This is a genomic window from [Chlorobium] sp. 445 (assembly GCA_002763895.1).
GTDB lineage: Bacteria > Bacteroidota > Chlorobiia > Chlorobiales > Thermochlorobacteraceae > Thermochlorobacter.
Genome location: NSLH01000016.1, coordinates 1 through 57,671 on the forward strand (window position 1 = coordinate 1; position 57,671 = coordinate 57,671).

The window sequence follows — 57,671 nt, forward strand, 5'->3', positions numbered from 1 at the left end:
TCAAAACAAGCAACATTGACAGTCGAAATATGGTAAAAAAGCTGTTAATAGGAACTAGGATTGTAATTGCAATTATAGTTTTATAATTGCAGCGGGAGTTTATTACTTCTCACCAAGCAAAGATAAAATTTTAAACTTCATAAAACTTAACCCAGAAAAGTCATCAATTCTACTCGTGAGAAATGATACAGTTTTTGCGAATAGAAACATCGACAAAGTCATGCCTTTGGCAAGTACAGTAAAAATAATTATTGCAATTGAATATGCAGAACAGTGTGCTAATGGAAAATTAAATCCTGATGAATTAGTTTCATTATCTGATTTAGACAAGTTTTATATTCCAAATACAGATGGTGGCGCTCATCCAAGTTGGTTAAAATCAGTCAAAGACAAAATTACAGAGGGCAAAATTTCCATCCGCGAAATAGCAAAAGGGATGATAAAATTTAGTTCTAATGCGAATACCGAATGGTTGCTCAATAAACTTGGAATTCAAAACGTCAATGCAAGAATTGACAGTTTAGGTCTAAAAAATCATACGAAAATTTATAACATAGTTTCGGCTCTTTTTGTTGGCAAAGAACTTTTCCCCGAAATAAAAGGAAAAGAGCTTGAAGCAAAGCTAAAAGAATTAAGTATGAACGACTACATTGAAACTACCAATCGAATTCATAAAAAATTACTGTCCGATACGACATACAAAAAGAAATTGGTGATTGGGGTATGAGTATTCAGAGAGTATGGTCTGACCGACTCCCTTCATCAACAGTTAATGACTATGTATCGATAATGAAGAAAATAAATAGTAGAACTTTTTTAATGAAAAATCACAACACTATTTAGATGAAGTCATGGAATATCTATTGGAATATTGGAAGATTCAGCTAATAGAGAATGGTTAGAACATGCTGGAATGAAAGGTGGCTCAACTCCATTTGTCCTCACTAAAGCACTATATGCGACTGATAAAAAAGGAAATAAAACAGAACTTGCTTACTTTTTGAACGATTTGAACATGATAGAAATGGTAAATTTACTCGTTTCAGCAAATGAATTTGAATTGAAAATCTTGACGAACCGGGAGTTTCGGGATAAAATTAAAGCCGAATTAGCGGGATAAAAGGGGAAATGAGCAACAGCACCTACACGCAAGTGAGCTTTTTCTACTCTTCCCACACGAAGTCAAAGAGCATAAGCGACAGCGTGAGCATGACGAGTGTGTAGGCAATCAGCAGTTGAAGTTCGGTTTCGGCGCGTGCTAGCGGCGCATCATCCATTGTGGCAACTTTTGTTGCTCGCACGACCAGCAAAATCAGCGGCAACAGGATTGGGAAAGACAGCACCGCAAAGAGTCCGCCTTTTGATGTGGCGTTGGCAACAATTGCACTGATTAACGTTAGGGACGTTGCTGCGCCCACACTACCGAGCAGCAAGGCAGAAGCAAAAATCGCCCAATTGAAAATCTCTAGATTCAATGTCGTAATGTAAAGCAACGCCACAAGTGCATTTACTAATAGTGCCATTGCACTGTTGTAAAAAAGTTTGCCGAGGAAAATAGCGGTTGGCGGCGCAGAGAGTGCAAGAAATAGCGCTGTGTGTCGCTCCGCTTCACTGACAAACCCGCGTTGCAAGGCTACCATTGCTGCAAAAACACTGTGTTCCAAAACAGCGCTGCGAGCACTTCGCGTTGGAGCACCTCACCAGCTAAGGAAAAAAGTGCCAAAGCCACGGAAATCAACACGAATAATGCAATTGTGTTTAAGCCGTAACGCGTTCGCACTTCTAGGAGCATATCTTTTTGCAACACCGCCCACGCCGAACGCAAAAGCTCTTTCATTTTTACCTGATTTTGACTGCAGTTTTTTAACTTTCGGAAAATACTTTTTGCAAAAACTTTATCACAATCACTTTATTTTACACTCAATGAAACATCTTGCACTTGTTCTCACGCTCTTTCTTTTTACTCCCCCGTCCCTGTCTGCTCAAGTTGATTCTGCCAAAATCGCTATGGCTTACAGCGAGATTGCTTCACGCATCATCGCCGCCACGATGAAAGATAGTGTGGCTTTTGAGCGGTTGGCGGAACTGTGCGACACATTCGGTCCGCGTTTTAGCGGTTCCGAAAACTTAGAGCGCGCAATTGATTGGTGCTTAGCGAAAATGAAAACGGACGGCTTCGATGCCGTACGCACCGAGCCTGTGATGGTTCCGCGTTGGGTACGCGGCAAAGAAAGTTGCCAATTGCTTTCACCACGCGTTCACAACATTGCTGTCCTTGGCTTAGGCGGCAGCGTATCGACGCCAAAGCAAGGCATCACCGCTGAAGTTTTAGTGGTAAAAGACTTCGATGAACTAGAAATGCGTGCCAGTGACGCCAAAGGCAAAATTGTACTCTTCAATACCCCTTTTACACAGTATGGTCAAACTGTGCGTGTGCGTGTGCTCGGAGCGCAACGTGCCGCACAAGTTGGCGCTGTAGCCAGTTTAATTCGTTCGGTTGGACCGTTTTCACTTTATTCGCCGCATACGGGCGGTATGGCTTATGTTGATTCTATTCCGAAAATTCCGCATGCTGCCATTTCATTAGAAGATGCTGAAATGCTGGCACGCATGCAAAAGCGCGGACAAAAAATTGTCGTCAAACTTGTGCTGGAATCTCAGCAACTTCCCGACTCGCCTTCACGCAATGTGATTGCTGAACTTCGAGGCTCCGAAAAGCCCGATGAAGTCGTTGTCTTCGGCGGTCATATTGATTCATGGGATGTTGGACAAGGTGCTATGGATGATGGTGGCGGCTGCGTGGCTGCATGGCACGCACTCAAAGTCATTTGCAAGTTAGGCTTGCGTCCGCGTCGCACACTTCGCGTTGTCTTCTGGACCAATGAAGAAAATGGCTTTCGCGGCGCAACCGCTTATGCTGAGGCACACCAGACTGAAAAACATGTGCTCGCCATTGAATCTGACGCAGGTGTTTTCAAGCCGACAGGATTTGGTTTCACTGGACGCGATTCTGTACTGAAGATTATTCAAGCTATTTCTCACTTGCTCATTCCTCTTGAGGCGCACCATATCACGCTTGGGGGCGGCGGTGCTGACATTGCTCCCCTGATGCAACAAGGCGTACCCGGTCTAGGCTTGCAGGTCGAGGGCTCACGCTACTTTTGGTATCATCACACGCATGCGGATACAATAGACAAGCTCAACCCAGAAGAACTCAATCGCTGTGCCGCAGCAATGGCAATTATGGCGTTTGTTGCTGCTGACTTGCCTTAGCTTCAAGAATGTAATGCGATATGCGTTTTTATTATGCTCACAAATTGCGCTGCAGTTCTCTCTGGCGATTCTGCTGTGGCTACTGCTGAAATCACTGCCAAGCTCTGTGCGCCTGTCTTCAAAACAGACTCGGCATTTTCTACAGTGATGCCACCGATTGCCATCACTGGGATTTTGACAGCACAGACAACTTCGCGCAAATGCTCTAAGCCTCTTGGCGGTGTGGGCTTTTCTTTGCTCATCGTTGGGAAAATGTGTCCAAAGCCGATGTAATCTGCGCCTTCACGCTCAACAGCTAATGCCTCCTCGAGCGTGGATGCAGTGCCTCCGATGATTTTGTCTTTGCCTAAAATTTTGCGCGCTGCAGGAATTGGCAGGTCGGTCTGTCCAAGATGTACCCCGTCTGCATTTGCAGCAAGTGCAATGTCGGTACGGTCATTGACAATGAAGAGTTTTCCAAATGCTAAGGTCAGGGTACGCATCGCAACAGCCAGTGCAAAGAGTTCTTTTGCAGGCAGATGTTTATCGCGCAGTTGAATGATGTTTGCACCGCCGCGCATGGCAAGTTCAGCCAGTTCTAAGTGCGAAAACCGCTGTTGCACAGTTGTATCAGTAATCACGCACAATCCTGAAATTTGATGCTGCACGCTTTTGGCAAAATTTTAAGTTTTCACGGCTTGACTTTTTAGGCTCGCCGCAGGTTGCACAAGCGCTCGAAGCAGCGCCTGTACGCGCTGAGTTACATCCACAGCAGTTGCAACCTCAGAGATGACAGCGACACCAAACGCACCATGTTCTAAGCATAGTTTTGCATTTGCAGCAGTGATGCCGCCAACAGCAAAGACCGGGATTTTCACACTTTGTACGACGTCTTTGAGTGCTGCAAGTCCGCGTGGAGGCAAGGCTGGTTTAGATTCAGTCTCAAAGATGTGTCCGAAGATAATGAAGTGCGCACCATGCTCTTGTGCCGCTTTTGCTCCCTCAATGCTATGCACGCTTTTTGCGACCAGAAACTTTGGATTGATTTTCTTGACCACTTGAATCGGGAATCCCGTTTCAGGAATCACGACCCCATCGGCTTCAACCGCCAGCGCCACATCGGCACGGTCGTTAATGAGCAACTTCGTGCCGTAGTGTGCCGTGATGCGCCGCATCTGGAGGGCAAGATGATAGAGCGCTGCAGCATCAAGCTCTTTTTCGCGTAGCTGAATAAGACGCACACCCGCTGCACAGAGTTCTTCCGTCCACTCTGGCAGCGGTCGGCACGTTTGCTTGCGGTTTGTAATGACCATCAACTTCTCTAGCACGTCCTCTTGATTCATTGTCCAATGATACCTTCGAGTGGACTGGATGCTGTTGCATAAAGTTTTCTTGGAATGCGTCCTGCCTCGTAAGCCAGACGCCCTGCTCTTACAGCCAGTTTCATCGCTTCTGCCATCTGCACAGGATGCTGCGCTTGCGAAATTGCAGTGTTAAGCAAGACACCATCGTAACCCAGCTCCATCGCTATAGCTGCATCCGATGCTGTGCCAATCCCAGCATCAATGATGAGGGGAATGTCGGGCAAAAGTTCGCGTATGATTTGCAAGTTGTATGGATTTCGAATGCCCATTCCCGAACCAATCGGAGATGCCAGCGGCATGACGGCGTGGCAGCCTAAGTTGTAGAGTTTCTTACATGTGATAGGATCATCGTTTGTATAAGCAAGGACAACGAAGCCATCGTTGAGCAAGAGTTCGGCAGCTTTGAGCAATTCCACAGTGTCAGGGAAAAGTGTCTCATCGTCGCCAATGACTTCGAGCTTTATCCAGTTTGTGTTCAGGGCTTCGCGGGCAAGTTGCGCGGTGAGCACTGCATCTTTGGCAGTGTAACATCCTGCTGTGTTCGGCAAAAAGAAGAGATTTTTCTCTTCAAGATACTTGACGATGCTTTCAGTTGTTGCATTGTGCACATCAATGCGCCTTATAGCCAGCGTAACAATTTCAGCACCACTGGCTTCAATCGCATCAAGCATGGTTTGCGGATTAGGATATTTTGCTGTTCCCACAAGCAAGCGCGAGTGAAATGTCCTTCCTGCAATACTTAGGTCACTCATGGTTTTCTCTTTTGTTTGAATGCTGCAAAGTTAAGCGAGTTTTCTCTTGCTTCGCTAAGTGTTGCTTAAATGAAAAAACTTTTTAACTTCACCAAAGGTCAGTCAACCCTAACATCGCTTAATTCGTTAATTTCTTCTTTGAAAGGGTAAGTGTCAAAAAGTTCAAAAAATGTCTTTCACATAACGCCAGCAGCCGTTGGGCTTGTTAGGAGGTTTTTAGTATGAATATGCAGCCCAGTTACCAATCTGTTCGCAATTTTATCACGATGTCTAACCAAGACACCTTTAAGGTTTTGCTCATTGAAGATAATGTTGATCACAGTTTCCTCGTCAAAAGTCATCTGCAAGCCAAAGGTCGCTACCAAGTTGAGGTCACAAACTCTGGTGAGCAAGGCATTGAGTGGATTCGCGAAAATCCTTCTCGCTTCGATATCGTACTTCTGGACTACAACCTGCCCGACCAGAATGGTCTTGACATCTTACGTCGTATTCAAGGCATTAGCCGCTTTATACCTGTCGTCGTGATTACCGGTTTAGGCTCAGAAGCTGTTGCAGTTGAAATTATGAAAGCTGGCGCTAAAGATTATGTTACCAAAACTGGGGAGTACTACAAAGCCCTGCACATTACGATTGACCAAGTGATGGAAAAGCACAAGTTTGAGATGCTCAATCTCCAACTTCAACAGCAGCTCGAAGAACGTGCAAATAAAGATTTTCTCACGGGTGTCTACAATCGTCACCGTTTCACTGAACTTTTTGAACATGAAATCCATAGTGCCTCTCGATACAAGCGTCCCTTATCGGTTGCCATGATCGATATTGATAAGTTTAAGGAGATCAATGACAAATATGGGCATAAGATGGGCGATTTTGCGCTGGTCTGTATTAGTGATTTACTTAAGCAGCAGTTGCGCGCCTCCGATATTATTGGTCGCTTCGGCGGTGATGAATTTGTCGTTGTGATGCCTGAAACAGACGAAGCACAAGCTAAGGTAACATTTGCGCGCATTCAAAAAGCTTTAGAGGCGTTTAACAAAAAGGGCAATTTCCATGCGAACTTTCGTTCTCGGTCGGTATCAGCAGTAGCAGCGAGGGCTACGAGAATTTGATTGAACTTGCCGACAAGTCTATGTATCACCACAAGCAAGCTAAAAAACGTGGTCTTGCTCTTTCTGTTGAAGATTCTAAAAAAGACAGCTAACGACTTGGATTTACGAAGAATAAGCCCTATATTTGCGGCTCATTTTTCTAAACAAGAAACACCATGAAAGCGCTTGTAGCCATTTCGGATAAGCAATTTTTTGTTCAGCAAGGCGATAAAATTTTTGTTCCGAAGCAAAAGGCAGCGGAAGGTGAAACACTCACCATAGATAAGGTCCTTCTCACCAGCGATGGCACCACAGCTTTTCTTTCTCCGAAGGCATCTGTTACAGCCAAAGTGCTTCGTCATCTTAAAGGTGAGAAAATCACGGTCTTCAAAAAGAAACGTCGCAAGCGTTACCGCAGAACGCGCGGGCACCGTCAAGCCTTCACGGAACTTGAAATTCTTTCAATTGCGTAGCGCTGCGTAACATAAGTCATAAGTAAGTATCAATCGTTTCGTTCATCTCTGTTTCAATCATTATCTTCTCAGACGCATTATGGCTCACAAGAAAGGCGCAGGTTCAACCAAAAACGGTCGTGATAGCAACCCGAAATATCTTGGCATCAAAGCCTTTGGTGGCGAACTTGTCAGCGCTGGCTCCATTATTGTTCGTCAGCGTGGGACAATTTACAAGCCCGGGAAGTATGTCGGTGTGGGCAAAGACCACACCATTTATGCCTTAAAAGATGGCAAAGTTACTTTTAAGCGCGGCAAAAACGACCGTGTCTTTGTCAGCATTGATCCCATACTTACAGCGCAGTAAGCGTTGTCTTCTGCGCTTTACTCACCACGTCGCATTTCGCGCTCTATATCTCGCTGCTTGATGGTCTCGCGCTTGTCGTGCAGTTTTTTACCACGCACTAGCGCCAGCTCTAACTTGGCTTTGCCACGGTCGTTAAAGTAAAGTTTTAGCGGCACAAGCGATAAGCCCTTTTCCTGAACCTTCGGCTTGAGTTTGAGAATTTCTGCTTTGTGCAATAAAAGCTTGCGGCTGCGCTTAGGGTCTTGCGGCTCTATGGTCGCATGCTCATAGGGCGTGATTTGCATATTTTCGAGCGTTACCTCGTTATTGCGCAGCAAAGCAAAACTATCGTCCAGACTGGCTCTGCCCTGACGAATGGATTTGACTTCCGCCCCTTTGAGGGCAATGCCCGCCTCGAGCGTCTCAAGTACTTCATATTCGTGCCGCGCCTTGCGGTTATGTATGGTTCTGGCAAACTCTGACTTGGATGTTTTTTTCATAACGACTGTTTAATTTTACAACATGTTTTGAGACATTCTCCTTAAAAAAAATGTGCACGCTGCTCTGAAAACTCTACACTTTTTGGATTGATTTTTCCACATCCGCGCTTTAAGTGGTAGCTTTAACGATTAAAACGCGCTGCGGCTAACACGCAATTTCAAGGCTTTTCACGCTCAAACTTCTCTTCCCTTGCATTCATCATTTTGGCACGCAATTTGTGAGATACCACTGCAGTGTTCCTTCTTACAGCTTCTCTCCAGCCGCAGTGGGCTACCTATGTTAGGGGGGTAGCCCACTTTTATTTCTACGAATTTTCTGCAACCGCTTGCAGTTCAATTTTGAATAACTCTCTTGGCAGCGCAAGTGATTTGTTTAACTTCGTTGCACTGTTTTTTTTGCTATCTTATACTTTCAGATTTTTCATTTTCAAAATGCACGATGGACCGCTACACGCTTTCGGCAAGCGATGAAGATCGGCTGAAAGGCATTTTTTATGTCACGCTTGCTGCTCTACTTTGGAGCACAGGTGGCGCGTTTATTAAACTCGTTCAACTTGATTCGTTCCAGACTTCCTTTTGGCGTTCTCTCTTTGCTGCCATCACGATTGCTGCCATTACCAAGCCCAAGCATCTGCAATTCAGCCTAAACAACATTCTCGCTTCGCTTGCTTACTCGGCGACACTAGTGTTTTTCGTAGCTGGCACCAAACTTACTACAGCCGCTAATGCCATTCTCCTACAATATGCCGCACCGATTTATATCCTCGTGCTTGCCCGCTTCATCTTAAATGAAGCGATGAGCAAAGCACAAATTTTTCGCTGTGTTTTTTGCATTGCAGGCATGGCAGTTTTTTTTCTAGATCAACTCTCTGTTGAAGGCTATTTGGGCAACACTTTAGCGGCACTCTCAGGCGTTGCATTTGCATTCATGACCGTTTTGTTGCGCAAACAGCGACACGCTGAACCCACACAAGCTATACTTTTAGGCAATTTTTGGATTATCATCATCTGCGCTGGCATCGTGGCTTGGCAATCTTTTTCTAACCCCAAAGGCGTTATGCATCCCGACGTTTATTTCGGCTTTGCCATCTCTACCGCCGATAGCATTATTGTTGCTTTCCTCGGCATCTTTCAAATTGCCATTCCTTACATTCTTTTTGCAAAAGCTATTCGTGTGCTGCGGGCTTTAGACGCCGCCCTCATTAGCATGCTCGAACCTGTCCTCAACCCGCTCTGGGCATTTCTGATTGTTGGCGAAATACCTTCTCTTTTCACATTCATCGGTGGCGCCATCATTATCGCCGCAATCTTCGTGCAAAACCTCTGGACAATGAAGTTTTCAAATGCCACAAGTCCCCCGACAAGGTAGTTTCTTGCAAGAGCCATGCATGAGGTTGTGCTCTGCATTTTTTAGTCTGCATCTATTTTCTCTATAAGTACTTTGCGCACCTCTTCAGGCACTGCGGTCAGAAACTTCAGCCCTGTTCTGCGCTCCAACTCCGCTACACTTACACGATACTTGCGCCAGTCATCATTGCGCACACCATTGAGGTTTGGCATATCAACCGCAATTACCCTTGTGTCTTTGGTGATATCTTTCAAGCCCTGACCACGGTCTAAGACCACTACAATTTTCCATGTGCTCTTTGGTATGGCAACTTTGCCTTTTAGTCTTGGTGGATTTTTGTCGAACGTGCCCCCTGCGGTGATATACAGCTCCTTTTGCTGTTTAGCTAGTTTTTCACAGTAGAGTTCAAATGCGTTCCATACGCCTTGATTGAGGTCAGGCGTCTGAGGCAAAATGTTGGTAAGATAGAACGTGGCGTCGTTGTCTTCACGTGTGGCGGTGCGTTCCTGCGAACGGACGATATGTCCGCGGTCATAGCCACTGCCGGTATAATCTTGGTGCGTTACGCGGTAGAATCCTGTTGGGAGACTATTATCGGTGAGAAAGTTACCTTGAAAGCGTGGCACGGGTCCAAAACTTTCGGCATTGACATGCCAGCATGCCCAATTTGCGACATTCAGGTCACGGTTGTAGGAGATAACATACTGTGGACGGCGAATAATATACTCGGGCGAGGCGCCCGTTGGCATGCCGAGCTCAATTTGTTTTTGAATGCGCGCCTCAACGCTTGCGGCTGCAGGTGCAGGTGGCGGTTCAGCTTTGGTTTGTGGCGCAGTGTTATCAAGTGGCGTGATAACAAAGTCATCGATATTTATACGCGATTTTTCCGAGAGTTCGGCGCGAATCTCAAAGCGTACCTTGCCACTGACATTGACCGCAAATGTCTCCGTCTGCAAGTCTTTCGCACTTGCCTGCACACTTGTGCCTACACGCCTCCATGAATTGCCACTATTTGTCGAAAGCCAGAGCGACCACTTGCCTGCTTCATCATTACCATAGACGCCATGCTTGATTGACACACGGCTTGCACCGTTCGGATAGTCAAAGAGCATGGTAAGTTTTGCCAGTCCTCTAAGCCTTGCAGCACTGTTGCCATTTTTGCGATCTCGCTCCTCGCTACCAATCAATGCCTCATCAAACAGCCACTCACCTGTCTTCAGACGAACTGTCGCACTTTTATAGCTGCCCTTTGCGCCCATCTCAAAATCTTCCACCATGGGCTCTGCTTGCACAGGTTGCTTCGTAGTGCTTTCATTTAAACTTATTTTGTTTGTTTGCGTACTTTGAGAAGAGCTCTCGACGCGTGTTTGCTTTGTTACATTGGCTTTGCGTTCTGGATCTGCTTGTCCTGATTTAGAGAAACAGCCTGCGCCGAATAGCGTGCCGAGCAGGATACCACTGACCAAAAGCACACTTTTTTTGCACAAACCTGTTTTGGAAGCGAGAAATGAAATCATAAATTCACGAGCTTTATTTGATGTTAAAAAGTTCGACCCGATGGGTTGCACGGGTGCGAGTAGTTTTTTCGGTTTTAGAGTTTTACCGCCTATACGGCGAACATCTGCTGTCAAAATAACGAACTTCTAAGTGAATGTTGAAAAAGCTTCTGATAGGCATCAGTGTTCTTGGCGTTATTAGTCTACTTTTGTGGCTGCGTCTCAAGCCATCGACATCATCTTCCAGTCCTGTTGCACGCAGCACACCGGCGTCCATGGTTTTACCTGTGCAAGGCTATGTGGTGCAGAAGCGTAAAGTGGAAAATCGCGTGCTTTCGGCTGGTACACTTGTCGCCAGTGAAGAAGTTGAACTGCGCTCTGAGATCTCTGGCGTGATCACGAAGATTCTTTTTCAGGAGGGCACATTTGTTCGAAAAGGGACTCTGCTGGTTAAGATCAATGATGCGGAACTGCAAGCTCAGTTGCAACGCTCTCTTTCTCGCTTGAAACTTGCCACAACACGCGAAGAGCGTCAGCGCAAATTGTTAGCTGAAAAAGCTATCAGTCAAGAAGAGTATGACATCGCCTTCAATGAACTCAACACGCTGAAAGCTGAAGTCGAAATTATTCGTGCACAAATCGATAAGACTGAAATCCGTGCCCCCTTTGATGGCGTTGTGGGACTGCGTTATGTGAGTGTTGGCAGTTATATTTCACCTTCCACTCGCATTGCAAGCATTCAAAATTTGCGACCTTTGAAAATCGATTTTGCAATTCCCGAAAAATATGCCACCATGGTCCGCAAAGGCGATAAAGTCTTGTTCAACACTCAAAGTGTAAACCGCACGCTTGAAGGGGAGGTCTATGCTATTGAGCCAAAAATTGATCCCAACACACGCACCTTGCCTATTCGTGCGATTTATCCCAACCGTGATCTTCATGTTCTTCCCGGAGCATTTGCCGAAGTCGAACTTCTTATGCAGCAGGCTGAAGATGCGGTGATGATTCCAAGTGAAGCGGTTATTGCGGAACTCAAAGGTCAAAAAGTCTTTGTCGCCAAGCAAGGTAAAGCGGAACCGAAGCCTGTGGAAATCGGCACACGCACAGACCGAGAAGTTCAAGTTCTCTCTGGGCTCTCCGATGGTGATACGGTCATTACGACTGGTATTTTGCAACTGCGTCCAGGCACGAGCGTGTATTTTACAGACTTTCAATTAGGGACAGATTCCGATTGAAAGCGCAACGCTGCAATGTTCTTTTTTTGTTTTGGCTATTGAAGCTCTCTTGATTCACTCTAATACCTGTCGACATGAGTCTTTCAGCTACTTGCATTCGTCGTCCTGTCTTAGCTATTGTCCTATCGCTTATCATTGTTTTGCTGGGAGCGACTGGATTTCTCTTTCTTGGTGTTCGCGAGTATCCTGCTGTAGACCCGCCGATTATCACGGTGAGCACCAGTTATGTTGGTGCAAATGCTAGTATTGTTGAATCGCAGATCACTGAACCGCTTGAAGAATCAATCAACGGTGCACAAGGTATTCGCACGATTACCTCCACCAGTGCGGATGGCAGCAGTACCATTACTGTTGAGTTCAATCTTGATGTCAGTTTGGAAGATGCGGCAAACGATGTACGCGATAGAGTTTCGCGCGCCGTGCGCTTACTTCCTCCCGACTGCGACCCGCCTGTTGTTACGAAAGCCGATGCGAATGCTGACCCAATTATGGGTATTGCGGTTCAATCCGATACGCGCAACATTTTGGAAGTCTCTGACATTGCACGTAACATCATCAAAGAACGCTTACAGACGATCAACGGCGTCAGTGAAGTGATGATTTGGGGCGAAAAGCGCTACTCCATGCGCCTCTGGATGGATCCTGCTAAACTTGCAGCTTATGCTCTGACCCCCCTCGATGTGCGTGCTGCCCTGAATGCTGAAAATGTTGAACTACCTTCAGGCAGGATAGAAGGCAACACCACAGAACTTAGCATTCGCACCATTGGACGACTTCAAACTCCTAACGATTTCAACGAGCTAATTATCAAGCAAGTTGAAGGAAGAACGATTCGCTTCAAAGATATTGGATATGCCGAACTTGCTCCCGAAAATGAGCGCTCTCGCCTCAAACGCGATGGCATCCCGATGGTTGTGGTTGTGCTTGTCCCGCAACCCGGCGCCAACAACATCTCTATTGCCGATGAAGCTGTTAAGCGACTTGAAGCTATCAAAAAAGAATTGCCCGATGACATTCAGCTTAAAATCAGTTTTGATTCGACCCAATTCATTCGCGCTTCTATTCGAGAAGTTATTGAGACGATTTTTATTGCCTTTGGACTTGTTGTCCTTATCATTTTCATTTTTCTGCGCAATTGGCGCTCCACGCTTATTCCTGTCATTGCCATTCCAATTTCGCTCATCGGCGCATTCTTTATCATGTATCTGCTGAATTTTTCGATCAATGTGCTGACGCTTTTGGCAATCGTTTTAGCGATTGGTCTCGTGGTCGATGATGCGATTATCGTCTTAGAGAACATCTATGCCAAAGTTGAGCAGGGCATGTCGCCCATTCAAGCGGCACTTAAAGGTTCATCGGAAATCTTTTTTGCTGTAATCTCAACGACGATTGTTCTGGCTGCGGTATTTTTGCCGGTCATCTTTCTTCAAGGCTTGACGGGTCGATTGTTTCGAGAATTTGGTCTAGTTATTGCTGGTTCAGTCATTATCTCTGCATTTGTTGCTCTCACGCTAACGCCGATGCTCAGTAGCCGTCTGCTCAAGAAAAGTGAGCATAGCAAGTTCTATAACCTGCTTGAACCGTTCTTTTCTTCACTCACGGAACGCTATCGGCGTTCTCTTGCTTGGTTTTTACAGCATCGTTGGGCTGGTCTGTGCATTGCAGTGCTGGCGTTTGCACTCATCGTGCTGTTTGGCTCTGTGCTCAAATCTGAACTTGCTCCACTCGAAGATCGTAGTTCCATTCGAATGTCAGTTACTGCGCCTGAAGGCACTTCATTTGAGTATATGAACGCTTTCATGGATCTGCTCTATGAGGGCATTCATCAGGAAGTCGGTGATGAGTCGGAAGGCATTATTGTGGTTACGGCATCTGGGAGAAGTTCGGCAGCAGTCAACAGCGGTTTTGTGCGTGTGATTTTGAAAACGCCTGAAGAGCGTGCGCGGACTCAACAAGAGATAGCCGACAAGCTGCAAAGCCTTGTAAATAAATACACGATTGGGCGCACCTTTGTTTTGCAAGAGCAATCCATTGGTGGCGGCATTGGACGCGCAGGGCTGCCAGTACAGTATGTGCTTCAAGCGCCAACGATTGAGAAAATCAAGGACTTTCTTCCGAAATTTTTAGATGAAGCGCGCAAGCGTCCTGAATTCGGCGGCGTTGTCGATGTCAATCTCAAATTCAATAAGCCAGAGCTTCAAGTCTTGATCAACCGTGAAAAAGCACGGATCTTAGGGGTGTCAGTCGGTGATGTTGCCCAGACTCTGCAATCTGCATTCAGTGGGCAACGCTTTGGATATTTCATCTTCAATGGCAAGCAGTACCAAGTTATCGGACAACTCTCCCGTGCCCGCCGTGATGAGCCGATTGACCTCAAATCACTTTATGTCAAAAACCGCAACGGCGACATGATTCAGCTCGACAATGTGGTTACACTTGTCGAAGACTCCAGTCCACCGCAGCTCTATCGCTACAATCGCTATGTTTCTGCCACCGTCTCTGCCGGGCTTGCCAAAGGCTACACGCTAAGCGATGGGATTGCTGCTATGGATGCTATTGCGCAACGCGTTCTCGATGAATCATTTAGCACATCACTTGCTGGTGTCTCAAAAGATTATGCAGAAAGTTCCTCAAGCCTTTTCTTTGCTTTCGCCCTTGCGCTTTTACTCATCTACCTTATTCTTGCTGCTCAGTTCGAGAGTTTTCGTGATCCTTTTATCATTCTTCTTACCGTACCGCTTGCACTCTTAGGCGCATTGCTTTCGCTGTGGTACTTCAATCAAACGCTCAACATTTTCAGCCAAATTGGCATTATCATGCTCATTGGCTTGGTTACAAAGAACGGGATTTTGATTGTGGAGTTTGCTAACCAACGCTGCCTCTCTGGTTTGGATCAACTTGAAGCACTTCAAGATGCGGCTGTGGCACGCTTTCGTCCAATTCTGATGACTAGCCTTTCTACGATTTTAGGATTTTTGCCGATTGCTCTTGCGCTTGGTGCTGGCGCCGAAAGCCGTGTGTCCATGGGCATTGCGGTCGTGGGCGGGATGCTTATCTCCACTTTGCTCACGCTTTATGTTGTGCCCACCATGTATTGCTACCTTGCCAAACCCAAAACCGCATCAGCTTTGCAAGACGAATACTCAGAGCCACTTATCGCTCAAAAAGACCCTGCAAGTGTTGTTTGAGAACAGGGCTCCCGACTTCAAACATTCTTCAAAAATTAAAGGGCAGAGCGAGCACTCTGCCCATTTTTGCTTCTGCTTTTACAGATGCGCTCTTTGCGCCACGAGCTATCCAACTTATGGACGTGCCGGTCGTTCTTCTTTCGGTTGCACTGTGGCGGGTTTCGCTTTGGCGCGTTCCCATGTGTTATCGCTGCGGTCTATGTCAGCGTAGACTTCTCTTGGGTCTAAGACAACTTTATCGATTTCCTTATTGCTGAAAAAGCCCTTGATAAACTGCGTTTCATCTTTGCGCCAGATGTCAATTGGCAGTTTCATGGTCTCTTTCGTGCCATCGGTGTAGGTAATTTCCATTTCCAGCGGCAGCACAAGCCCACCTTTGTTTTTTACCTTGATGCGATAGTAGTACTTCCCTTTCGTTGCTGCACTTCCCATCAGCAATGAATCTGCCAGCTGCTGTTCGACTTCTGCAATCGCTTGGTCATTGTAGTGCGTGGTGTAGAACCAGCCACGCCAGAACCACGAGAGGTCTTCGCCGACCGCATTGTTCATGATGCGGAAAAAGTCGTGCGGTTGTGGGTGCTTAAACGCCCAAGTTTGTGCATACTCTCGGAAAGCATCGTCAAAGACCTGCGGGGTGAGGATATTTTCGCGTAGCATGACTAAGCCAGCTGCAGGTTTAGCGTAGGCATTGTTGCCATAGGTGCCATCGGGGACGATGTCGGAGTGCGACATAATCGGAACTTGATTGGGATCACGCATGTACTGCACGATATATTTAGCAGGACCGCGCCGTGCGGGGAAAAGCGGATTCCAGTCCAAGCAGGCATAGTATTCGAGGAAAGTGTTCAAGCCTTCATCGAGCCAGCCGTATTTGCGTTCATCTGTAGCCACAATCATCGGGAACCAGTTGTGCCCAACTTCGTGAATTGTTACTGCAACCAAGGCATTTTCGAGCTGTTCGGTGTAGGAGCCATCGGGTGCTGGACGTGCCCCACAGAAGCAAATCATCGGATATTCCATTCCAAAGACAGGTCCATGCACATTGACAGCTTTAGGGTAGGGATACTGAAACGCCATGCGTCCATATGTTTTCATAGTTTGGATAATGGCTTTTGTGGAGACTTTATCCCAGAGTGGCATGGCATCGCGTGGGTAGAGTGAATGGCATTCAATGACTCTATCATTTGGTCCATACTTGAAGCCTGCTGCATCCCACACATAAGTTTTTGAGGAGACCCATGCAAAGTCACGTACATTTTCAGCTTTGAATTTCCATGTCAGTGTGCCGCTTTGTTTCGGTCGTGATTCAGGTTTCATTACTTCTTCAGGTCTGATGATAAAGCGCGGGGTCTCGGATTGAAAGGCTTCTTTGAGCCGTCGCTGCTGCTCGGCTGTGAGTACTTCATTAGGATTCTGCAACACACCCGTCGCTTGCACAATGTGATTCCACGGCACCGTGATTTCTACGTTGTAATTGCCAAAATTCAGATAAAACTCACCTGTGCCAAGGTATTGGTCAGTTTGCCAGCCATTGACATCATCGTAGACGCATAGCCGTGGAAACCACTGCGCAATTTCATAGAGCCAGCCGTCGCGTACCAATTCTTTTGCGCCACGACCGTTGTCAGGCACTCTAAATGACCAATCAATTTCCAACTGCACTTTTTCTTTTGACTTGAGCGGTTGCAGCAGATTAACACGCATGACTGTGCCATTGATGTAGGTCTTGGCATCGACGAGTTTGCCTTTAGCATCGACGAGTTGAACACGCGCAAGATTGAACCCGCCGTCGAAATTATCGAGCCCGACAAATCGGCGGAATTGTTCGCTGATTTTTGGCGGTAAAGCCGGGCGTGATTTATAAGTACGGCTATGCTCAATAGAGTTCAAATTCTGGTCAAGTTGCAGCCAGAGGTATGTTAATTCATCAGGTGAGTTGTTGTAGTAGGTAATGCGTTCAGAGCCGATGACTTTGTGCTCGAGCGTATCGAGCGAGGTTTTGATGTCATAGTCGACGCGCTGTTGCCAATAGCGGTATCCGGGTTTTCCACTTGCACTGCGGTATTCGTTTGGCGTTGGCGCATCTTCAAGCGGGCGGAATATGGAGCGATTGACGCGTGCGCTATCTTCAATGCGAGCCCATCTTTGGGCACTTGCGCTTGATGTTAGCACAGATAGGGAGAGAACGATTAGAATAACTCGTTTGATATTCATTTCATTCAGTTTTGTGATATTTAAGGTTTGGTTTATAAATGAAGTATAGCAAATTCTATGGAATCTTCACTTGCTTGCAAAAGCACGCCGAAAATGTATATTTGCAGTCTGAAAACTAAACTTTGAACGCACACCAACTCCATGAAAGAGGGTATTCATCCAAATTATGTGCGCTGTGAGGTGATTTGCGCCAACTGTGGCAATCATTTCGTTACGCGCTCTACGCAAAGTACCATTAAGGTCGATATCTGCAATAATTGTCATCCTTACTATACAGGTCGCCAAGTGCTTGTTGATACGGCTGGTCGTGTCGAACGCTTCAACAAGCGCTTTGCAAAAAAGACTGAACCAGCAAAAGCGTAATCTGATGACAATTCAGAGAATGCTCAAATGCTTACTTCCCTCAAGAGTCGGCGTTTGAGCGTTTTTCTTTTTGTAAATTTCAGCTCTACAAACCTGTAACGCTTGTATATGAGTTCGACCAAAGAGATTTTAAGTTCAGCCGAGCAGCGAATGAAGAAGTCGCTGGAGGCACTTCAACATGAGCTTGCCTCGATTCGCACTGGCAAAGCTACAACGGCACTACTCGACGGTATCAAAGTCGAAGCCTATGGGCAACTCTCGCCACTCAAGCAAGTTGCCAATGTCTCTGTGGTTGATACCAAGACGCTCTCTGTTCAAGTCTGGGACCGTTCGCTTGCTCCTGTCGTTGAGAAAGCGATTCGAGACGCTGGCATGGGACTCAATCCTACCGCAGACGGTCAATCTATCCGAGTCCCTATTCCACCGCTCAGTGAAGAACGACGCAAGGAATATGTCAAACTGGTTCGTAAAATTGCAGAAGAAAGCAAAGTTGCGCTGCGCAATGTGCGCCGTGACGCAATTCATGCTATAGAGAAAGCTGAAAAAGACAAGCTCATCACGGAGGACGACAAAAATCGTGGCAAAAAAGATGCCGATGCACTCATACAAAAATTTGAGCGGCTGATCGACGAATCTGTCTCTAAGAAGGAAAAAGAGATTATGGAGGTTTAGCTTGCTTGCGCTGCTGCAGTTTCAACCTTGCGCGCCTGCAGCCACAACTTTATTCTCTAACTCAAACCTAGATTCTATGCCAATCGACTATCTGAACGGACGGCGCCTCAAGCATGCCATCATTGCAGGCGCAGAATCAGTCATTATGCGTAAGGAGTATCTCAACAAAATCAACGTGTTCCCAGTGGCAGATGGGGATACAGGCACCAATATGGCCCTGACCTTGAAGTCAGTTGTCGAAGGGCTCTATGAGTGCGACGACTCGACCGTCGATGCCGTGGTCATCTGTGCAGCTGACGCTGCGCTTGTCGGGTCTCGAGGCAATTCTGGCTCTATTCTCGCGCAGTTTTATCAAGGTATGGCAGAGGGACTGTCTGGCAAAGAGCGTATTACGGCACCAGAATTTGGTCAATCTTTGCTGATTGCCAAGAACTACGCCTACGAAGCCATGCTTGAGCCAAAAGAAGGTACGATTCTTACGGTTATTCGTGATTGGACCATGAGCATCACGCAGATTGTTCAACGCACAGGCGACTTCAAGGAAATTATTGCTGAATCTATTCAAGCGGCAAAAGCATCACTGGCGCGTACCCCCGATCAGCTCGTGGTTAATGGCGTGCATGTCCTCAAAAAAGCTGGTGTTGTGGACTCTGGCGCACAAGGCTTCGTTGATATGCTGCAAGGCATTCACGACTTTATGCAAAAAGGCAATATCCGCGAGTATCTCAAACGCAAATTTTTCTCCTTTACAAGTTCAGAAGGCAGTGCCGCCGCTGTCGAAAGCAACGCTGAAGCCATTACTTTCCAGTACTGCACCGAGTTCGTTTTGGAAAATGGTGAGAATTACGACAAAAAAGCCTTGCGTAAAGCCCTGATTGAATACGGCGATTCACTTATCATCGGTGGCTCAACAACTAAAACCAAAGTGCACATCCACACCAATGAGCCCGAGACGATCTTTGAAATCGCTGCGCGCTTTGGCATTGTGCAGAAAAAGAAGTACGAAGATATGAAAGCCCAACATGAAGCGGCTTTCGGCAAAAAACCTATCGGCATCGTTACAGATTCAACTTGCGACCTGCCAGAAGAATACCTTGAAGCGCATGATATTCGCATCGTTCCGCTGCAAGTGCGCTTCGGCGAAGATGAATACTTAGACCGCGTTACCATTTCTGCACAAGAGTTCTACAAGCGTCTTAGCACTAGCGACTCCCTTCCGAAAACTTCTCAGCCTGCTACCGCGGCCTTCAAGCAAGTCTATGAAGACATGCTGCGTAGCTATGATGGCATTGTCGGTGTGTTTATCTCTTCTGGCATTTCTGGTACCTTGCAAAATGCACGCACGACTAGCAAGTTTTTCAAGGATAGAAAGTTTGCCATTATTGATAGCAAAATTACCTCGCTGGGCATGGGCTTTCTTATCAAAGAAGCCGTCAAAATGCGCGATGCTGGCAAAAGCCTTGGTGAGATCGAAACGCGCCTCAACGACATGGTCAAAAACATCCGTGCCTATCTTAGCCTTGAGACCATAGACAATCTCGTGCGCGGTGGGCGTCTCTCAAAGTCAAAAGGATTTCTTGCCAAACTCTTGCATATCAATCCTGTGCTCACTTTTGACGACAAAGGCAAAGTTGTGCAGCTCGACAAAGGTGTTGGTAGCAAGGGCTCACTCGACAAAGCCATTGATCACGCCACACGCCACCTTGAAGGCAAACAGAACATTCAAATTTCGGTTGTTTATTCCGATAAGATCGAGCGGGCGAACTATGCAAAAGAAAAATTAGCCGCGCGCTTCCCTGATGTGCCCATCACAATTGCACAGATTTCCCCTGTGCTTGGGACATACGGTGGCACGGGGACTGCCGCCATCATCGTCTATGGTGAATAACGATAGTGTCCGCTTTTATCTCAAACAAAAAACGGTAGGGTCTTCTGCTCTATCGTTTTTCATTTTTGCCGCTCTTTTGGCTTTTGCGTTTTGCTTATCCAGTTGCTTCAATTTTTTTGCGTAAGCGTGCGACGGGAATGTTGAGTTGTTCACGGTATTTGGTTACGGTGCGACGCGCCACCTTGTAGCCATGCTGGGCAAGCATTTCAGCAAGTTTATCGTCAGAGAGCGGTTTGCCTGATTCTTCTTTTTCAATGAAGTCTTTAATGAACTGCTTGATAATGCGGTTTGAGATTTCATCGCCGGATTCGGTTTCTACAGCGGTACTGAAAAAGTATTTGAGTTCCCAGATACCCTTGTCGGTTTGTACATATTTGCCATTGACCACGCGGCTAACTGTGGAAATGTCAACGCCTGCCTCTTCAGCGATATCTTTGAGAATCATCGGCTTAAGTTTTTCAGGACCTACTGCAAAGAATTCATATTGACGGCGCACGATAGCATCCATAATTTTGCGCATCGTGTGGCGACGCATCTCAATTGCGCTCATGAAGCCTTTTGCCGCCTCGATTTTTTGTCGAATAAATTCGCGCGCGCTGCGATCTTGGCGTTTGTCTTCCAAAATTTCTTTATATCGGCGTGAAATGCGGATTTGTGGGATATTGCGTTCGTTTGCGCTGACCACCAATTCATCACCGTCAAAGGTTACGATGAAATCGGGGACAATATATTTCACTCTTTCACTTGAGTTGCGAATGGGTTTCGGGTTAAGTTTTTGAATCAGTTGCACGGCACGCCGTAATTCATTTTGTGTTACCCCCAGCGTTTGCATCAGTTTCTGGTAGTGCATCATCGTAAATTCTGTGTAGTGATAGGTCAAAATTTTTTTGAGCAAGCTGGCGGTCATCTTCGCGTTCATCGTCAAATTCATCAGCTAAGGCATGCAGTTGAATGAGCAAGTTTTCTTGCAAATTGCGCGCACCTACGCCCGGTGGATCGAGTTGCCAGATTTTTTCTAAAACCATCTCGATTTCTTTTTCACTTGCCTCTACGCCTAACATTAGCAAGCCTTCGCGAATCACATACAACTCGCAGCGCAAATAACCATCTTCATCAAGATTGCCAATGATTTCTTCTGCGATGAGTTGTTCTTTTTCACTGATATCGAGCAAGCGCAGTTGATTGAGCAGGTCTTCGCGCCAACTTTCTTCGTATTCAGGCTGCCAGTCGTTGCGCTCATCATCGGGCGCACTCAGCGGTTGTGTCTTGTAGCCTTCGTCGTCTTGCTCACGCAGATATTCTTCAATTTCACTCTCAAACGCGGTCTCATCTTTCGTGTTTGGCTCAGGGAACTGCATTTGGCTGCCTTCTCCTTCACTGCTGTTTTCGCTAATCAGCTCAATGGGCGTCAGTTCCGCTGGCGGTTCAGGTGCAGGTGCGTCATCGACTATGGCTTCGAGTTCATCGGGTTTATCTTGATCACTCACCTCTTCGAGCACAGGGTTTTCTTCTAACTCTTGCTTGATGCGTTGCTCCAACTGCAATGTCGGTAGTTGCAAAAGCTTCGTGTACAGAATTTGTTGCGGACTTAATCGAAGCGTTTGAACTTGTCGTTGCGATAAACTTTGCGAGCTCATTGCGTTTCAAGGTTTCAATTTGAGTTAGTCCATGCTTTCAAAGACGCTTGAAGCGCGCATAATCTAAAAGCTTCTTTGTCCATTCTTCTCCGTATTTGCGTCGCAGCGCTGGCGCAAGAAATTCTACCATTGGCACATCTTGCGCTGCACCGCATGCTCTTCCGCCTTCACATTCAGGAATCTGCGAATAGACCAAGTAATCTGTGCCTAATCGTGTACGCACGCGAATCGGATAAAGATGACATGAGATTGGCTTTTGAAAATCTGTCTCACCTAGCTCAAACGCATGTTCTAACATACACTTTGCAATACCGTTTTCATCAAACTTTGCAAATACACACTCTCGCCCTTCAACCGTCATCAGATACAGGTCACCACGATAGGCTTCATAGATGCCTTTTGTTTCGACAATCTCACGATTTTTTTCAGGCAGGTATTTCTTTACCTTATGCAAATTTTTCTCAATTTGCTCTACTTCTTGCGATAAGACTGGTGCGCCTTTTTCACCCACAACACAACATGCACCCTTGCAGACTTTGAGATCGCATCGGAACGTTGCGGCAATGACATCTGGCTCAATGAGCACGTTTGCAATAGCAATTAGCGCGATGTCTTCTTTCGGAGATGTTTTCATAGATTTTTTCTTTTGCAGAATGTAATACAAAATTCAGAAACTAGATATCACATTGCGCCTGACTTTTCTGACTTACGTGCATATCAAGTTATTTTATAAATTTGCGCCATCGTTTTTGTAGACTTAACTGCTTTTTCAAAGATCGCTACTCAATGTCAACACAGCCTATCACGGTCATTACAGGTGCAGCCGGCTTTTTAGGCTCACATCTCTGCGACCGATTTTTGCAAGAAGGACACAAAGTTATCGGCATTGACAATTTTATTACAGGGAACCCCGACAATCTTGCCCATCTTTTTGGCAATCCTCATTTCAAGTTCATTCGCCATGATGTTTCCAATTTCATTTATGTCGAGGGGCGCGTCGATAATGTCTTGCATTTTGCCTCACCTGCAAGTCCGATAGATTATCTGAAAATTCCGATTCAGACGCTCAAAGTCGGCTCGCTTGGCACGCACAACGCCTTAGGTTTAGCCAAAGCAAAAAATGCCCGTTTCATGATTGCTTCCACGTCGGAAGTCTATGGCGATCCACTCGAGCATCCGCAAAAAGAAACTTACTGGGGGCATGTTAATCCGGTTGGCTTGCGCGGCTGTTACGACGAAGCCAAACGTTTTGCTGAGGCGATGACCATGGCTTACCATCGTCATCATGGGCTGAACACACGGATTTTGCGCATCTTCAACACCTACGGCGAAAGAATGCGCCTTGATGATGGTCGCGCGCTGCCCTCTTTTGTCAGTTCCGCTATCAAAGGTGAAGCCATGACTGTCTTCGGTGATGGCTCACAGACGCGCAGCTTTTGCTATGTCTCCGACCTTATCGAGGGCATTTGGCGACTCTTACACACAGATTTTCACGAGCCTGTCAACATCGGCAATCCAAGTGAAATCACCATTTTGGATTTTGCCAAAGAAGTGCAAGCCATTGTGCGCGAACTTATCGGGAAAGAAATTCCTATTGTCCATAAGCCCTTGCCAGCTGATGACCCCAAACAGCGACGCCCTGATATCACGCGTGCAAAAGAACTTTTGGGCTGGGAGCCGAAAGTCGACCGCGCTGAAGGTCTGCGTAAAACCATTTGTTTTTTTCTCAAACAAGCCGGTCAACTCTGATTTTCCATTGGCTTATTTCAATTCACACCGTGCGCTTTATGCAACTTCTTGATGGCAAAAAAATCTCTGAAGAGATCAAAGCTGAACTCAAAGCACGTCTTGCCTACCTGCTTTCGCAAACAGGACGCTCACCTGGACTTGCAGTCATCATCGTTGGTGAAAACCCTGCATCGCAAATCTATGTGCGCAATAAAGCGAAAGCCTGCACCGACATTGGGATTCGCTCCACTGTGATTGAGCTTGCAGCAAGCATCTCGCAAGCTGAATTGCTTCAACGCATTCACGCACTCAATGAAGATGAGTCCGTGCATGGCATTTTGGTTCAGCAGCCTTTGCCTGCACACATCGACGATTTTGCCATAACCCTTGCCATTTTGCCCGATAAAGATGTTGATGGCTTTCACCCTGAAAACGTAGGGCGGCTGGTGATTGGTCGCCTCAATGACTGTTTTGTTAGTTGTACGCCGCTTGGTGTGCTTGAGCTGCTGCGTCGATATGCGATTGATCCTTCAGGTAAGCACTGTGTGGTTTTGGGTCGCAGCAATATCGTCGGCAAACCGATGGCAAATCTCATGCTGCAAAAGTTAGCCGGCATGAATGCCACTGTTACGATTTGCCACTCTGCTTCACATGACATTGCCTCTTTCACACGCCAAGCAGATATTCTTATTGCTGCAATTGGCAAAGCGCACTTTGTTACAGCCGACATGGTCAAGCCTCAGGCTGTTGTTATTGATGTCGGCATTAACCGCATTGCCGATGCGTCGGCAAAATCAGGCTCACGCATTGTGGGCGATGTAGATTTCGAGGCGGTCTCAAAAGTCGCCTCTGCTCTAACACCCGTACCCGGCGGGGTCGGTCCTATGACCATTGCCATGCTACTGAGCAACACTGTCAAATCCTTTGAGCGGCATCTGCGGCGATGAAAAATTTTCTTTTTACAACATTTGTTACTTTTAGAAACTTCTTAACAGTGGAATGTTCTTTTCCACACAACCTTATCGATATGTTTTGCAAATCTTTTCATTGCAACTTCCTTGCTGCTGCACTGCTGTTTGTGCTTTCTCTCAACCTTTTAGGGTGCGGCCGCTCTTCGGAAACACCTACTCGTCCTAAAATTGGCTATGTGCTGATGGTGCGCGATGCCACACTTGAAGAAGCACGTCGTGGCTTTTTTGATGCACTTAGAGATTCTGGTTATGAAGCTGGTCAGACACTTGATGTGATTGATCAAAATGCGGAAGGTGATGTTGCAAATCTGAACCAAATTTTGGATTACTGTCTTGCGCAGAAGGTCGTACTGATTGCCACCAACCCTACGGTTGCTACAATCGCTGCTGTCAGCAAAACGCAAACTGTGCCTGTGTGCATGATGGTCTCTCCTCGCCCTGACTTAGCTGGACTTTCAAAATCACCAGATGATGCACCAAAGAATCTCTTCGGCGTCTATGAAACACTCAATTACATTGATACGAGTGTTTCGCTCATCAAAGAGGTTTTTCCAAAAGCCAAGCGCATCGGTACCATTTTCAACACCAGTGAACCGAACTCAGTCAATGCCATGGGACGCTTGCGCTCGATGTGCAAACTTTTAGGTTATGAACTCTTCGAGGTAGGGATAACGAACTCGAATGAATCGCAGCAAGCTGCACAAACTTTGCTCTCACGAAGAATTGATGTTTTCTTTGCCCTGCCCGATAACATTATTTTTTCGAGCTTTGAGACCATCAAGCAAACGCTGGACACAAAGCGCGTACCGATTGTGACCTCCGAAATTGGTCTTGTCAAGCGTGGTGCGCTCATTGCCTACGGAGCGGACATTTACGAATGGGGCAGGCAAGCAGGTAGAATTGCTGTCAAGATTTTGCGCGGTGAAAGTGTGCTCAAGCTCGAGGAAGTTCAAATTCGCAAGCGTGTCTGCAATGCCCAAGCGCTGCAACTTGCCGGTCTTTCTGTTCCATCAGGTTTTGAGGCGCTCTAATACCCATCAATGCTACTATTGCTCATCGAGCGTGTCATCGCAGTTATACATCACCTAAATGATGCACGAAGTTCGTATCTTTAATGCTTGAAGCATTAACAAAAACCGAATTCAAATGGAGCTTTGGCTTGGCGCAGCGGTTCTTGGGCTGTGCTATGGATTTCTCGCCATTGGTGTTTATATCACAATGCGCATCTACAACTTCCCCGACATCACCGCTGATGGTAGTCTGACCTTAGGCGCAAGTATCACGGCATCGTTGCTGGTTATCGGCGCCAACCCATTTTACTCCGTCTTCGTTGCGATGATCTTCGGTTTCCTAGCAGGCTCGCTTACGGGCATTGTCCATACCAAACTCAAAGTCAATGGGCTGCTTTCAGGGATTTTGGTTACCACTGCGCTCTATTCCATCAATCTGCGCATTATGGGTCGCTCCAATATCCCACTGCTCACTGTTCAGACCGTGCTTACCCCTTTTGAAAACGCATTTCCTGAGGCACCGCGCTGGGCTGTCGACTTCATCGTTTTCCTCTGTTTCAGCATCATTTTCTTAGTCCTGCTTGGCTTGCTTTTCAAAACGGACTTCGGCTTAGCCATGCGTGCCACTGGCGACAATGAAGTGATGATTGCAACACAAGGCGTCAACACCGACACAATGAAAATTGTCGGCATCGGGCTTTCAAATTCAATGATTGCGCTCTCTGGTTCGCTTGTCTGTCAATATCAAGGTTTTGCAGACATCAGCATGGGTATTGGTATCATTGTCTTTGGCTTAGCCAGCGTGATTATTGGCGAGTCGCTGCTTGGACTTTTTCGTCATAGATTCTCGGTCGGCACGCAACTTGTCAGTGTTGTCTTTGGGGCTATCATTTTTCGCGTGCTCGTGGGTGCGGCACTCTCGCTTGGTCTTGCGCCCACAGATTTCAAAATTGTAACGGCATTCTTCGTGCTGCTCTCCGTTGCCCTGCCACAGCTGCGCAACCTTATCTTTCGTCGTTAAGTGTTCTAGGGCACAAGATGCTGGTAAGTTCTCTGCTGCAAGAGCCGTGTGCTGCCATCTGCAAGTTCAGCTTTCACAAGAATGTTCGGCGATGACACTTCAAACCAATAAAAGTCGTTGCCTTTCATACCACGCTCTACAGATACTTTCCAGCACACGATTCTTCCTAATTTTGTCTCCACCGTATCACGTCCTTCGACTTTGTAATCGCCTTGAAAGTATTTCGGTGCCTCAGCGCCTCTGAACAGTTGCGAGACAAGCGTCGGACGCACAAACTCCAAATTCTCCTGAAAATTCAAACTTCGCAGTGACAGCGGAATTTGGTCCTCAAAAAACGTGTCGTATTGCAAATCATATTCTCCTTCTCCGCTTGTTTGGTAGGAGTTTTGACACACCAATTTTAATTTTCCTGTCAGGCGCAGCAGCGATTTGTTAGAAATGCCACCCTCACCTTGCCATGAGACAATGTAGCGCACGACTTTGAAGGGATCATTTTGCAAGACGCTAATCCAGATTGAAGTCTGTGTCGGCAGCGGCTTTGCCATACGCCTTGCGATTACTTGCTGCGAGAGAATTGGATAAAGATCTTTGCGTGTAGTATCGTTGCTAATCGTGTGAAATTCCTTTGAGAAAAAATAGCGGCGCGTGAGCTGCGTTTGCACGAACGTTTCAGTTCCTCCTTCAGTATTTTCTTCGCAGAGATACTCGGCAATTTCTATTGCACCATTCCACAGCGAATCTTTCGCCCAACTTGAATTGATTAGTCCAAACCCTTTTTCTTCTTCTGCCGCTACAACACTGCGCACAGGCGACTCTACTTTCTGCTCAACAAATTTTGGCGGTCTACCATCACAGCCTATTAGCCACATTGAGCAGCAAGCCCACACACTACAAGCGACAAGCCAACACTTGTGAGAGTTGCAGCAATTTGTTCGCCAAGTTTTCTTTTTCAGATTTTGAGAAGTAAATCTGTCCATCTCGCTCCGTTGTTTTGAGACAGGGTTTATGTTGTGCAAAACGGTAAAATCTTTTTCTTTCAAATGCACTGAGCGCACCACTGAGTTCCACCACCACCACTTTCGGCTGCGCATAAGTAAGCCACGCCTCGAATTGTGCCGCATCTTTTGGCTTGAATTTCTTCAGGCGTATCAACGCAACATCCGTCTTGAAAAATTCTGCTGTCTTTAACACAGCAGCGTTTGAGATCACAAGCAAGTTTTGTTCTTTTGAGTACACCTTGAGCAGCAATTTTGCAGCTCGATACACGAGGATTGAGTTTAATTTCAGCAGGCTATCATTCCAGAGCATTTTCAGGCTTGTTTTTACTGCGCTGGCAACTTTCGGCGGTGAATGCGCTTGCACAAATGCGCTCAAGGTATCACGACAAAAATTTGCACTTGCTTGTCAATGCGTGCCCACTGTTTTTCTGCTGTTCCTGCATCAATCAAAATGCTCTCCGAAGCTGTTTTGAAAATCACGGCACTGCCGCGCCCCAGTGCATTGAAGATGATTTGAGGCTCAGGCGTCTTTTCAAGTTCACTTAACAACATCAGTCCTGTTGCCATGATGAACGATGCAACCGCAAACCGCACACACCAGCGTCGATGCTGCACAAGCAGCACTGTGGCTACAACTAAGAAAAACAAAATGATATGGGCAGGTGAAAAACTTAAGGCGATATTTGCAAACGGCAGATGACTGAAAAACTCTGCGACAACAATTGCACCACGCACCAAGTAGTATGCACAAACCGCATAGTATTCTGCAATGCCTAATCCAATTGTATCCAGAATCAATGCAGGTATGCTCGACATGAGTGCAAGGCTCATCATATCTGTAACCACAAGATTGGCAAGCAAGCCTAAAAGTGGCACACTCCCAAAATAATAGGCGATAAACGGCGATGTACCTACACTTGCTGCAATTGTAACTGCTCCTGCGTCCCAGAGGTATTTTAAGATTTTTGCAAGCAGCGTGTCTTTTTCTGGGGCATACAAAGCCGAGAGTTTTGGATAAATCAAAATAATGGCAGCCACGGCGCTATTGGTCAAGTGAAAACTGAGGCTGAATAGTTCTCTCGGGTTCCAAAAGAGCATGATTACCGCTGCTGCACCAAGTGTGTTGAGTGAGTAGGATTTTCGCTCAAGTACCGCACCTAATTCAAACAACACTGCCATCAAGACGGCACGCTTGACTGGTGGACTATTACCCGTAATCGCACTGTAATAAGCGAGCACGGCTGCATAAAGCAGCAGTGCGCTCCATTTCCCTAACACAGTTACTTTGAGTCGTTTCAGGAACACATTTAGTATTAGCGCAATGAGCCCGACATGTAACCCTGAAATTGCAAGCACATGAATTGTGCCCGTTTTCTGAAATGCAGCGCGTACTTCATCCGAGACACCGCTTCGCTCTCCCAAAATCATCCCTTTGACAAATGCACGCTCATCCCCTTCAGGGAAAAGCCGCTCCAGACTTTCTGAAATTGCGCGGTAGCTTGGTAAAATGATGTGCTGATTTAACCAATTTATTTCAGTCTGCCCAGTCTTAATGAACGCTTGATTATCTGCACTGACGAGAAGCAAATCAATTTCTTTTTCAGCTAAAAAGGCGCGGTAATCAAATTCGCCACGGTTCATGGCGGCTCGCGGGCGTTCGAGTCTGCCTTGTAACCAAAATTTTTCGCCAATTGCGAGTGCAATTGTGCTGGCATCGTGCTTGTAGCATCTCACACGCACTTTGCCTGATGCACCGAGTGTATCACCAGTGCGCACGAGTACGACTTTTTCTACATCTGCTGTCCATTGTGCAACTTTATTTTTTGTCTTTGCGTCTGTCTCTGCTTTTGCCAGCACCACAACATCTTCATTTGCAAACTTTAGCACCGTATTTTCTGGCAGCATTTCATACACTGCTGCAGTATAGGCCGCCAATCCGAGCGGCACACTTACAAGATATCCGATGCTCCATACGGCGCGACATCGTGAGCTTACCACATAGCGTTCAAGAGCCAAAGCAGTGAGCGTGATTAGAATTGCTATCAACGCAAGTATAAGCCACACGAGCACGAGTCTGGGGAACCCATGCCCAATCATAATACCGAGCACAACTTGAACCAGCAGCCGTAGTGCAGGATAAGGCATAGTTTTGGGGCAATTAAGGTTTTTCACGCCTTGCTATCTCTCAATTGATTTATTGCGCTTTGCAAGATGCTGCAAAGACATTGAGCACAGTTTGCGCAACTTCATCAATCGACTGGGTAGTATAGAAAAATTCTGCACCTTCTCCGAAAGCTATGAGCGGCACAGGATTTTCTGTGTGTTTGTCGTTAGCACCATCCTCGAAATTTCCGTGATCGCTTGTCATCACGAAGAGTGTGTCCTTACTCATGCTCTCGAGAATTTTCCCTAAGAAGCGGTCTAAGCAACGGATAATCTCTGCGGGCGAGACTGGTATGCGCTGATGCCCCACAAGATCAGTAAGAAAAAACTCATAGAACACAGCATCATAATTTTTAGAAAGACCTAAGAGATTTTCAGCTGCGGTTTCGGGGTCAATGGTGCAGAGCGCGTGAGGCTTTACATTTTGTTGCCACCACAGATTGGTAATATCGCTCGAGACTGCTTTACCTTCTTGCAGCTGCGTATGGCTACGCACTTCAATGTTTTCTATTACAGCCATTTCAAACAACACAGAACTGCGCATTTTTCCTATGGCTCTTAAACTCAAACATCGCTCAATAAACGATTCAGGGTAAGCGTTTGCATAGCAGATGCTTTTACCTGCGCTTTCAGGGATTTAAAGAGATTCTGCTCTGCCAGCAATTCTCTCAGTGGAGTCGGCAAGTAAGGTCCAAAGTGCTTGCCAAAGAGTTTTGCACCATTGCGTGAGGTGTAGATGGAAAATTGTCCTGTGCCGCTTTGTCCTGTGCCACTCACGCCTAATGTGGCAGAAATTGGCAGGAAGACTTTTCTTGGCTCTTGCAGGGTTGCCTCTTCAAGGAGAAGTTCTTTAGTGAGTACGTTTTTAATCGAGGGTTGTGGGGTTTGTGCAAATGGATTTTGGTTGCTTCTTGGCGCCAGTCCTACACCATCGAGGAAAATGAAAATGAGTTTCATTTCATATCTCGTTTGCAATCATCTGCTCAAAGGTTTCGCGCTTGCGTATGAGTTTTATTTTGCGCTGATGTACCATCACTTCTGCGGCGCGCATACGTGCGTTGTAGTTGCTAGCCATCACGCTGCTATAGGCACCTGCGGACATAATCGCCATTAAATCGCCTTCTTTAACTTCTGCAATCGCACGCTCACGCGCAAAAAAATCTCCTGTTTCGCACACTGGTCCTACAACATCGGCAATCATTTTTGTGGTTTTCTTTACAGGCATAATATCGTGATAAGCACCGTAGAGCGCTGGACGAATCAGGTCGTTCATTGCGCTGTCGAGAATGACAAACTTTTTCTGGTTATGATTTTCTTTAATGTAAAGCACCTTGGAGATGAGTGCACTTGCATTAGCGACCATGTATCGCCCAGGCTCGAAGAGAATTTTGAGTCCTGTGTTTTTGAGCAGTGGCAGTAGCGCGCGTGCAAAGGCTTCAATTGGGGTTGCTTTTTTTCGGAAGAATAGGTTACAGGAAATCCACCGCCAATATCAAGATGTTCGATTTTGAAGCCTAAAGTATCGCAGAGTGATTTGGCTTGCAGCAGTTTTAGTGTCGCATCGACATAATACTTTGGGTCGTAGATTTGTGAGCCGATGTGCATTTCAAGTCCAACCAGGCGTACATGTTTCAGCGCTTTGACTTCTTGCAAGACTTTCTCGACTAACACTTCATCAATGCCGAATTTCTGCTCATGATTGCCTGTGGTGATATAGGGATGAGTTTCTGCAGTTACATTCGGCGTGATGCGCAGTCCGACCGGTGCCTTGAGTTTAAGTTTGCGCGCGATGCTATCGATCAGTTTAAGTTCAGAGAGCGACTCGGCTTTGAGCATTAAAATTTTGCTTTGCAGGGCATACTGAATTTCTTCTGCAGTTTTACCGACGCCAGCCATAATAATTTTTTCTGGACTCGCTCCCGCTTTGAGTGCGCGAAAGAGTTCTCCGCCCGAGTTTACGTCAAATCCGCTGCCGGCTTCAGCTAGCGTGCGAATAATTTCTAAGGTATAATTTGCTTTTACTGAATAGCACGTGAGGTGCTCGAGCGCATTAAATGCTGTCTCAAAGCGGTTAAAATTTTCAAGAATTGCAGTTTTGCTCGTTACGAAAAGCGGAGTACCAAACTTTTTAGCAAGCGAGGGTATGGAAATGCCCTCGCAATGCAAAACACCTTGTTTGTAAGAGAAGTAGGTATCGGGTAGCACGTGTGCCTTTATGCTCCTGGTTGAGATGATCCTTGCTCATTGGTAAGAACTCTGACAAGTTGTGCCAGTTCATTTCGTCCTGCTTCTGTCAGTTCAACGATATTTTTTGAGACAAATTGCACTTGCTCGCTATGCCGTTTCACATTATTTGTGAAATTATTGTCATAGACATTAAAGTCACGGCACTCTTCTCGTACTTGCTTTAAGTCAGCAACAAATCTACCAGAAATGATTGCACCGGCTAAGCAATTAAGCAACACAACATTCATCTGTGCTTTGGTTTTTTTGTCTGTTCCCAAAGTCTTGTAGAGCTTTACCACGTTCTCTTCGCCGATTCCAAAGAGGCTACGGACTGCATATTCAGAAAGTGCAGTTGTCTCTAAGAACCCACGAATGTTATCCATGTTTGGCTTACCGGAGATGACGAAGTCAGCAACTTCGGATTCAGCTAATAATTTTTTTTTGCGCCCTCTTTTGCTTTTCTGGACTTCTATCTCGCTTTCGCCCTTTCTTGGTCTGCCGCGTCCGATTTTAACGGGGCTTGTTTCTTGACCGGTGCTTCCTTCTGCTTTTTCTTTTGAGCCGTTTAGCGTACTTTTGAGCACGTCCTCAATCATTTTGTAGACAAACTGGCGCTCGTTTTCTGTGCATTCTGCACTAATGCGCTTAATATCATCAATAAGTGCAAGGAGTTTCGTATAGTCTTTCATTGAAAAGATATTTTATTTTGGTGAACCTTCAGTGCTGCTGATGCTTTTTTTCAGGCAGCTACAGTGGTGAAGATAGCAGATTTTTGCTATTAAAAAAAGAAGAGTAAAAAAGAAATGCGACCTTTTGTGGCAAATAGTGACATGTGTAAAAAGTCAAGCCGTCTTTAGTATCGCACTTGATTACGTCCGTTATGCTTAGCTTCGTAGAGTTTTTCGTCAGCAGCGGAGAGCATTTTTCAAAGTTTGGATAATTGATGTCAGCGCACACCCCAATGCTCATGGTTACTTTCAGTTCAGTGTGAATTTCTTTCCAATCGTGTGCTTCAATATTTGCACGTACTTGTTCTGCCAAGTGTTTTGCTTGATCCAAATTTGCATCAGGGAAAACGGCAACGAACTCTTCTCCACCATAGCGTGCTACTAAGTCGCTTGATCTAACGGATGTCTGCAAAATTTTTGCGACGGCTTTGAGCACTTCATCACCAATTTGATGCGAGAATCGGTCGTTGATTTTTTGAAGAAATCTACATCACCAATAGCCACCGCCAAAGCTTTGTTGTGTTCACGGGCTTCATCGAAGAGCTTTTTGAGCATGCTGTCTAAATATCGCCGATTGTAAAGTCCTGTGAGACCATCGGTTTTGGCTTGCCGCTCTAATTTTTCATTAGCTTGCTCGAGCTCTTCTTGTGTGCGCAGAAGTTTTTCTTGTGTGCTATCACCGATGCGCGTAATTTTCATGGCTTGACGCAGCAGATGTCGATATTCTTCTGCTAAGCGTTGATACTCTTCAAGTAAGGTTTCTTTTGAGATCTCTTCGTTAGCAAGCACCGCTTCAGCGTGTTTTGAGACTTCCAGTTCAGTTTTGAAAATCTCTTCAATGTCCTTGCTTTGCTTGGATTTTTCATTCATAGCCACAAAAGAAATGTTAGGGAAAGTTACTTGTATGCAATGACTTTGAAAGGCAATGTTAGGTGTTCAGCGAATTCTTCGCCGGTTTCTTGCATTTGTTCATCGGCTTCGTTGTGATACCACATCACTTCGACTTTTTTGCCTTCGCTGTGCGCTTTTTCAAATACGCGTAGGATGTTTAAAATACACTTCGAGGAACTTGTGTTAAAATACTGCAAGCGGAACGAAAGCGAAGCCGCTTTACCTGATTTGAAGTATTCATTCAGCCAATCCATAATCGGTTGATAAAACTCGAGTGCAGATTCAGGATAGGACTGACCTGAGATATCAAGTTTCCCTGTTTCTGCATTAAATGTAACGCTTGGCGTTGTTTTTGTACCTGCAATGATCAAGTTGTTCATAGATTTTTGTGAATAATGATATTGAGAATGAAAAAGGAAAGTCGATCGTCGATTTCGGTAATTAAAAACTCTGCTTTTTCATCAGACTTACGAATCATTTCTATCAAGCCCAGTCCTGCGCCTTTGCTTCCTTTAGGCGGTTCTTCGAATCGTTTTTTTTGGTGAAAGGCTTTAAGTTCTTCAGGTGACATCGCAATCAGCTGGCTACAATAGTTTTGAATTTCTCCGGCTTTTTCTCTTTCTATTGCGTTGCCTGATGTAATGACGAAACTTTTTTTCGTTTTCACGGATGATAATCATGCCGACACCGACTTCTTTGCCATCATTTCTAATTTCTTTTTCTGCTGAGTAATAGAGAATGTTCTGCGCCATCTCCACAAAGACCGAAAACATCTTTTGTACTTTGCTATTATTGCCCTGCTGCAACTTGACAAGTTCTCCGATTTGGACCAGCAGTTCTTGTGAGAACGCGCCTTTGAAGGTCATCAGCACACGTGCATTCGAGATGCGCTGATAGAATTCAAAGATGTCTTGAATGCCAAAGCGCGTCGGGTTCATAGCGGCGGCATGTTTTGAGTTTAGAGAGTTGCTTCAAATACAGTCTTTCAGATGTTTTTCAGTTAACCCGAATGCCTACGACTGTGATGTCATCGCGCTGTGGCTCTCGCCCCTGATGGCGCTTTAATTCTTCATCCAAAATTTCTAGTTGCTCTTCGACTGGTTTAGCTGCAATAAACTTCAAGAGTTCTCGCAAGCGTTTTGCCGCAAATACACGCATTTGCGAATCAGGCTGGTCTGCATAACCGTCTGTCGTCATATAAATCATTTCACCCACTTTCAGCTCAATTCGATGTTCAGTATAATGCCGCTCATCTTCTTGCTGCCAGCCCCCAATTGAGGATTTATCTGGCTTAATTTCGCACAATTCGCCTTCTTTTGTGTAGTATAGCGGTCGGCGTGCTCCTGCAAAACAGATTACGCGTTTTTCAGTATCGACAGATTTTTCTATCACAATTATCCCGACATCCATGCCGTCTTGACTGCCACCAATTTCATCATTTTGATTCAAAGCCCGACGCACTAAACGATGCAACTCTTCCAAAATTTTAGCGGGATTCATAATGTTTTTTTCAATTACAATCTGCCCTAAGAGCGATTCACCAATCGCCGACATAAATGCACCGGGCACACCATGTCCAGTGCAATCGGCTACCACAAAAATGATTTTTCCTTGCTCTTCATGGAACCAATAAAAATCTCCAGAGACAATATCTCTGGGTTTGTAGAGAATAAAATGTTCGGGTAAATGTGCTCTCAGATGCTCTTTTTCGGGCAGTAGCGCCATCTGAATAGTTTTTGCGTATTCAATGCTTGAAGTAATGTTACGATTTTTTCCTCGAGCTCATCTTTCTGTTTTTGAATTTCTTCATTTTTCTTGCGCAGTTCCTGTGTCGCTTCCCGGACTTTTGCCTCCAGTTCTCGATTGCGGGCTTCAATCGTCTTGACGCGCTGTTTATAGCCGACATAGCCCAATGCTCCTACACTGACAACACCCAGCAGTGTGGCTAAAGACTGGAACCAGAATGTTTTCCAGAATGGGGGCACAATTTCCAGACTAATTTTTGTACCCTCTTCGTCCCAGACACCATCCGGTCCTGCTGCTTTGACATAAAATGTGTATTCACCGGGTTCAAGATTGGTGTAAGTTGCCTCGCGTCGTGCACCTGCATAATTCCAATTTTTTCGAAACTCTCGAGTTTGTAGGCATATTGATTTTTTGTTTGCTCGTAGTACGCCAACGCAGAATACTCTATGGAAAACTTATTGTATTTGTAAGGCAGTACAATTTTTTTCACCGATTGCAATAACGCTATCGCGTTCTGTGTCGCCCACCGTTTCTTTGACCGCAACGCCCGTAATGATAATCGGTGGCTTATACGACTTCTCACGAAAGGCTTCGGGTGAAAAGTTCGTAATAACACCCACACCACCGAAGTAAAGGTATCCGCTTTCGCCTTTGTGGCATGATGGCAATTCAAATTGCTGGAGTTGCATATTTCGCAATCCAAATTGCACACCACTTAGCCCATCGTAGTTCCTGAACATCAGTGGTTTTGTGTTAGCCGATGCGGCATCAGTGTTTGGTGTTACTTTAGTAATGCTCTTGCGCGTCTTGAGCCAGATAAACCCTTCGCTATCTTCAAAGACCCCATAGACAATATCGCTGCTGAGCCCATCACGCTCTCGAAATGCAGTGAAAGTTTGTCCACCATCCGTGGTTTTGCACAGCCCGCCGCCGTCTGTACCGACCCAAATTGCACCTGAGGCGTCTTGACAGAGTGCCCAAACTGAATTAGAAGAGAGGCTTTTCGGGTTTTGCGGTTCATTCAACATGCGTGTGAATGTATTACCTCCATCGATCGTTTTGCACAGTCCGCCACCGTTTGTACCAACCCAAATCGCTCCCTCTTTATCTTGAAAAATTGTCGTGATATGATTATTTGAAAGCGTTTTTGGTTTTTCTGGATCACTTTTGAAGACCGTCATCTTCCCGCCTTTCGCGGTGTCTAACTTATTTGCTTTGGGCAGATAACACAATCCGTTTTTCGTGCCAATCCATAGATTTTCTTTTTGGTCTTCATAGAGTGCAGTAATTTCATTGCTGCACAGTCCTTTTGGATTTTCAGGATAGTAGAAGAAATAGCGCAATGGTCCTTTCTCTTGCGCCTGCACGCACAACCCGCTTGCAGTGCCAATCCAAAGCATCCCTGATTTATCTCGCAGCAGCGCTGTGACATAGGCAGTTTCAAGGTCAATGGTAGCAGCTTTAACATCATCTTTAGCTTTCTTGCCTTTCTTTGCTAGCGACTTCTTAGGCTGCACTTTTGCTTTTTTTGCAGTCGATTTTCTTTCTTTGCCTTCATCTTCTTCTTTACCGACTTGCAAACGTCGATAGACTTTCGCTTCAGGCAGATAGCGATAGAGGCCTGCATCGGTTGTCCCCACAAGCAAAGACTCATCTTTTTCTTCCCAAATTGCCGATACTTTGCGCACGATCAACTTATCACCGCGTCTTGGATTGACCGCAATAGCTTCAAATTTTGCACTGCCTGTAGGATTGCAGAGATAGACACCACCGCTCACGGTTCCCACCCAAAGTAGCCCTGCCCGATCTTGATAGAGGGAAATAATTTGGTTGTCGGTCAAACCTGACGTAATCCCATAGTTTCTCCAATCTTTTTTGTCTTTTGTCTTCGCATTGAAGAGCCATAAGCCCCCATTTTCTGTGCCAATCCAGAGCCGATTGGACGTTTGCTCACAGATAATTGCCGGAAAAACTTTAATCCGCTCGCCTAAAGTTGGAAAGAAGGTTACAAAACGCTCGGCCTTCGGATTGAAGTAACACAGTCCATTTGCTGTGCCTACCCACACATTTTTGAATCGGTCAATAGAGATGGAAAGCACCGTATCACTACTTATGCCAGAGTTGTCGCCTTTCTTATAGGTTTTGAATGAAATGCCACCGTCCTCGGACTTACACAACCCATCTCGTGTGCCGATCCACATTATGCCCGAGCTGTCAAAGCATAGTGCCGTGATGTCGTTGTCGGGTATGGATTTGCTGTTGCGCTCTTCGTATTTGAACGTTAGAAACGACTGACCTCCGTCAATTGTCTTACATAAGCCATCTTGTGTACCAATCCAAATTGCTCCCCATCGGTCTTCACTAATGACATTGATGAATTCATTTGCAAGGCTATTTTGCCGACGCGGATCTGGAAGGATTGTCTCAAAGGTTTTGCCGCCATCTTCACTTTTGCACAGTCCATTTGGCGTGCCAATCCAGAGTGTACCATTGCGATCACAATGCAGGGCTTGAATAATATCGCTTGGAATTGTATTCGGATTTTGTGCATCGTAACGATAGACGGTGAAGGTGTAACCATCGAAACGATTCAGTCCGTCGTTTGTGCCAATCCAGATGAACCCGCGCTTATCTTGGACAATACAGTTTACACGGCTTTGCGAGAGTCCTCTCTCCGTCGTGAATTGTTCAAACTTTAGCTTGAGTTCCTGCGATTGTGCTAGATGAGCACTTGTTAAAGACAGGCTTACTGCAAAGAGCACATACAAAGCAATATGGCGCATAGCTATAACTCACGATTTGTTTAGGTAGATGACAGGCAAAGGTCCTTTTTACGTCTATCAGCCACATCATGTCTTGCCATTTGCGAGCTTTGCATGCAGCAATTTGCACTCAAAGCTCACAGGTTGCTTTGGAGATGACATGTGTTGCAGGTGCAGCAGAGATGCTGCAAGTTAGCATAAAATCGAGATTTTTCTTGGAAATTTCGGGTTAAGTTAGTGTAAAGCCAGTCGGAGCAGAGGACAGAGATGATGCAGCCTGTTTGAATGTGTTGGTGCAGCTCAATACCGATCGAGCGAGAACTTTTCGCCCAAGTAGAGTTTTCGAGCTTCTTCGTCTTCGGCAAGTTCTCGTGCCGTGCCTTGCTTAAGAATTGTGCCGTCATACATCAGGTACGCTCGGTCAGTAATAGAGAGCGTCTCATGCACATTGTGGTCTGTAATCAAGACGCCGATGTTACGCTGCTTAAGGTCAGCAACCGTCTGCTGGATGTCTTCGACTGCAATCGGATCGACACCTGCGAAAGGCTCATCGAGCAAGATGAATTTTGGTTCAACTGCAAGTGCACGCGCAATTTCAGTTCTCCGACGCTCTCCGCCCGAGAGTGCATAGCCCGGACTTTTTCTGATGTGTGTGATATTAAATTCTTCTAAGAGTTTTTCCATCCGTTCTTTTTGTTCCTTTTTCGAAAGGGAAGAAAATTCTAAGATACCCAGAATATTTTCTTCCACTGTTAATTTTCGGAACACCGAAGGCTCTTGGGGTAAATATCCAATACCCAAGCGCGCTCTTTTATACATCGGCTCTTTGGTAATATCTCTGCCATCTAAGAAAACTTTCCCACCATCCGGTTTAATAAAGCCAACGAACATGTAAAATGTCGTCGTTTTCCCTGCTCCATTTGGTCCGAGCAGCCCCACGATTTCGCCTTGATGGACTTCGATCGAGGAATTTTTCACGACCGCTCGACCTTTGTAGACTTTTTTTAGTCCCGATGAGTTTAGCTTTGACATACTTGCGTAATTTCTTTGTGTAATTTCTTTATGTTTGTTTCAGACTTGTCTGCATTCAGGCGCTGCAGAGAGCCTCGCACTTTAGTCGTTCTGATGACTTCATGCTATTTTCCTCGGCATCCTTGCTACTGAAGGGTAACAGAGTTTTTTCAGATGTGCCCGCTATGCCTGTTCTGCTTGGCTCTACGCGGATTGTCTTTCTTTGTTTGCAGACCTTTAGGTTTTCCGTTCTAAAATCTTTAAACTTATACAATACGTTTTTTTAGATAGCCTATCTTATGCTTTTCGTCACAGCCAAAGCCAATGAGGTTAAGTAATTTACAAAAAAGGCTTAGCACACTTTCTCAGTGTTCTCAGTTTATGTTTTCGGAGTTTGAAAGTTTCATATGCCTAAGCTAATACCTTACAATGGGTACTTTCCCACGGTTCACGAAAGCGTCTTTCTCTGCGAGGGTGTGATCATCGTCGGTGATGTTGTCATTGGGCAAGATAGCAGTATCTGGTTTAACTCCGTGATACGTGGTGATGTGTGCTCTATCCGAATTGGCGAGCGTACGAATATCCAAGACAACTCTACGCTTCATGTTACGCACGATACAGGTCCGCTTCACATTGGCAATGATGTAACAATTGGACATGGCGCGACATTACATGCCTGTACGATTCACGACTCGGCTCTGATTGGCATGGGTGCTGTGCTACTCGATGATTGCGTGGTGGAGTCAAACAGCATGGTCGCGGCAGGTGCCGTCGTTCGCCCGGGTTTTGTTGTGCCCTCAGGAATGTTAGTTGCAGGTGTGCCTGCAAAAGTTGTGCGTGCACTTACCTCAGAAGAGCACCGTCAAATTTTGGAATCGCCAAAGAACTACTTGCGCTATGTTCAGACATATCGTCAAAGCAACGTGTCGTTTCAAGTCAGCACGCCATTTTCAGTTCCACATGACCCAAAAGATTTTTAGATTCACGCACTCTTGAAAGGACTGTTCCATGAGCCAGACTATCAAAGCACCACAGCGAATCTCAAGTAATTTTTATTCATTCGGCAATGGGGTCTATCGTGTCAGCGGCTCTGAGATGGCACTCTGCGCATACCTAGTAGAAACTTCTGCTGGTCTGATTCAAGTCAATACGATACCTGAACTCTTCAAGACTTATTTTCCACATCTCAAAAAACTCCCAGTTGCCTCCGTCGTTACGGCACCTGTAGTTAATCAATTAGGCGATACGCAAACCGGCTACGAATTTGAACTCTGGACAGCACGCTTTCTTGACTTTGCTAAGCCACACCGCCTGAAGTTTGTCGGTGAAGAAGCGCATCTGAAAACACTTTACAGTCGTCTTGAGCTTACCATGAACGGCGATTTTGTGCATGATGAATTTGGCAACAAGCAAGCTAAGTTCGTTGCGCGGCGCTGGGTTGATGAAGTCTTTGAGTGGCAACCTACACTCAACGGCTATTCAATTGGGCAGGTCACGATTGACACGTCTAATCCTGAGAGCGTTAAAATTTTCGACAAAAACAAACTTGTCTTTGATAGCGCGCAATATCCTGTTAGCATTGGCGCTTCAACTGGTGCGCTGTATGTCGATATGTTGCTCTCACAAGTCGAGCCGTTTCAGTTTGACCCCAATCGTCTGGGGCTCATCGTAGGTGGCAATGGCATCGGCACGAAACCCGGCGTAACGAGCAATTTTATTGTGTTTTTTGCTGACCGTTTAATATGGATTGATCCACCAGCTCGGGTCTATGAAAAAGCCGCTCTGCTTGGAATCAATACCGATTATCTTACGGATGTGATGATCACGCACTGCCATGAAGATCATATTGAGGGCTTTAGCGGCTTGATGCAGCGAAAAATAGATCGCAAAGAACGTCTCTCGCTTCTAAGCACACCGCCTGTGTATGAACAACTCAAAAGCATCTTCAATCCTTTTTTTGGCGATATCAGCGCGCATATTGATTTTTACGATCTCAACAATCGCGACATGTTTGAGAATTTTCATGGCTGCTGCATCAGCATTCGTGATAATTATCATCCGATTCCCACGTTTGGCTTAAAACTCTCTTACAACGGTCGCACAATTGGCATCTCAGGCGATATTCTCTACTCACGCCGTTTGATTAATGCTCGCTTGCAAAACGGCTCTATAGACAAAGCGCAATACGACAAGCTCTCACCAGAGTGGTTTAGTGATTGTGAGCTCTTGCTGCACGACACCACTCTCTCACGTGACCCTGTACATACCGACTTGGAAGATTTGGAGGAGCTGGCACAAGAAATTCCACATGTCAAAACTTATGGCTACCACTTTGGCATCCGCTTTGAATCGGCTTGTGTTACGCCTACGCAATTTGGTGATAGATTCTAAGACCTCTCCACACCTTTTGCTGCAAATCAGCCAAATCGTCTTTTTTTACTTACAGCGATACAGGCTTACTTCAGTTTTTCCAATTCCAGTAGTGTATTTTCATAGTAGGTCAATAGACCAGTTGTTCAACTTTAACCTTTACTGTTATGACTAAGTTTGGTGATATTTTGCGCTCAAAGAAGCTTAAAATTCAAGCCGTGAGCGAACTGACAGGCTTGTCAGAAAGCTATCTGAACGAGTTAGTCAATCGTTCCACTGATAGCCTGACCGTCAAAGAAGCGGTTGCGCTGGCACACGCCGTTGGCATGAGCGCCGATGAGTTTATGAAGGAAGTCAAGCCATCGCTGATTAAGACACCACCGCCGCTCAAATCGCAACTTGGTAGCAGTGATAAGCCACGCCGTATTCAAGAGCTCTCGAAGCCTTCGTCGCAGTAACGGATTTGAATCGGGCTTGTGTTCTGGCTCTTGAGGGCGATGGAACATTTGAATGACGATTGATGTTTTTCACCGAAATTTTTGTTAATCCAATCTACGAAGGAGTGCGCGATATGGATCCCAAAAATCAAAAAATTTTGCTGGCTGTTGCCCTAGTCTATATTCTCTCGCAGGTTATTCTTTTCTCCACCGTTGGCAAAGACCTTGAGCTGATTTTGCTCTCGCTTGGCATTTTCCTTGCTATTGTCGTCGGGGTGTTTGCAATTGACTTCGCCAATCTTCAAATTGGTCGCCCGATTGTGGAGAGCGTCTCCATGCGTCGCGCACGCCTCTCTCGCGAAGCTAAAGAGCAGATGCTCAAAGACGGCTACAAGATTGATGATGAATTTCTGCATCCCAAGCGGTTTACCCTGTACAGCAAACCTACGCTGCGGCCTGCTGACGCTTCAGATAGTACATCATCTGCTGCGTCTGCGACACCGGCAAGCACCGCATCCACAGAGGAACTGACGCCACTTGAGAAGTTCGAAAAAGCCTTGATAGGTCAGGCGCCAATGTTCGGCGGCTTAGAAAAACTGCGTGAGACGGTCAACGCAATGGAAGACACACGTCTTGAATTGATGCTCAAACGTATGGGGTATAAGGAAATCACGGTGCAACAGGTTCGTCTTACGATTGATGCCCTAATTGCTAAATCTCATGCGCCTCAAGAGCCTCAGACTATGGGCACAGAAGGCAACTATCGTCCTAAGATTACGTTAGATACTGTCGGTTTTTATGACTATATCAAGCGGTGTATGAGCGGCAATGACCAAGAGTCGCTGCGTCAAGGTCCACCGCCAATCACAGGCATGGAACTGCTCGCGCAGATTTCACTCTCGCAAGATGGTCAGGTCTCCACGCGGGCGATGGCACGCATGCGTGGCGTACGCCATGGTGGTGGGCTCAAAAAGTGCAATCGTTGTCAATTCTATGATGCCACAAACTCTCTTTGCAATGCGATTGCTCTGCCCGTTGAACCTACGGATGTCTGCGACAACTGGACAGCCAGTGTAGCATATCGAGAATTTGAAATTCGGCGCTAACCGTGCGCGAAACATTTGTTCTCAGCAAGGCACGATTAAAACTCTACGCTCGGCTTCGCGACAAGAAAATCCGCGATACCGAGCGTCTCTTTTTAGCTGAAGGCGAGCGCGTTGTAAAACAACTTCTTAGCGCACTTCCTCACCCCGATATGCTTCTTGCCTTGCTCTTCAAAGGCGACTCTTCGGGGCCATCCAATTTGGCTTCTTTATATCCTGAAAAGCAGTTTTTTCTTCCCCTCAAAGCATTTGAAAAATTGCTGATGCTGAGGAACCACAAAGCGTGATGGCAATTTTTAAGCAACCGCACAGTACATTGAGCGATGTAATAGACGCGCAACATTCTGCTCACCCTTCCTTGCTACTTGCACTCGACGGCGTGCAAGATGCTGGCAATGTCGGCACCCTGCTGCGCACCGCCGCTTGGTTTAACGCCAGTGCTGTGATTAGCAACACTCACAGCGCTGATTTCTTCAATCCTAAAGTCGTACGAGCCAGTGCTGGTAGCCTTTTTTCATTGCCCCTTATTCGCAGTACCGATTTTCTCAATGACCTTCTTACGCTCAAACAAGCAGGTTTTACCTTCTACGCCACAGCGCTAAGCGGCACACCACTCTCTTCGGTTAAGTTTGCGTCTAAAAGTCTTGTTATTGTGGGCAGTGAAGCCTTTGGCATTTCTCAAAATGTCATGGCTCTTGCAGATGAGACGCTTTGCATTCGTGGCAATACCAAAGCCGTTGAATCGCTCAACGCTGCAGTTGCCGCTGGCATTGTTCTCCACACCGTTTCTTCTGCTTTGAAATTGGTTGAATAGCTTTGCACATTTTGACTTGCCTGCATTTGAGTTTGCCTTCCTTTTCTTCATCGACTATCGCACTAGCATTACTGATAGCCTTTGGCTTGCAACGCAAACAATTCAGCATAGCGACCGTTTTTGTGTAGCAGTTCTTGATGCGACCCAAGTTCCAACAGTTCGCCTTTTTCCATCACCAAAATTCTATCTGCCATACGCACGGTTGAAAAGCGATGTGAAATTAGCACTGCGGTTTTGCCTTGTGTTAGTTCGGCGAAGCGTTGAAAGACTTCATATTCGGCGCGTGCATCCAGTGCGGCAGTTGGTTCATCCAAGATGAGCACATCTGCTTGACGCATATAGGCGCGTGCCAGCGCAATTTTTTGCCACTCACCGCCTGAGAGTTCGACGCCGTCTGCAAAGCGCTTGCCAATCATTTGCGCATATTGCTTTGGTAAGTTTTCAATGACGGATTTTGCTAAACTGCGTTCTGCTGCATGTTCCACCCGAAGCATATCGTTACGCGCATCAATTTCACCTATCGCCACATTTGTTGCAGCAGTCATCTGATAGCGAATAAAATCCTGAAAGATTACACCGATGCGACGGCGCAGCGCTTCTGGATCGAACTCGCGTAGATCAATGCCATCGAGCAAAATGCGCCCTTCTGTGGGGTCGTAGAGACGCGCGAGCAATTTGGTGAGCGTGGTTTTGCCGGCACCGTTTTCGCCTACAAGCGCCAATTTTTCGCCTGCATGCAGCGTGAAGGACACATGCCGCACCGCCCACTGCTCCGAGCGTGGGTACTTAAACCCGACATTCTCAAATACAAACCCCTTTTGAATTGGTTTTGGAACAGGCTTTGGATGTTGTGGTGCTCTAATTGTGGGTTTGAGTTCAAAGAAATCGAATAGGTCTTTGAGGTAAAGTGCGCCTTCGACAAGGCTTGGGAAGCGCAGAAAAATGCCTTCCATCAGTGCGCGAGTATTAGCAAATGCCCCTGAAAAATAAGCAAGATCGCCGAGTGTAATCTTGCCAGTTGCCGCATCCATGGCAATTGGCAGATATGCACCGAAATAGGCTGCATTGCCAATTGTCGCAAAGAGACCTCCCCAAATGGCGCGCCGTGTAGCCAGCGATTTATTTTCGTGGTAAAACTTTTCGGAGAGTTCTTTGAATCTTGTAATGAGAAATTCTGACAGCCCAAACACTTTAACTTCTTTTGCGGTCTCATCACTTGCACCGATGTAACGCAGGTAATCTAACTCACGGCGCTCCGGTGTGCGCGCATACATCATTGAATAACTTTGCCCGTTGAAGTGCGATTCACCTAAAAACGCTGGCACAAGCGCCACTGCCAGCAACACAATCAGATATGGCTTAAATGCAATCAATCCTGCAGCTAAGACGATGATAGTTATAGCCTGCTGCGCTTGTCCTAAGGCTTCTGCCATTAAGGCGATTCGATTGCCTGTTTGCTGGCGTGCTCGTTCGAGTTTGTTGTAGAACTCCGCATCTTCAAATTTTTCAAGGTCAAGCGCTGCAGCATGTTGCATGATTTTGAGCGAGGTGTCGTTTGCAACTTTATCGCCCAGCAGACTATTAACCCAAGCATTTGCCCGCGCCAGTGCATCAGTCAATACTGCTACAACAAACTGCATTGCAATCCATAGCGCAAGCCTCTCAAAATTTTTTGCATCTGGCGCTTGAGTGAGATTTACAACTTCATCGGTTATCAGTTTTGCCGTATAGAGCCACGCTAGCGGCAAGGCGGCACGAACGATGCGAATCAGTACATCTGCAATCATCATCGTAGGACTCACTTGCCAGACCAAGCCAAGAAATCTGGGCAAGTATTTGAGTGCCGCAAAACTTTCTTTGAGCGATAGTGAGGTCTTTGCACTGTCAATTGGCTTTTGCGGCAGCACACCAAGTCGAACGAGTATTGATGAGAAAATCGACATTGTTTAGATAGCTCACATTAAAAAAGGCAACGTGCAGGGGCGCCGTTGCCTTTTCTTTCAAGTGTCATTTGCTAAGCGCACCTTGCTCCACTAATTACTTCCTACCGCACTTGGCGCTTTCTGTTTAATCAGCACGCTCGGCACAGATTTTTGTCTGACAAGTTCATTGAACATAGGCACATCTTTTTCGAGCAGTGTTTTCAGGGCTGAAAGTTCTTGATCGATTTGGCGCGTGAGTTCATTGCGCACGAGCAGCATTTGGTCGGTCGGTCGATTATCACCGCGTCCTGCCAGCGTTGCCAAGGCACTGAGTTTATTATTCAAGCGAATTGGAAAATTCAGCGGGTCTTGGCTGCTTCGGTTTTTAGTCTGATAGAGTGCCTCCTCAATTTTAGTCAGCTTGCTGACCAATTCTTTTGCCGCTGTGTGAATTTCTTTGTTTTCGTCTTGAGGTAAGCGCTTCACCAGTTGATTGAGCTGCTCACGCACATCGCGAATTTGCTTGATGGCTTGGTGCGTCTCGGAGAGTTTATCTCGAGTGCTAATCAAAAACTCGAACTGTTCTTCTAAATCTTTTTGCGATGCACTAACTCTTGGGTCTTTAATAATCTCAAAAGTCACTTTTTCTGTTTTACCACCGTAAGCTAGGCGCGCTTCGTATTTGCCTGGCACAGCTTTTGGTCCTTGTGTGCCGCCCGCCCAGAGCACTAATCCTTCAAACCGCTCTGCATCTGGATAGCGCATATTCCATGTAAATCGGTTTGACCCTGCTTTGGCATTGAGCCTTTCACTGTTCTCTTTTGCATTGGTTGAAAACGCACGAATCAGCTTGCCATTTGCTTCAAAGATTTCGAGCCTTGCAGGCTTAGTAGAGTCGGGCGTTTCTTTGAGAAAGAAAGTAAAGAGTACGCCGGCTTGTAAGTTTTCACCGACACCCTTGGGCTGCTTTTCAGGTCGTGAGCCCTCCATACGCACACTCGGACGTGGTGTGTAAAGATGCAGGTCTTTCTTTGCAATTTCTGCTGTAAGCTCTCGCAACGGTGAGATGTCGTCAATCAGCCACAGTGAGCGCCCTTGTGTGGCGACAATCAAATCGCTGTCCTTGATGGTCATGTCCGTAATCGGCACAATTGGCAAGTTGAGCTGAAAGGGTCGCCAGTTCTCGCCATCATCAAACGAGATATACACTCCGCTTTCTGTGCCTGCAAACAGCAATCCTTTACGCACAGGGTCGCAGCGCACCACACGCGTAAAATGCTCTTTGTCAATGCCTTTGACAATGCGCTTCCAAGTTTTGCCGTAATCCGTTGTTTTGTAGATGTATGGCGCAAAGTCGTCGAGCTTGTAGCGTGTTGCGGCAATGTAGGCACTACCTTTTTCATGTGGGTTGATTTCAATTGAGTTGATCATAGACCATTCAGGTAAGTCTTTTGGCGTTACATTTGTCCAAGTCTTGCCGCCATCGCGCGTGATGTGAATCAAGCCATCATCCGAGCCGCACCAGATAAGGCCTTTCTCCATGGGCGATTCTGCTGCAGCAAAAATTGTGCAGTAGTATTCCACACTGGTATTGTCTTTCGTGATTGGACCGCCTGATGGACCCAGTTTAGTTTTGTCGTTGCGTGTGAGGTCGGGACTAATTGCTTCCCATGATTGTCCTTCGTTCGTGGTTTTGAAGAGCACATTTGATGCCGCATAAAGCGTATTTTGGTCATGCGGTGAAAAGAAAATTGGAAAGTTCCATTGAAAACGGTACTTCATGCCTTCTGCACCATGTCCCATGGGGTTATCGGGATAGACATTGATAAGCCGACGTTCTTTGGTGCGATGATTGAAACGCTCGAGCAAGCCGCCGTAACTACCGCCATAGACGATGTCGGGGTCTTTTGGGTCTACGGCGATATGTCCAGATTCGCCACCAGCCGTGATTTCCCAATCGGCTTCTGTAATGGCATAACCTTCGGAGCGATGCCGGATGCGCAGCGTTGAATTGTCTTGCTGCGCTACATAAATGCGATAGGGAAACACGTTGTCCGTTGTAACACGGTAGAATTGTGCCGTTGGTTGATTGTGGTATGTGGTCCAGTTTTCGCCGCCGTCGACACTGACTTGTGCGCCGCCATCATCACCGATAATCATGCGGTTTGGGTCGTTTGGGTCAATCCAGAGATCGTGATGATCACCATGTGGTGTAGGAATTGTCGTGAAGGTTTTGCCACCATCTTTGGAGCGATGGAATTCGACATTGAGTACATAGACCATATCAGGATTTTTTGTATCAGCGTAGATGCGTGTGTAGTACCATGCACGCTGACGCAAGTTGCGGTCGCTATTGAGTTTGGCCCACTTTTTGCCACCGTCATCAGAGCGAAAGACACCACCATCTTCAGCTTCAACAATTGCCCAGACGCGTTCAGGATTTACAGGTGAGACCGTTACGCCGATAATGCCCAGCGTACCTTTTGGCAACCCTTCATTTCGTGAGATGTTTTCCCACGTGTCGCCGCCATCGGTTGATTTCCACAGCAGTGAGCCTTCTCCGCCACTCTCAAAGCTATATGGAGTGCGACGCACACGCCATGTGCTTGCATAGATAATGCGCGGGTTTGATGGGTCAAGTATCAGATCCACCGCTCCAGCGTCATTGCTTACAAACAAAATTTTCTCCCATGTTTTGCCACCATCTTTGGAGCGAAATACACCGCGCTCTGGATTCGGACCAAAGGCATGCCCGATTGCCGCTACATAGACCAGGTCAGGGTTTTTGGGGTGAATGCGAATACGCGAAATGTGGCGCGTTTCTCGGAGTCCCATGTATTTCCATGTTTTGCCCGCGTCAAGTGATTTCCAGACACCGTAGCCATGCGAGAGATTGCCACGCAGGGTTTTTTCGCCGCCGCCTACATAGACGACATTGGGGTCTGATTCGCTTACGGCTACTGCACCAATTGAGCCGCCAAAAAATCCGTCAGAGACATTTGTCCAACTTGCGCCTGCGTCCGTGCTTTTCCAGACACCGCCACCTGTGCCGCCGAAATAAAACACATTGGGTTGCCCTACCACACCTGTTACGGCACACGAGCGTCCGCCACGATAGGGTCCAATTGAACGCCACTTTAGTGCATCATAGAGTTTTTCATCTATCGCAACTTGTGCTTGAGCAAATGCCGACGATACAAGCAGCCAAGCTAAGAAAATTGGCATGCAAAATGAGCGCTTATGCATTGACTTTACTCCTTTGTTTTAGTTTGAGTGCTGATAAGCCAGAGAGTTGCACCTCTCTTCCATTAAGTTTTGCACGTTACACATTTGATGAGCCAAGTTCCAAACTTTAGGTTGCAGCATCGCGCTAGCTTTACTTCAGGCACCAACTTCACAATCTCCTTTGAGTTATCAGGACGTTTTTCTAATGCTGCAGAATGTGTTAGTTTTCGTTTTTGATTTGCGTTACTAAAAGAAATTCTCTTACACTGCTAACTTGAATTTCTATGTGCACTTCTGCAAACTCCACAACTTCTCACATCTTGCTTCTACATCTGCTCTTCTTTGTCCTGCTCTTTGGGTGTGCATCGCCACAAAGCAGCATCAAAAGCATTGACACGCTGAACGATGAACAAGCCATGTTTGAAGCCTTTGGCAAATTTGCCCAAGAGCATCCTGATTTGCCTGAGAGTGTCTATGCCCTTTATCGGCGTGGCGAGATTTTCCAAAAGCGCGGTCGATTCGAAGATGCCAAACAGGAATATGCACGTGCTCTTGAACGCAACGCTGCACTTTCTCAAAAAAATGAGCGATACGCCCTGCTTGCACTCTATCGCCAGTGCGATTTGCTGTATGCCGATTACAAGCGCCTTCAACCTGCCTTTGTTATTCCACCCAGTGCATTTGAGCCCAAACAGTCTGCAGAACGTATCACATACGCGCCAGTAACAACAGAAAAACTTTCACTCAAAAAAACACTGGGTAAAAATTTGGTCGATCTGCTCAATGGCTTTCGCACGCAAGGCACAAGTGTTGGCGCGACAGTCACGGATTATATCAATGTCGCTGATGCCGTGTGCTACCTCTCCGAAGAACTTGGTGATGGCTTCATGCGTCTTGGCGATAGTCTCAGAACGCTGCACAATGCACAAGGGCGAGCCCTGAATCCCAACAAAATGATTTTAGCGGCTTATCAAGCCAATGTTGATGCTGCTGCCCAATACGACATTGCTGCCAAAGATTACAAGACGCTACGCGAAGAACTGCTCAATGCACGTACCGATAGCGCCACATCACCTGCAGTCCTATCAACCATTGAACCTTTGATTGAAAAGTTTGCGACCAAAATTGTGGAGATGCGCTACAAGTCTGGCTACGCACATGAGCAAAACGCCCTGCTCACGCTTGGCGCTGAACCAGATGAAGCGCAGAAAAATGCCACACTCAAATTGCCAATTGAACAAATTGATTTACCAATTGGGGAAATGGCTAGTCTGCTCTACCTTTCTCAAATTGTCGAGCGTTTTCGTGCGCCCCTCTCTTGAGCAAGCAGTGAAGTTCTACAAACTTGGCTTGCAGGAATCTGCCGAGATGAACGTGGCAACGACAAACTATGCTGCCATGTCGGAGCAAGCGATTTTGGAACTCGCTCAGAAAGCGGCACAACGCAGCGATTCACTGTCTTATCTTGCCTTGCGTTATTTTGATGATGCACACGCTGCTTATTTGCAAAAACTTTCCTTGCTTGGTCTTCAGACGCCGAAAGATACGCTCGAGCTTTTTGTGCAAGCCAAACGCATGGAACGTTTGCTCAAAACGCATCACGATCTTGTGCTGAATGCACTTGCAGAATATGACAAAGCATTTAAGGTGCTCAAAGAAATTGGTATTTCCCAGGCAGCCATATCACCTGTGCGCGAGCGTGCTCACATGTTCTCCGACACTGTGCTCCATGCTGTCAAGACGCGGCAAGCCACACTTACACAATTTTTAGCTGATGTGCAGAAAACCACAAAGAAAGACCGACGCAAGATTTGGTATCTTTCTGCGCTTGCACATTACGAACCGCTTGTAGCCATGCTGCGTACCAACTTCAGCAATTTTCAAGAATCGCGCTCTCGACTTGCGGTAATGAAGTAACGCTTGCACGGTTAAGTCAGTAAAAACACATTTTTGCTGCAAACAGCGCCACAAATTACCCGTGTCCTACGGACGATTTAGCCGTTTTTAGGCACAACTTACATCAAAACAATAACTTAGATTTTTCACTTAAAATCTCTCAATTGCGCATTCTGCAGCATTTTTTGGAACAGCGTTTAGCTATCTTTGTGAGCAATTGAAAAAGGAGAGAAAAGGAGTTAAGTAGTATGGAGTACCAATTTCCCGCAGTGGATCCCATTCCATTGCCTGCCCCCGTCTGGTTATTCAAACTTTTGCATATCGTAACGCTGGGCTTGCATTTCGTAGCAATGGAAATGCTGGTCGGCGGGCTGCTCGTGATGGCAGCGATGAACATTCTTGCAATGCGCCAGCCGCAACACTTGCTTGCTATCAGCCGCGCACAAACTGGTCAAATGCTGGCTAACCGCATGCCGATTGTAATGACTTATGTCATCAACTTGGGCGTGCCGCCGTTGCTCTTTACGCAGGTGCTCTACGGTCGAGCCATTTACACCAGCAGCGTGCTCATTGGTGCGTTTTGGCTTGCGGTAATTTTTCTTTTAGCCAGTTGCTACTGGCTGCTCTACCGTGCCTCTCAGCGCGCTAGCGACAATAAACCGTATTGGCATATCGCACTCGGTGCATGGGTGCTTGCGGTCGTCATTGCGCGCATATACTCGACCAACATGACGCTGATGCTGCGCCCTGAGGTCTGGAATGCACTTTACCATAACTCGCCAATTGGCTTGCAACTGCCACTTGATGATCCAACGACGACACCGCGCTGGCTTTTCATTCTTGCCGGTGGCTTTGCAACCGCTGGGATTTGGCTGCTCTGGCTTGCACCGTCCAACAAGCTCTTTCTCGATGTACAAACTTATATGAGTGGGCTTGGTGGCAGACTTGCAAGCCTTGCGCTGCTGGTTCAAGGGGCGTGTGCCTATTGGGTTGTCAGCGCTCAACCACCAGCGGTTCAAGACGCGCTTGGCAATACCTTGCTTACCAACGTCTCTGGCTACATCTGGATTGCACTGGCGGCAGTCTTACTGGGTCTTGCGCTTTTTAGCGCAATTCGCTCGAAGCCATCGAAACTTATCGGCTGGACAGGATTTGCTGCAGCCATTGTCGCCATGCTTGCCATGACTGCCTTTCGTGATGGACTGCGCGACATTACACTGCTCACCAAAGGCTTTGATGTCTGGGATAGAGTCGTGGTTACAAATTGGTCTGTCGTCATCATTTTTCTACTGCTTTTTGTTGCAGGTTTAGGCATTATTGGCTGGCTTCTGACGGTTGTCTTAAAAGCCAAGCCAGTGATTTTAGGCATTGACAACACGATTTTTGAATCTCAACCTAGAGTGGAGGAACACGCCCATGAGTAACGCCGCCGAACAACCGCTCTCTCATGCATCTAATTCAGTCGGTGCAGAGAGCGCAAAAGAAGAATCTATAAGCCGCCGTGCCTTTACGACTGCGCTCTTTACAGGTATTGGACTGTGCTATGCTGGCGCAATTGGTTATCCAATTTATCGCTACCTTGCTTCACCTATCCAAAAGTCTATGGAAGCTGCAAAGGTTTCCGAAGTGCGCTTGCCTGATGCTGAGAAACTCGAGCCCGGTGCCGCCCTGCTCTTTAAGTTTGGCACAAAGCCCGGCATTTTGATTCACCACAAAGACAACACTTGGAGCGCCATGGAAGCCGTTTGCACCCACATGGCTTGCACGGTGCAGTATCAACCTGACTTGAACAGACTGTTTTGTGCATGTCATGGTGGTGTCTATGATGTTAAGACAGGCAGTGCGCTCAGCGGTCCACCGCCAAAGCCCTTGAAGACCTTCAAGGTCGAAGTAGGTGAGGGTGGCGTTACAGTCTCCAAAGTTTAACCCTGAAAGGAGTTTCCAACAATGATGAAAGCGCTTTATCGCTGGGTCGATGAGCGGCTAAGTCTGAGCGAGATTATCAAGTTTGCTTCAAAAAAGACCGTGCCTGCACATCGCCACTCGTTTTGGTATTTCTGGGGCGGTATTTCTCTCTTCTTTTTTATCGTGCAATGCCTGACTGGCGTCCTGCTCTTGGTCTATTACCGCCCGGGTCCCGAAGCCTATGAATCGGTACGACAAATCACCAATGAGATTGAGTTTGGTTGGCTGATTCGCTCTGCTCACTCATGGTCAGCAAACTTGATGGTGGTTGCGGTCTTCGTGCACATGTTCTCCGTTTATTTTATGAAAGCCTATCGCGCGCCGCGTGAATTTGGCTGGTGGAGCGGCATGCTACTTCTGATTCTGACCCTACTTTTTGGCTTCAGCGGCTACCTGCTGCCGATGGACGAGCTGGCTTACTTTGCCACAAAAGTCGGGCTCTCCATTCCAGAAGCCCTGCCCGTGATTGGTCAGCCCATGACCAACCTTTTCCGTGGCGGATTGGAAGTGAGCGAAATTACGGTGCAGCGGTTCTTTGCCTTGCATGTTGTTGTCATGCCCGCCATCTTTTTGCCAATCTTGATTTTTCATCTCTGGCTCGTACAAAAGCATGGCAACGCAACCCTACCGAGTGAAGAAGCCAAACCAGCTTCGGAACGCAAGTCGATTCCTTTTTTTCCGAACTTTTTGATGCAAGATTTAGCCATGTGGCTCATTGCACTCAATGTGCTTGCCCTTTGTGCGTCTATCTACCCGTGGGGCATCGGCGAAGAAGCCGACCCTCTAAAGCCTGCCCCTGAGGGCATCCATCCTGAATGGTATTTTATGAGTGCCTTCCAGACGCTGAAAATTCTGGGTAAGATGTTTTCAGGCGAACTTGCCGCTTTCGGTGAAGGCTTAGGCATCACGCTGTTCACCTTGGGCTTGCTGCTTTGGACCCTGATTCCACTTTATGACAACAAGCATGTCAATGGTCGCCGTGCGCGTAATGCGACTTACTTTGGATTGCTTGCGCTCGGAATCATTATCGTTACGACCATCTGGGGCTATATGTCTATCTGAAACCTATTGCTTATTCAACTGAATCACAAAGAGAAAGGAAGTAACAACTATGAACTACCCATTTTGGGATGTACCTGTCATCGGTAGCGGATGGGTAATTGGGCTCATCTCTATTTTTCACGTGCTGATCTCCCAATTTGCAGTTGGCGGTGGGCTCTACCTCGTACTTGCTGAACGCAAAGCCCTGCGCGAAAACCGATTGGATTGGCTTGCACGCCTGAAAAATCATTCGCGCTTTTTTCTCATCATGACTAATGTCTTTGGCGCCACTTCTGGCGTAGGCATCTGGTTTGCCATTGGACTTGCACACCCTGAATCGACCAGCACACTCATTCATAACTTTGTCTTTGGGTGGGCAATGGAATGGGTGTTCTTTATCGTCGAACTCTCCTCTGCTGCCGTCTACTACTACTCTTGGAATAAAATCTCACATGAAGCTCACCAGCGCGTGGGATGGCTCTATGCGTTCTCGTCGTTCTGCACGCTCGTGATTATCAATGGTATTCTGAGCTTTATGCTTACGCCCGGTGAAGCCTGGCTTGCAGTTGCTGGCACCGGACAAGAAGCCTCGCAATTTTGGTCAGCGTTCTTCAATCCGACTTACTTCCCAAGCCTGTTCTTGCGCATCTTGGTGTGCATTTCACTTGCTGGAATCTGGTCGTTGGTCTCATATAGCCGTTTGGATCATGATGTGAAAGCTAAAGGCGAACTCATTACTTGGAGTTCAAAATGGCTTATTCCCTCATTCGTCGCTACGCCATTTGCTTTCCTCTGGTATCTTGCAAGCGTCCCTGAAGTCAATCGTTCTCTGCTTGAACTTGGTATCTCTACGATTGGCTCAGGCGCTTTCACGCAAGTTACACGCATTGCGCTCGTGATGGTTATGACTTCGGCTACGATTGTCGGTGTGGTCTATTTCTTTGTGCGCAAAGCTCCACAAGATTTTGCGTTCGGACATGGTTTAGCGGTGCTCTTTCTTGCAGCAGTCATCACAGCCTCTGGCGAATACGCCCGCGAAATGCTGCGCAAGCCTTATGTCATTGCACAACATATGTATTCCAATGGCATTCGTAAGTCAGAAGTAGCTCAAATGAGTCAGAAAGGCTATTTGCAAAAATCCATGTGGGTACGCCCTGTTGCCGACAACAGCAATGAGCCCGAACTCATCCTCTCCAAAGGTGAAGCCATGTACCGTGGTCAATGCTTGAACTGCCATACAAGCACAGGATATCGCTCCCTGACCAAATTCCTCTCTGGACGCGACCATCAGTCTATTACCAATCTCTTACAAACGCTGCATGAATACAAGGACGACTCTCCTTACAAAAAGTATATGCCGCAATTGGTAGGCACACCTGATGAAATTGCTGCCTTGAGCGACTACTTGGACTACAAGGTCAATAAAGAGAAAAGTCGCATTGCGGCACTGATGCGCACACATGAAAATCAAAAAGTAGCGCAAGTCGAGTAGTTCCCCCCTTTCTGCATTGTTGCTCTGCAAAAGCAAGCGTTTTGAGCGCTTGCTTTTTTTTTCGAGCATTTTTGTGTGTCTTTATGCAACAAAATTCCATAACTCCTTTTCTAAATAGCACTTAGCAACTTCCTTTTTTTAGAGTTAATCAAAATTTTCTAACAAGTTTTTTTTGTTTTTTTTCACAGAAAAACCTAACGTTGTCTACTCATTAGCGTAACTAATGAAAGCCGATGAGCTCTGTTTTTTCCGTCAACGGCTAAAGAAAAAGGGGGATAAATATGAAAAAGGTGCTTTGCTTCTCGCTCTTGCCCTCTGGTTCTTGCCCCTTGCAATTGCACTTGCTCAACCGAATGCCAAGTGGAGTTATGTGGCTGAATCAGGTGTGGTGAAATACTTTGCTACATCATCTGATGCGCGCCTAAACCGCGCTACGGAGACGATAGACCTCTGGGTACTTATGGAGTATCAAAATGCTTTACCCAGTGGCCTGGTTCGTCAAGAAAATTTGATGCGCTTTGATATACGACATGCACGTTTTGCCTTTAAGGAAATCATTGGCTACGCCGACGATGGCTCTTTGCTCTTTCATGTTGTACGTCCTGATGAAAAACTTATGTGGAAAAAAGTAACGGTGCAAAGTGCTGGTCAAGCCCTTTTTGAATTTGCGTCAGATATTTATACCTCGATGATACGTCTTGTCGGTAGCCTTAAATAACTTGTTTGCCTGCATGTGCATAATAGGCGGCTTAAGTGCCGCCTTTTTGATTTTCATCAAAAAAAGTCAAAAAAGATTGATTAGGTTGAAATGCACTTTTCCACGCAGAATTGTGTCTCCTTCGCCCAGTGCGTAACTAATGCCGAGCAATCCGAGTGGGGTTTCTAAGCGTGCGCCGATGCCCAGCCCCTGTCGCCAGCCTTCGCGCGCCGCGTCCCGCACATTGAGCGGATTTTGCGGCTTAAAAAAATACCCAAAGTCATAGAAGAGAAAAGCAAAGGCTTTACGTGAGAGTTGCAAGCGATATTCGACATTTGCAAAGAAGTAGCGCGAAGCTAAAAATTCTTGTTCACGATAGCCACGCAAAGTCTGCGCGCCGCCGAATCGGAACAGATCGCTGAACTGCACTTCTTCGGCTAAGAGTGCCTGACCGACGACACGCAGCGCCAGCACTTGTCGCAAGAAAGTTTGCTGATACCACTCGGCTTCCAATGATAGGCGTTGCTGCACCACACTACGCTGCACGGTTAAGGCTTCCAAGAGAGAATCTGGTGCATCGAGTGTTTTTGTGCCAATGCGGTATTCATTTCGAAAGAGTACGCCTGAGGTTGGATTGAGCGGATAGTCGCGCGAGTCGTAGGCAATCCCAAGCCCGGTGAGCGTAATGCCACTCTGCAAAATTGGGTCATCGCGCTTTGTGCCTTGAAAGATAGGATTGATTCGCTCCACTTGCGCGAGCGCTGACACCGAAAAGTTTTCACTGAGTTGATAGCTCAAACTTCCTGAAAGCAGCAGTTGTGAAAATGACGAATCTTGTTGCAATTGCATGGCTTCTAGTGAAGCGTTCAGTGCCATGCCCAAAATCCAAGGCTCTTGGTAGCTTACACGAAGTTCTTGAGTGAAATTGTTCGGTCGTTGCCAGCGTACCCCGAGCCGTCGCCCTGAACCGAACAAATTGCGTAAGCCAATGTTGACCAATCCTGTCAGAAATCCTGTCTCTTCGGGCGGAATAGGAGGCTGATAGCCGATGATACCGTCAAATGTATTGACATTGCCTTCTACAAGATCAAACTTGATGACGGCTTGTAGCGTATCGCTTTGCATGGATTTTTGCAAAATCAGCAGTTCGGGGTCGCTTACGCGCTCAAAGAAACCCAGCCGTTCTAAACGCGGTTTGAGTTGCATAAACTTTTCCTCGCTGTATAGTTCTCCGACTTTGAGCGGCAGTTCGCGTGTAAGGGTTTCAGGCTGTGTGTTTAGGCTATCGGAAAACTTGTAGCCTGCAATTTGTACGACTGGACCTTCTTCAATAGCAAGGCTAAGTTTCAAGCCCGTTGTTATGCCGTCGTCAGTGCGTGTCTCAATGCGCTCCACTCTTACCACCGAGATTTTGGCGAACGGTCGCCCCAGCCTTTCATAGCGCGAGAGCACAGCCTCAAAATCTTTCTCGAGCGTTTCATTGTCCAGCACATCTCCTTCATGCGTTGTCATGAGCAGCCGAAGATCATTTTCAGAAAGTGCTCGATTGCCGCTAAACTGAATTTCCGTGATCTTGGTCAGCGGTCCTTCACTGAGGAAAATTTCTGCGTGAATTTGCTTTTCTTCAGGCAAAAGTGTCCAGCGCACACTATCGATTTT

General features: G+C 46.5%; 58 protein-coding genes and 1 pseudogene (1 of these 59 running past the window's edge). 29 read left to right on the forward strand and 30 right to left on the reverse strand.

Annotation, left to right across the window (positions count from 1 at the left end):
- Window positions 1–175: 175 nt before the first annotated feature.
- Together CMR00_07685 and CMR00_07690 are read left to right on the forward strand one after the other, a co-directional pair.
- Window positions 176–727 (forward strand): hypothetical protein, encoded by a 552-nt coding sequence (locus tag CMR00_07685; protein PIO47867.1) that lies wholly within the window; start codon window positions 176–178, stop codon window positions 725–727.
- A gap of 186 nt (window positions 728–913) precedes the next feature.
- Complete coding sequence (locus CMR00_07690) at window positions 914–1,120, forward strand: hypothetical protein (GenBank protein PIO47868.1); 207 nt, start codon at window positions 914–916, stop codon at window positions 1,118–1,120.
- A gap of 43 nt (window positions 1,121–1,163) precedes the next feature.
- Here CMR00_07690 and CMR00_07695 read toward each other — a convergent pair whose 3' ends face one another.
- Window positions 1,164–1,640 carry an ABC transporter permease gene (locus CMR00_07695; protein PIO47869.1) on the reverse strand — a complete coding sequence of 159 codons (477 nt, stop codon included), beginning with the start codon at window positions 1,638–1,640 and terminating at the stop codon, window positions 1,164–1,166.
- Window positions 1,634–1,837 carry a hypothetical protein gene (locus CMR00_07700; protein PIO47870.1) on the reverse strand — a complete coding sequence of 68 codons (204 nt, stop codon included), beginning with the start codon at window positions 1,835–1,837 and terminating at the stop codon, window positions 1,634–1,636. The genes CMR00_07695 and CMR00_07700 overlap by 7 nt, the downstream gene beginning before the upstream one ends.
- Window positions 1,838–1,923: 86 nt before the next feature.
- Between CMR00_07700 and CMR00_07705 the strand changes: the two genes are divergently transcribed.
- Window positions 1,924–3,273 carry a carboxypeptidase gene (locus CMR00_07705; protein PIO47871.1) on the forward strand — a complete coding sequence of 450 codons (1,350 nt, stop codon included), beginning with the start codon at window positions 1,924–1,926 and terminating at the stop codon, window positions 3,271–3,273.
- Between the two features lie 2 nt (window positions 3,274–3,275).
- Here the strand turns inward: CMR00_07705 and thiE are convergent, their stop codons facing one another.
- From thiE to thiG, 3 genes are read right to left on the reverse strand one after another with little or no spacing between them, the layout of a single operon-like run.
- A complete protein-coding gene (gene thiE, locus CMR00_07710) occupies window positions 3,276–3,908 on the reverse strand; it encodes a thiamine phosphate synthase (protein ID PIO47924.1) in 633 nt (210 codons plus the stop codon).
- Between the two features lie 27 nt (window positions 3,909–3,935).
- Window positions 3,936–4,595, reverse strand: a complete 660-nt coding sequence (locus tag CMR00_07715) for a thiamine phosphate synthase (protein PIO47872.1) — start codon at window positions 4,593–4,595, stop codon at window positions 3,936–3,938.
- Window positions 4,592–5,368 (reverse strand): thiazole synthase, encoded by a 777-nt coding sequence (thiG, locus tag CMR00_07720; protein ID PIO47873.1) that lies wholly within the window; start codon window positions 5,366–5,368, stop codon window positions 4,592–4,594. The genes CMR00_07715 and thiG overlap by 4 nt, the downstream gene beginning before the upstream one ends.
- Window positions 5,369–5,589: 221 nt before the next feature.
- On the opposite strand from thiG, the gene CMR00_07725 reads away from it, so the two are divergent.
- From CMR00_07725 to CMR00_07735, 3 genes are all read left to right on the forward strand, one after another.
- Window positions 5,590–6,477 (forward strand): hypothetical protein, encoded by an 888-nt coding sequence (locus CMR00_07725; protein ID PIO47874.1) that lies wholly within the window; start codon window positions 5,590–5,592, stop codon window positions 6,475–6,477.
- A gap of 155 nt (window positions 6,478–6,632) precedes the next feature.
- Window positions 6,633–6,929: a 50S ribosomal protein L21 gene (gene rplU / locus CMR00_07730; protein ID PIO47875.1), complete on the forward strand. Its 297-nt coding sequence runs from the start codon at window positions 6,633–6,635 to the stop codon at window positions 6,927–6,929.
- Window positions 6,930–7,008: 79 nt separating this feature from the next.
- A complete protein-coding gene (locus CMR00_07735) occupies window positions 7,009–7,275 on the forward strand; it encodes a 50S ribosomal protein L27 (protein ID PIO47876.1) in 267 nt (88 codons plus the stop codon).
- A 17-nt stretch (window positions 7,276–7,292) separates the two neighbouring features.
- On the opposite strand, the gene CMR00_07740 is transcribed toward CMR00_07735, so the two are convergent.
- Window positions 7,293–7,754: an SsrA-binding protein gene (locus tag CMR00_07740; protein PIO47877.1), complete on the reverse strand. Its 462-nt coding sequence runs from the start codon at window positions 7,752–7,754 to the stop codon at window positions 7,293–7,295.
- 439 nt (window positions 7,755–8,193) lie between these two features.
- Between CMR00_07740 and CMR00_07745 the strand changes: the two genes are divergently transcribed.
- A complete protein-coding gene (locus tag CMR00_07745) occupies window positions 8,194–9,123 on the forward strand; it encodes an EamA family transporter (GenBank protein PIO47878.1) in 930 nt (309 codons plus the stop codon).
- 41 nt (window positions 9,124–9,164) lie between these two features.
- Here CMR00_07745 and CMR00_07750 read toward each other — a convergent pair whose 3' ends face one another.
- Window positions 9,165–10,619: an endonuclease gene (locus CMR00_07750; GenBank protein PIO47879.1), complete on the reverse strand. Its 1,455-nt coding sequence runs from the start codon at window positions 10,617–10,619 to the stop codon at window positions 9,165–9,167.
- Between the two features lie 134 nt (window positions 10,620–10,753).
- Here CMR00_07750 and CMR00_07755 point away from each other — a divergent pair, with 134 nt between their 5' ends.
- Together CMR00_07755 and CMR00_07760 are read left to right on the forward strand one after the other, a co-directional pair.
- Window positions 10,754–11,833: an efflux transporter periplasmic adaptor subunit gene (locus tag CMR00_07755; GenBank protein PIO47880.1), complete on the forward strand. Its 1,080-nt coding sequence runs from the start codon at window positions 10,754–10,756 to the stop codon at window positions 11,831–11,833.
- 74 nt (window positions 11,834–11,907) lie between these two features.
- Window positions 11,908–15,021 carry an acriflavin resistance protein gene (locus tag CMR00_07760; protein ID PIO47881.1) on the forward strand — a complete coding sequence of 1,038 codons (3,114 nt, stop codon included), beginning with the start codon at window positions 11,908–11,910 and terminating at the stop codon, window positions 15,019–15,021.
- Window positions 15,022–15,135: 114 nt separating this feature from the next.
- Here CMR00_07760 and CMR00_07765 read toward each other — a convergent pair whose 3' ends face one another.
- Window positions 15,136–17,154, reverse strand: a complete 2,019-nt coding sequence (locus CMR00_07765; GenBank protein PIO47925.1) for an aminopeptidase — start codon at window positions 17,152–17,154, stop codon at window positions 15,136–15,138.
- A gap of 222 nt (window positions 17,155–17,376) precedes the next feature.
- Here CMR00_07765 and CMR00_07770 point away from each other — a divergent pair, with 222 nt between their 5' ends.
- The 3 genes from CMR00_07770 (at window position 17,377) to CMR00_07780 (ending at window position 20,158) form a co-directional block, all read left to right on the forward strand.
- Window positions 17,377–17,598 (forward strand): 50S ribosomal protein L31, encoded by a 222-nt coding sequence (locus CMR00_07770; protein PIO47882.1) that lies wholly within the window; start codon window positions 17,377–17,379, stop codon window positions 17,596–17,598.
- Between the two features lie 108 nt (window positions 17,599–17,706).
- A complete protein-coding gene (locus tag CMR00_07775) occupies window positions 17,707–18,270 on the forward strand; it encodes a ribosome recycling factor (GenBank protein PIO47883.1) in 564 nt (187 codons plus the stop codon).
- A gap of 1 nt (window position 18,271) precedes the next feature.
- Window positions 18,272–20,158, forward strand: coding sequence for a hypothetical protein (locus tag CMR00_07780; GenBank protein PIO47884.1), 1,887 nt, complete (start codon window positions 18,272–18,274; stop codon window positions 20,156–20,158).
- A 94-nt stretch (window positions 20,159–20,252) separates the two neighbouring features.
- On the opposite strand, the gene rpoN is transcribed toward CMR00_07780, so the two are convergent.
- From rpoN to CMR00_07795, 3 genes are read right to left on the reverse strand one after another with little or no spacing between them, the layout of a single operon-like run.
- Window positions 20,253–21,089 (reverse strand): RNA polymerase sigma-54 factor, encoded by an 837-nt coding sequence (gene rpoN, locus CMR00_07785; GenBank protein PIO47885.1) that lies wholly within the window; start codon window positions 21,087–21,089, stop codon window positions 20,253–20,255.
- Entirely contained in the window at window positions 20,962–21,795 is an 834-nt protein-coding gene (locus CMR00_07790) for a hypothetical protein (protein PIO47886.1), read from the reverse strand. Before CMR00_07790 ends, rpoN begins: the two co-directional genes overlap by 128 nt.
- A 37-nt stretch (window positions 21,796–21,832) precedes the next feature.
- A complete protein-coding gene (locus tag CMR00_07795; protein PIO47887.1) occupies window positions 21,833–22,429 on the reverse strand; it encodes a hypothetical protein in 597 nt (198 codons plus the stop codon).
- 152 nt (window positions 22,430–22,581) lie between these two features.
- On the opposite strand from CMR00_07795, the gene CMR00_07800 reads away from it, so the two are divergent.
- From CMR00_07800 to CMR00_07815, 4 genes are all read left to right on the forward strand, one after another.
- Entirely contained in the window at window positions 22,582–23,544 is a 963-nt protein-coding gene (locus CMR00_07800) for an NAD-dependent dehydratase (protein PIO47888.1), read from the forward strand.
- Between the two features lie 38 nt (window positions 23,545–23,582).
- The gene (locus CMR00_07805; protein ID PIO47889.1) at window positions 23,583–24,470 is read left to right on the forward strand and encodes a bifunctional methylenetetrahydrofolate dehydrogenase/methenyltetrahydrofolate cyclohydrolase FolD; all 888 of its coding nucleotides are present in this window, start codon (window positions 23,583–23,585) and stop codon (window positions 24,468–24,470) included.
- On the forward strand, window positions 24,467–25,525 hold the full coding sequence (locus CMR00_07810; protein ID PIO47890.1) for an ABC transporter substrate-binding protein: 1,059 nt from the start codon (window positions 24,467–24,469) through the stop codon (window positions 25,523–25,525). Before CMR00_07805 ends, CMR00_07810 begins: the two co-directional genes overlap by 4 nt.
- Before the next feature lie 115 nt (window positions 25,526–25,640).
- Window positions 25,641–26,525 (forward strand): ABC transporter permease, encoded by an 885-nt coding sequence (locus CMR00_07815; protein PIO47891.1) that lies wholly within the window; start codon window positions 25,641–25,643, stop codon window positions 26,523–26,525.
- Between the two features lie 5 nt (window positions 26,526–26,530).
- Here CMR00_07815 and CMR00_07820 read toward each other — a convergent pair whose 3' ends face one another.
- The 16 genes and pseudogenes from CMR00_07820 to lptB form a co-directional block, all read right to left on the reverse strand.
- Window positions 26,531–27,412, reverse strand: a complete 882-nt coding sequence (locus CMR00_07820; GenBank protein PIO47892.1) for a hypothetical protein — start codon at window positions 27,410–27,412, stop codon at window positions 26,531–26,533.
- 1 nt (window position 27,413) lies between these two features.
- A complete protein-coding gene (locus CMR00_07825) occupies window positions 27,414–27,899 on the reverse strand; it encodes a hypothetical protein (GenBank protein PIO47893.1) in 486 nt (161 codons plus the stop codon).
- Window positions 27,896–29,668 (reverse strand): hypothetical protein, encoded by a 1,773-nt coding sequence (locus CMR00_07830; GenBank protein ID PIO47894.1) that lies wholly within the window; start codon window positions 29,666–29,668, stop codon window positions 27,896–27,898. The genes CMR00_07825 and CMR00_07830 overlap by 4 nt, the downstream gene beginning before the upstream one ends.
- A 49-nt stretch (window positions 29,669–29,717) precedes the next feature.
- Window positions 29,718–30,254, reverse strand: coding sequence for a hypothetical protein (locus tag CMR00_07835; GenBank protein ID PIO47895.1), 537 nt, complete (start codon window positions 30,252–30,254; stop codon window positions 29,718–29,720).
- Window positions 30,251–30,643 carry a hypothetical protein gene (locus CMR00_07840; GenBank protein ID PIO47896.1) on the reverse strand — a complete coding sequence of 131 codons (393 nt, stop codon included), beginning with the start codon at window positions 30,641–30,643 and terminating at the stop codon, window positions 30,251–30,253. The genes CMR00_07835 and CMR00_07840 overlap by 4 nt, the downstream gene beginning before the upstream one ends.
- Before the next feature lies 1 nt (window position 30,644).
- Window positions 30,645–31,891, reverse strand: a pseudogene (lysA, locus tag CMR00_07845) (diaminopimelate decarboxylase).
- An 8-nt stretch (window positions 31,892–31,899) separates the two neighbouring features.
- Entirely contained in the window at window positions 31,900–32,601 is a 702-nt protein-coding gene (locus tag CMR00_07850; GenBank protein PIO47897.1) for a hypothetical protein, read from the reverse strand.
- A 58-nt stretch (window positions 32,602–32,659) separates the two neighbouring features.
- Entirely contained in the window at window positions 32,660–33,112 is a 453-nt protein-coding gene (locus CMR00_07855; GenBank protein PIO47898.1) for a hypothetical protein, read from the reverse strand.
- Window positions 33,022–33,510: a hypothetical protein gene (locus CMR00_07860; GenBank protein PIO47899.1), complete on the reverse strand. Its 489-nt coding sequence runs from the start codon at window positions 33,508–33,510 to the stop codon at window positions 33,022–33,024. Before CMR00_07860 ends, CMR00_07855 begins: the two co-directional genes overlap by 91 nt.
- Window positions 33,511–33,536: 26 nt before the next feature.
- A complete protein-coding gene (locus CMR00_07865) occupies window positions 33,537–33,911 on the reverse strand; it encodes a hypothetical protein (protein ID PIO47900.1) in 375 nt (124 codons plus the stop codon).
- Window positions 33,908–34,102, reverse strand: coding sequence for a hypothetical protein (locus CMR00_07870; protein ID PIO47901.1), 195 nt, complete (start codon window positions 34,100–34,102; stop codon window positions 33,908–33,910). The genes CMR00_07865 and CMR00_07870 overlap by 4 nt, the downstream gene beginning before the upstream one ends.
- 13 nt (window positions 34,103–34,115) lie before the next feature.
- Window positions 34,116–34,469 carry a hypothetical protein gene (locus CMR00_07875; GenBank protein PIO47902.1) on the reverse strand — a complete coding sequence of 118 codons (354 nt, stop codon included), beginning with the start codon at window positions 34,467–34,469 and terminating at the stop codon, window positions 34,116–34,118.
- A 58-nt stretch (window positions 34,470–34,527) separates the two neighbouring features.
- Complete coding sequence (locus tag CMR00_07880) at window positions 34,528–35,256, reverse strand: hypothetical protein (GenBank protein ID PIO47903.1); 729 nt, start codon at window positions 35,254–35,256, stop codon at window positions 34,528–34,530.
- Complete coding sequence (locus tag CMR00_07885) at window positions 35,226–35,681, reverse strand: hypothetical protein (GenBank protein PIO47926.1); 456 nt, start codon at window positions 35,679–35,681, stop codon at window positions 35,226–35,228. Before CMR00_07885 ends, CMR00_07880 begins: the two co-directional genes overlap by 31 nt.
- Window positions 35,682–35,732: 51 nt before the next feature.
- A complete protein-coding gene (locus CMR00_07890) occupies window positions 35,733–38,060 on the reverse strand; it encodes a hypothetical protein (GenBank protein PIO47904.1) in 2,328 nt (775 codons plus the stop codon).
- Window positions 38,061–38,339: 279 nt separating this feature from the next.
- Complete coding sequence (lptB, locus tag CMR00_07895; protein ID PIO47905.1) at window positions 38,340–39,071, reverse strand: LPS export ABC transporter ATP-binding protein; 732 nt, start codon at window positions 39,069–39,071, stop codon at window positions 38,340–38,342.
- Between the two features lie 386 nt (window positions 39,072–39,457).
- On the opposite strand from lptB, the gene CMR00_07900 reads away from it, so the two are divergent.
- The 6 genes from CMR00_07900 to CMR00_07925 all read left to right on the forward strand — a co-directional run bounded on the left by CMR00_07900 (window position 39,458) and on the right by CMR00_07925 (window position 43,774).
- The gene (locus CMR00_07900; protein ID PIO47906.1) at window positions 39,458–40,030 is read left to right on the forward strand and encodes a gamma carbonic anhydrase family protein; all 573 of its coding nucleotides are present in this window, start codon (window positions 39,458–39,460) and stop codon (window positions 40,028–40,030) included.
- A gap of 28 nt (window positions 40,031–40,058) precedes the next feature.
- Window positions 40,059–41,441: a hypothetical protein gene (locus CMR00_07905; GenBank protein ID PIO47907.1), complete on the forward strand. Its 1,383-nt coding sequence runs from the start codon at window positions 40,059–40,061 to the stop codon at window positions 41,439–41,441.
- 146 nt (window positions 41,442–41,587) lie between these two features.
- Window positions 41,588–41,878: a hypothetical protein gene (locus CMR00_07910; protein ID PIO47908.1), complete on the forward strand. Its 291-nt coding sequence runs from the start codon at window positions 41,588–41,590 to the stop codon at window positions 41,876–41,878.
- Window positions 41,879–41,940: 62 nt separating this feature from the next.
- The gene (locus CMR00_07915; GenBank protein ID PIO47909.1) at window positions 41,941–42,963 is read left to right on the forward strand and encodes a hypothetical protein; all 1,023 of its coding nucleotides are present in this window, start codon (window positions 41,941–41,943) and stop codon (window positions 42,961–42,963) included.
- Between the two features lie 2 nt (window positions 42,964–42,965).
- A complete protein-coding gene (locus CMR00_07920; GenBank protein ID PIO47910.1) occupies window positions 42,966–43,247 on the forward strand; it encodes a hypothetical protein in 282 nt (93 codons plus the stop codon).
- A complete protein-coding gene (locus CMR00_07925) occupies window positions 43,247–43,774 on the forward strand; it encodes a hypothetical protein (protein ID PIO47911.1) in 528 nt (175 codons plus the stop codon). Before CMR00_07920 ends, CMR00_07925 begins: the two co-directional genes overlap by 1 nt.
- A 68-nt stretch (window positions 43,775–43,842) precedes the next feature.
- Here the strand turns inward: CMR00_07925 and CMR00_07930 are convergent, their stop codons facing one another.
- The gene (locus CMR00_07930; protein PIO47912.1) at window positions 43,843–45,717 is read right to left on the reverse strand and encodes an ABC transporter ATP-binding protein; all 1,875 of its coding nucleotides are present in this window, start codon (window positions 45,715–45,717) and stop codon (window positions 43,843–43,845) included.
- A 90-nt stretch (window positions 45,718–45,807) separates the two neighbouring features.
- Complete coding sequence (locus CMR00_07935; protein PIO47913.1) at window positions 45,808–48,942, reverse strand: glycosyl hydrolase; 3,135 nt, start codon at window positions 48,940–48,942, stop codon at window positions 45,808–45,810.
- A 299-nt stretch (window positions 48,943–49,241) separates the two neighbouring features.
- Here CMR00_07935 and CMR00_07940 point away from each other — a divergent pair, with 299 nt between their 5' ends.
- The 7 genes from CMR00_07940 (at window position 49,242) to CMR00_07970 (ending at window position 56,033) form a co-directional block, all read left to right on the forward strand.
- Window positions 49,242–50,243, forward strand: coding sequence for a hypothetical protein (locus CMR00_07940; GenBank protein PIO47914.1), 1,002 nt, complete (start codon window positions 49,242–49,244; stop codon window positions 50,241–50,243).
- Window positions 50,227–50,838: a hypothetical protein gene (locus CMR00_07945; GenBank protein PIO47915.1), complete on the forward strand. Its 612-nt coding sequence runs from the start codon at window positions 50,227–50,229 to the stop codon at window positions 50,836–50,838. Before CMR00_07940 ends, CMR00_07945 begins: the two co-directional genes overlap by 17 nt.
- Before the next feature lie 227 nt (window positions 50,839–51,065).
- On the forward strand, window positions 51,066–52,241 hold the full coding sequence (locus CMR00_07950) for a hypothetical protein (GenBank protein ID PIO47916.1): 1,176 nt from the start codon (window positions 51,066–51,068) through the stop codon (window positions 52,239–52,241).
- Entirely contained in the window at window positions 52,234–52,743 is a 510-nt protein-coding gene (locus CMR00_07955; protein PIO47917.1) for a hypothetical protein, read from the forward strand. Before CMR00_07950 ends, CMR00_07955 begins: the two co-directional genes overlap by 8 nt.
- Window positions 52,744–52,764: 21 nt before the next feature.
- Entirely contained in the window at window positions 52,765–53,844 is a 1,080-nt protein-coding gene (locus CMR00_07960; protein PIO47918.1) for a cytochrome bc complex cytochrome b subunit, read from the forward strand.
- 49 nt (window positions 53,845–53,893) lie between these two features.
- Entirely contained in the window at window positions 53,894–55,315 is a 1,422-nt protein-coding gene (locus CMR00_07965; protein PIO47919.1) for a hypothetical protein, read from the forward strand.
- A gap of 223 nt (window positions 55,316–55,538) precedes the next feature.
- Window positions 55,539–56,033: a hypothetical protein gene (locus CMR00_07970; protein ID PIO47920.1), complete on the forward strand. Its 495-nt coding sequence runs from the start codon at window positions 55,539–55,541 to the stop codon at window positions 56,031–56,033.
- Between the two features lie 66 nt (window positions 56,034–56,099).
- On the opposite strand, the gene CMR00_07975 is transcribed toward CMR00_07970, so the two are convergent.
- Window positions 56,100–57,671, reverse strand: the 3' portion of a protein-coding gene (locus tag CMR00_07975) for a hypothetical protein (protein PIO47921.1). The gene runs 372 nt beyond the window's last position; the window shows 1,572 of its 1,944 coding nt (coding positions 373–1,944); its start codon lies off the right edge, out of view; its stop codon occupies window positions 56,100–56,102.

Excerpts from the sequence above, each read along its gene's own strand:
- CMR00_07790 (PIO47886.1), bottom strand. The coding sequence starts at position 21,795 with ATGAGCTCGCAAAGTTTATCGCAACGACAAGTTCAAACGCTTCGATTA.
- CMR00_07815 (PIO47891.1), top strand. The coding sequence starts at position 25,641 with ATGGAGCTTTGGCTTGGCGCAGCGGTTCTTGGGCTGTGCTATGGATTT.
- CMR00_07870 (PIO47901.1), bottom strand. The coding sequence starts at position 34,102 with ATGTCACCTGAAGAACTTAAAGCCTTTCACCAAAAAAAACGATTCGAA.
- CMR00_07965 (PIO47919.1), top strand. The coding sequence starts at position 53,894 with ATGAACTACCCATTTTGGGATGTACCTGTCATCGGTAGCGGATGGGTA.
- CMR00_07890 (PIO47904.1), bottom strand. The coding sequence starts at position 38,060 with ATGCGCCATATTGCTTTGTATGTGCTCTTTGCAGTAAGCCTGTCTTTA.
- CMR00_07795 (PIO47887.1), bottom strand. The coding sequence starts at position 22,429 with ATGAAAACATCTCCGAAAGAAGACATCGCGCTAATTGCTATTGCAAAC.
- CMR00_07930 (PIO47912.1), bottom strand. The coding sequence starts at position 45,717 with ATGTCGATTTTCTCATCAATACTCGTTCGACTTGGTGTGCTGCCGCAA.
- thiG (PIO47873.1), bottom strand. The coding sequence starts at position 5,368 with ATGAGTGACCTAAGTATTGCAGGAAGGACATTTCACTCGCGCTTGCTT.
- CMR00_07695 (PIO47869.1), bottom strand. The coding sequence starts at position 1,640 with ATGGTAGCCTTGCAACGCGGGTTTGTCAGTGAAGCGGAGCGACACACA.
- CMR00_07905 (PIO47907.1), top strand. The coding sequence starts at position 40,059 with ATGAGCCAGACTATCAAAGCACCACAGCGAATCTCAAGTAATTTTTAT.
- CMR00_07725 (PIO47874.1), top strand. The coding sequence starts at position 5,590 with ATGAATATGCAGCCCAGTTACCAATCTGTTCGCAATTTTATCACGATG.
- lptB (PIO47905.1), bottom strand. The coding sequence starts at position 39,071 with ATGTCAAAGCTAAACTCATCGGGACTAAAAAAAGTCTACAAAGGTCGA.
- CMR00_07740 (PIO47877.1), bottom strand. The coding sequence starts at position 7,754 with ATGAAAAAAACATCCAAGTCAGAGTTTGCCAGAACCATACATAACCGC.
- CMR00_07690 (PIO47868.1), top strand. The coding sequence starts at position 914 with ATGAAAGGTGGCTCAACTCCATTTGTCCTCACTAAAGCACTATATGCG.
- CMR00_07960 (PIO47918.1), top strand. The coding sequence starts at position 52,765 with ATGATGAAAGCGCTTTATCGCTGGGTCGATGAGCGGCTAAGTCTGAGC.
- CMR00_07865 (PIO47900.1), bottom strand. The coding sequence starts at position 33,911 with ATGAACAACTTGATCATTGCAGGTACAAAAACAACGCCAAGCGTTACA.
- CMR00_07805 (PIO47889.1), top strand. The coding sequence starts at position 23,583 with ATGCAACTTCTTGATGGCAAAAAAATCTCTGAAGAGATCAAAGCTGAA.
- CMR00_07840 (PIO47896.1), bottom strand. The coding sequence starts at position 30,643 with ATGAAACTCATTTTCATTTTCCTCGATGGTGTAGGACTGGCGCCAAGA.
- CMR00_07875 (PIO47902.1), bottom strand. The coding sequence starts at position 34,469 with ATGAACCCGACGCGCTTTGGCATTCAAGACATCTTTGAATTCTATCAG.
- CMR00_07800 (PIO47888.1), top strand. The coding sequence starts at position 22,582 with ATGTCAACACAGCCTATCACGGTCATTACAGGTGCAGCCGGCTTTTTA.
- CMR00_07755 (PIO47880.1), top strand. The coding sequence starts at position 10,754 with ATGTTGAAAAAGCTTCTGATAGGCATCAGTGTTCTTGGCGTTATTAGT.
- rpoN (PIO47885.1), bottom strand. The coding sequence starts at position 21,089 with ATGAATTTGACGATGAACGCGAAGATGACCGCCAGCTTGCTCAAAAAA.
- rplU (PIO47875.1), top strand. The coding sequence starts at position 6,633 with ATGAAAGCGCTTGTAGCCATTTCGGATAAGCAATTTTTTGTTCAGCAA.
- CMR00_07880 (PIO47903.1), bottom strand. The coding sequence starts at position 35,256 with ATGGCGCTACTGCCCGAAAAAGAGCATCTGAGAGCACATTTACCCGAA.
- CMR00_07735 (PIO47876.1), top strand. The coding sequence starts at position 7,009 with ATGGCTCACAAGAAAGGCGCAGGTTCAACCAAAAACGGTCGTGATAGC.
- CMR00_07970 (PIO47920.1), top strand. The coding sequence starts at position 55,539 with ATGAAAGCCGATGAGCTCTGTTTTTTCCGTCAACGGCTAAAGAAAAAG.
- CMR00_07935 (PIO47913.1), bottom strand. The coding sequence starts at position 48,942 with ATGCATAAGCGCTCATTTTGCATGCCAATTTTCTTAGCTTGGCTGCTT.
- CMR00_07950 (PIO47916.1), top strand. The coding sequence starts at position 51,066 with ATGGAGTACCAATTTCCCGCAGTGGATCCCATTCCATTGCCTGCCCCC.
- CMR00_07705 (PIO47871.1), top strand. The coding sequence starts at position 1,924 with ATGAAACATCTTGCACTTGTTCTCACGCTCTTTCTTTTTACTCCCCCG.
- CMR00_07860 (PIO47899.1), bottom strand. The coding sequence starts at position 33,510 with ATGAATGAAAAATCCAAGCAAAGCAAGGACATTGAAGAGATTTTCAAA.
- CMR00_07775 (PIO47883.1), top strand. The coding sequence starts at position 17,707 with ATGAGTTCGACCAAAGAGATTTTAAGTTCAGCCGAGCAGCGAATGAAG.
- CMR00_07760 (PIO47881.1), top strand. The coding sequence starts at position 11,908 with ATGAGTCTTTCAGCTACTTGCATTCGTCGTCCTGTCTTAGCTATTGTC.
- CMR00_07810 (PIO47890.1), top strand. The coding sequence starts at position 24,467 with ATGAAAAATTTTCTTTTTACAACATTTGTTACTTTTAGAAACTTCTTA.
- CMR00_07745 (PIO47878.1), top strand. The coding sequence starts at position 8,194 with ATGGACCGCTACACGCTTTCGGCAAGCGATGAAGATCGGCTGAAAGGC.
- CMR00_07910 (PIO47908.1), top strand. The coding sequence starts at position 41,588 with ATGACTAAGTTTGGTGATATTTTGCGCTCAAAGAAGCTTAAAATTCAA.
- CMR00_07900 (PIO47906.1), top strand. The coding sequence starts at position 39,458 with ATGCCTAAGCTAATACCTTACAATGGGTACTTTCCCACGGTTCACGAA.
- CMR00_07915 (PIO47909.1), top strand. The coding sequence starts at position 41,941 with ATGTTTTTCACCGAAATTTTTGTTAATCCAATCTACGAAGGAGTGCGC.
- CMR00_07715 (PIO47872.1), bottom strand. The coding sequence starts at position 4,595 with ATGAATCAAGAGGACGTGCTAGAGAAGTTGATGGTCATTACAAACCGC.
- CMR00_07700 (PIO47870.1), bottom strand. The coding sequence starts at position 1,837 with ATGAAAGAGCTTTTGCGTTCGGCGTGGGCGGTGTTGCAAAAAGATATG.
- CMR00_07955 (PIO47917.1), top strand. The coding sequence starts at position 52,234 with ATGAGTAACGCCGCCGAACAACCGCTCTCTCATGCATCTAATTCAGTC.
- CMR00_07850 (PIO47897.1), bottom strand. The coding sequence starts at position 32,601 with ATGAAAGACTATACGAAACTCCTTGCACTTATTGATGATATTAAGCGC.
- CMR00_07770 (PIO47882.1), top strand. The coding sequence starts at position 17,377 with ATGAAAGAGGGTATTCATCCAAATTATGTGCGCTGTGAGGTGATTTGC.
- CMR00_07750 (PIO47879.1), bottom strand. The coding sequence starts at position 10,619 with ATGATTTCATTTCTCGCTTCCAAAACAGGTTTGTGCAAAAAAAGTGTG.
- CMR00_07830 (PIO47894.1), bottom strand. The coding sequence starts at position 29,668 with ATGCCTTATCCTGCACTACGGCTGCTGGTTCAAGTTGTGCTCGGTATT.
- CMR00_07925 (PIO47911.1), top strand. The coding sequence starts at position 43,247 with ATGGCAATTTTTAAGCAACCGCACAGTACATTGAGCGATGTAATAGAC.